Source organism: Pseudomonas azotoformans (assembly GCF_900103345.1).
Lineage (GTDB): Bacteria > Pseudomonadota > Gammaproteobacteria > Pseudomonadales > Pseudomonadaceae > Aquipseudomonas > Aquipseudomonas azotoformans.
This window is the reverse complement of record NZ_LT629702.1, coordinates 1,206,116-1,263,786: the sequence shown is the minus strand read 5'-3', so window position 1 is coordinate 1,263,786 and position 57,671 is coordinate 1,206,116. Positions and strand designations below refer to the sequence as shown.

Annotated in this window: 35 protein-coding genes (2 of these 35 running past the window's edge); 27 read left to right on the top strand and 8 right to left on the bottom strand. The window is 64.3% G+C overall.

Features of this window, described 5'->3' with window-relative positions; all coding sequences use genetic code 11:
- Together BLR69_RS05330 and BLR69_RS05325 are read right to left on the bottom strand one after the other, a co-directional pair.
- Positions 1–623 carry the beginning of a ShlB/FhaC/HecB family hemolysin secretion/activation protein gene (locus BLR69_RS05330; RefSeq protein ID WP_071495739.1) on the bottom strand. The gene continues 1,099 nt to the left of window position 1, outside the view, so 623 of the gene's 1,722 nt are visible here — the first part of the coding sequence; it begins with the start codon at positions 621–623; its stop codon lies off the left edge, out of view.
- A gap of 186 nt (positions 624–809) precedes the next feature.
- Positions 810–1,751, bottom strand: a complete 942-nt coding sequence (locus tag BLR69_RS05325) for a helix-turn-helix domain-containing protein (protein WP_083365770.1) — start codon at positions 1,749–1,751, stop codon at positions 810–812.
- 337 nt (positions 1,752–2,088) lie between these two features.
- Here BLR69_RS05325 and BLR69_RS05320 point away from each other — a divergent pair, with 337 nt between their 5' ends.
- Positions 2,089–4,071 (top strand): TonB-dependent receptor, encoded by a 1,983-nt coding sequence (locus BLR69_RS05320; protein WP_232000955.1) that lies wholly within the window; start codon positions 2,089–2,091, stop codon positions 4,069–4,071.
- A gap of 127 nt (positions 4,072–4,198) precedes the next feature.
- Here the strand turns inward: BLR69_RS05320 and BLR69_RS05315 are convergent, their stop codons facing one another.
- The 4 genes from BLR69_RS05315 to BLR69_RS05300 all read right to left on the bottom strand — a co-directional run bounded on the left by BLR69_RS05315 (position 4,199) and on the right by BLR69_RS05300 (position 10,996).
- On the bottom strand, positions 4,199–4,657 hold the full coding sequence (locus BLR69_RS05315) for an REP-associated tyrosine transposase (RefSeq protein WP_071495742.1): 459 nt from the start codon (positions 4,655–4,657) through the stop codon (positions 4,199–4,201).
- 214 nt (positions 4,658–4,871) lie between these two features.
- On the bottom strand, positions 4,872–7,019 hold the full coding sequence (locus BLR69_RS05310; protein ID WP_071495743.1) for a TonB-dependent receptor: 2,148 nt from the start codon (positions 7,017–7,019) through the stop codon (positions 4,872–4,874).
- A gap of 33 nt (positions 7,020–7,052) precedes the next feature.
- A complete protein-coding gene (locus tag BLR69_RS05305; protein ID WP_071495744.1) occupies positions 7,053–10,115 on the bottom strand; it encodes an ABC-2 transporter permease in 3,063 nt (1,020 codons plus the stop codon).
- Positions 10,112–10,996: an ABC transporter ATP-binding protein gene (locus tag BLR69_RS05300; RefSeq protein WP_071495745.1), complete on the bottom strand. Its 885-nt coding sequence runs from the start codon at positions 10,994–10,996 to the stop codon at positions 10,112–10,114. Before BLR69_RS05300 ends, BLR69_RS05305 begins: the two co-directional genes overlap by 4 nt.
- Before the next feature lie 298 nt (positions 10,997–11,294).
- Here BLR69_RS05300 and BLR69_RS05295 point away from each other — a divergent pair, with 298 nt between their 5' ends.
- The 21 genes from BLR69_RS05295 (at position 11,295) to BLR69_RS05195 (ending at position 48,109) form a co-directional block, all read left to right on the top strand.
- Positions 11,295–17,714: a non-ribosomal peptide synthetase gene (locus BLR69_RS05295; RefSeq protein WP_071495746.1), complete on the top strand. Its 6,420-nt coding sequence runs from the start codon at positions 11,295–11,297 to the stop codon at positions 17,712–17,714.
- 38 nt (positions 17,715–17,752) lie between these two features.
- A complete protein-coding gene (locus BLR69_RS05290; RefSeq protein WP_071495747.1) occupies positions 17,753–23,209 on the top strand; it encodes a non-ribosomal peptide synthetase in 5,457 nt (1,818 codons plus the stop codon).
- Positions 23,206–24,945 (top strand): ABC transporter ATP-binding protein, encoded by a 1,740-nt coding sequence (locus tag BLR69_RS05285; RefSeq protein ID WP_071495748.1) that lies wholly within the window; start codon positions 23,206–23,208, stop codon positions 24,943–24,945. Before BLR69_RS05290 ends, BLR69_RS05285 begins: the two co-directional genes overlap by 4 nt.
- Entirely contained in the window at positions 24,942–26,687 is a 1,746-nt protein-coding gene (locus BLR69_RS05280; RefSeq protein WP_071495749.1) for an ABC transporter ATP-binding protein, read from the top strand. The genes BLR69_RS05285 and BLR69_RS05280 overlap by 4 nt, the downstream gene beginning before the upstream one ends.
- Positions 26,681–27,784 carry a saccharopine dehydrogenase family protein gene (locus tag BLR69_RS05275; RefSeq protein ID WP_071495750.1) on the top strand — a complete coding sequence of 368 codons (1,104 nt, stop codon included), beginning with the start codon at positions 26,681–26,683 and terminating at the stop codon, positions 27,782–27,784. The genes BLR69_RS05280 and BLR69_RS05275 overlap by 7 nt, the downstream gene beginning before the upstream one ends.
- The gene (locus BLR69_RS05270) at positions 27,781–28,812 is read left to right on the top strand and encodes a class I SAM-dependent methyltransferase (protein ID WP_071495751.1); all 1,032 of its coding nucleotides are present in this window, start codon (positions 27,781–27,783) and stop codon (positions 28,810–28,812) included. The genes BLR69_RS05275 and BLR69_RS05270 overlap by 4 nt, the downstream gene beginning before the upstream one ends.
- Positions 28,812–30,497, top strand: a complete 1,686-nt coding sequence (locus BLR69_RS05265; RefSeq protein ID WP_071495752.1) for a class I SAM-dependent methyltransferase — start codon at positions 28,812–28,814, stop codon at positions 30,495–30,497. Before BLR69_RS05270 ends, BLR69_RS05265 begins: the two co-directional genes overlap by 1 nt.
- Positions 30,494–31,672, top strand: a complete 1,179-nt coding sequence (locus BLR69_RS05260; RefSeq protein WP_071495753.1) for a cytochrome P450 — start codon at positions 30,494–30,496, stop codon at positions 31,670–31,672. Before BLR69_RS05265 ends, BLR69_RS05260 begins: the two co-directional genes overlap by 4 nt.
- On the top strand, positions 31,669–32,814 hold the full coding sequence (locus BLR69_RS05255; RefSeq protein WP_071495754.1) for a Gfo/Idh/MocA family oxidoreductase: 1,146 nt from the start codon (positions 31,669–31,671) through the stop codon (positions 32,812–32,814). Before BLR69_RS05260 ends, BLR69_RS05255 begins: the two co-directional genes overlap by 4 nt.
- Positions 32,811–33,524, top strand: coding sequence for a VOC family protein (locus BLR69_RS05250; protein ID WP_071495755.1), 714 nt, complete (start codon positions 32,811–32,813; stop codon positions 33,522–33,524). The genes BLR69_RS05255 and BLR69_RS05250 overlap by 4 nt, the downstream gene beginning before the upstream one ends.
- Positions 33,517–35,115: a (2,3-dihydroxybenzoyl)adenylate synthase gene (locus BLR69_RS05245; RefSeq protein ID WP_071495756.1), complete on the top strand. Its 1,599-nt coding sequence runs from the start codon at positions 33,517–33,519 to the stop codon at positions 35,113–35,115. Before BLR69_RS05250 ends, BLR69_RS05245 begins: the two co-directional genes overlap by 8 nt.
- The gene (locus BLR69_RS05240) at positions 35,112–35,858 is read left to right on the top strand and encodes a thioesterase II family protein (RefSeq protein ID WP_071495757.1); all 747 of its coding nucleotides are present in this window, start codon (positions 35,112–35,114) and stop codon (positions 35,856–35,858) included. The genes BLR69_RS05245 and BLR69_RS05240 overlap by 4 nt, the downstream gene beginning before the upstream one ends.
- Positions 35,855–36,163: an isochorismate lyase gene (locus tag BLR69_RS05235; RefSeq protein ID WP_071495758.1), complete on the top strand. Its 309-nt coding sequence runs from the start codon at positions 35,855–35,857 to the stop codon at positions 36,161–36,163. Before BLR69_RS05240 ends, BLR69_RS05235 begins: the two co-directional genes overlap by 4 nt.
- Positions 36,160–37,521, top strand: a complete 1,362-nt coding sequence (locus BLR69_RS05230; protein ID WP_071495759.1) for an isochorismate synthase — start codon at positions 36,160–36,162, stop codon at positions 37,519–37,521. The genes BLR69_RS05235 and BLR69_RS05230 overlap by 4 nt, the downstream gene beginning before the upstream one ends.
- A 347-nt stretch (positions 37,522–37,868) precedes the next feature.
- Complete coding sequence (locus tag BLR69_RS05225; protein ID WP_071495760.1) at positions 37,869–39,725, top strand: hypothetical protein; 1,857 nt, start codon at positions 37,869–37,871, stop codon at positions 39,723–39,725.
- A gap of 222 nt (positions 39,726–39,947) precedes the next feature.
- Positions 39,948–42,368 (top strand): TonB-dependent receptor plug domain-containing protein, encoded by a 2,421-nt coding sequence (locus BLR69_RS05220; RefSeq protein ID WP_071495761.1) that lies wholly within the window; start codon positions 39,948–39,950, stop codon positions 42,366–42,368.
- 44 nt (positions 42,369–42,412) lie between these two features.
- Entirely contained in the window at positions 42,413–44,023 is a 1,611-nt protein-coding gene (locus tag BLR69_RS05215; RefSeq protein WP_071495845.1) for an ABC transporter substrate-binding protein, read from the top strand.
- Positions 44,020–44,970, top strand: coding sequence for an ABC transporter permease (locus BLR69_RS05210; protein WP_071495762.1), 951 nt, complete (start codon positions 44,020–44,022; stop codon positions 44,968–44,970). Before BLR69_RS05215 ends, BLR69_RS05210 begins: the two co-directional genes overlap by 4 nt.
- Before the next feature lie 3 nt (positions 44,971–44,973).
- Positions 44,974–45,873 carry an ABC transporter permease gene (locus BLR69_RS05205; RefSeq protein WP_071495763.1) on the top strand — a complete coding sequence of 300 codons (900 nt, stop codon included), beginning with the start codon at positions 44,974–44,976 and terminating at the stop codon, positions 45,871–45,873.
- On the top strand, positions 45,870–47,483 hold the full coding sequence (locus BLR69_RS05200) for a dipeptide ABC transporter ATP-binding protein (RefSeq protein ID WP_071495764.1): 1,614 nt from the start codon (positions 45,870–45,872) through the stop codon (positions 47,481–47,483). Before BLR69_RS05205 ends, BLR69_RS05200 begins: the two co-directional genes overlap by 4 nt.
- Positions 47,484–47,581: 98 nt before the next feature.
- Entirely contained in the window at positions 47,582–48,109 is a 528-nt protein-coding gene (locus tag BLR69_RS05195; protein WP_071495765.1) for a sterol desaturase family protein, read from the top strand.
- Positions 48,110–48,147: 38 nt separating this feature from the next.
- On the opposite strand, the gene BLR69_RS05190 is transcribed toward BLR69_RS05195, so the two are convergent.
- Complete coding sequence (locus BLR69_RS05190) at positions 48,148–49,851, bottom strand: hypothetical protein (protein ID WP_071495766.1); 1,704 nt, start codon at positions 49,849–49,851, stop codon at positions 48,148–48,150.
- Positions 49,852–50,257: 406 nt separating this feature from the next.
- Here BLR69_RS05190 and mexE point away from each other — a divergent pair, with 406 nt between their 5' ends.
- The 4 genes from mexE to BLR69_RS05170 all read left to right on the top strand — a co-directional run bounded on the left by mexE (position 50,258) and on the right by BLR69_RS05170 (position 56,772).
- Positions 50,258–51,499 (top strand): multidrug efflux RND transporter periplasmic adaptor subunit MexE, encoded by a 1,242-nt coding sequence (gene mexE, locus BLR69_RS05185; protein WP_071495846.1) that lies wholly within the window; start codon positions 50,258–50,260, stop codon positions 51,497–51,499.
- A gap of 15 nt (positions 51,500–51,514) precedes the next feature.
- Complete coding sequence (locus BLR69_RS05180) at positions 51,515–54,694, top strand: efflux RND transporter permease subunit (protein WP_071495767.1); 3,180 nt, start codon at positions 51,515–51,517, stop codon at positions 54,692–54,694.
- On the top strand, positions 54,691–56,106 hold the full coding sequence (locus tag BLR69_RS05175; protein WP_071495768.1) for an efflux transporter outer membrane subunit: 1,416 nt from the start codon (positions 54,691–54,693) through the stop codon (positions 56,104–56,106). The genes BLR69_RS05180 and BLR69_RS05175 overlap by 4 nt, the downstream gene beginning before the upstream one ends.
- 138 nt (positions 56,107–56,244) lie before the next feature.
- Positions 56,245–56,772: a hypothetical protein gene (locus BLR69_RS05170; RefSeq protein ID WP_071495847.1), complete on the top strand. Its 528-nt coding sequence runs from the start codon at positions 56,245–56,247 to the stop codon at positions 56,770–56,772.
- 59 nt (positions 56,773–56,831) lie between these two features.
- On the opposite strand, the gene BLR69_RS30690 is transcribed toward BLR69_RS05170, so the two are convergent.
- Entirely contained in the window at positions 56,832–57,263 is a 432-nt protein-coding gene (locus BLR69_RS30690) for a hypothetical protein (protein ID WP_134434919.1), read from the bottom strand.
- 353 nt (positions 57,264–57,616) lie between these two features.
- Here BLR69_RS30690 and BLR69_RS05165 point away from each other — a divergent pair, with 353 nt between their 5' ends.
- A protein-coding gene (locus tag BLR69_RS05165; RefSeq protein ID WP_071495769.1) for a hypothetical protein crosses the window boundary here: on the top strand, positions 57,617–57,671 show its start. It continues 473 nt past the right edge of the window; only the first 55 of its 528 coding nucleotides appear in the window; its start codon is at positions 57,617–57,619; its stop codon lies beyond the right edge, outside the window.

The following is a 57,671-nucleotide window of genomic DNA, read 5'->3' as shown; positions in this document are numbered from 1 at the left end:
TCCATCTGCGCCTGGTTCGAAGGCAGGCGGTTCAACTGGTCAACCATCTGCTCGATCTCGCGCAGGTTGAGCAATTCGCCGGGCTTGCCTGGGAAGCTCATGCTCAGTTGACGGTCAGTGATGCCGCTACCCGCCTCGCCCTTCATGCCCTCCAGCCGACCTTCGATCACCTGCACTTTCAGGTTGCCGCTGGAGAGGTCCTGCTGGGGCAAGTAGGCGCGGCTGGTGACCAGGCCCTTGGCCAGGTAGTAGTCGGTGATGACCTTGAGCAACGCGTTGAGCTGTGGCACGCCAAGGCATTGGTCGATGTAGGGCTTGAGCAGACGGGCTCTCTCACCGTCGGACAGGCTGTCGGCGCCAGTGAGTTCGATGGTCTTGATGGCGAAGCAGCGCGTGTCAGCAGGCGCCGCCGGTTTGGCAGGAACGGCGGCTTTGCCGGGCAGGTCCTTGAGTTCTTCGAGGCGGCGTTGTTGCTCTTCGAGCAGGCGATCCTGGCGGTCGCGGATCAGGTCGGTGACGCCGGGCGTGTTCTGCAAAGGCGCGGCGTGAGCCATCCCGGCGGTGCCCAGGCAAAAAAAAGCGGACAGCAGGCTGAGCCTGGTCCGATGTACCAAACGCCACATTTCTAGATCCCTCTAAATGGCCTTATGCCATCAACGGTCAGCGATCTTAGGGTGGCAATTTGATGACGTCAATTAAATGTACGAGTATGTTTCGGCGTTGATACCAGCAGTTCCTTATCCTGCGCAAATATATTCTTTAGCATCAACCAGTTACCGTCCCGTGTAAGACATAGGCCGAGTACACCTTTAAAACGATCTACCGCGCCCACCATTTTTAAGTGTCGACGGGTTGATTCCAAACTGCTTGCGGAACGCCGTCGCAAAGTGGCTGGCGTTGGCGTATCCGAGGTCCGAGGCGATGCGCATCACAGACTCGTTGCCGCTCATCAAGCGTGCGCGTGCCTGGATCATGCGCGTCTGTTGAAACACGCCATACACGCTGTTGGCGAACAACTCACGAAAGCCACGGGTCAATTTGGGCTGGCTCAGCCCTGATTCGCGCGCCAGTTCGGACAGGCTTGGCGCCTTGCCCAGGTCTTCGAGCAAACGATCGCGGGCACGCACCAGCCGTTGCCGATCAGTGTGGCTGACCCGGCAGGTGCATTTGGCATCCTGGCGTGCTTCCAGGAACAAACTGACCAGCGTGACGCTTTGCCCGTACATCCACAGGCTGCTGCGCGGCTGGGTTGGCGGCAGGTTTGCGCCCTGGTCCATGGCTGTGCCGATCATGTGCGCGGTCGCGCTCATTTCACCGCTGCGATGACCGTCGAGAAAACAGTGGTCACAGGCGAGCGCCTTGTTCAGCAGCGGATCGAGCGTGAGTTCCCACTGCGCGAGCAATTCGGGGCGGATCATCACGGTGATGTTGTCGATCTCGCCATGCTGGTGGTAAAGGCCGTGGCGGCAACGGCCAAAACTGATGCTGCCCGAGCCTTCGTCAATGGCGTAGCGCCGCTGCCGGCGCCCGTCGCTGAAGCTGCACGCGGCCTTGCCCTTGAGCAGATTGGTGAAGCTGAAATGGATGCACTCGCTGTCGTCCTGCAAGGGCAATTCGATGGGCTGCTCGAAGGTGCTTTGCCAGCGCACGATATCGAGCCCGTCCTGCAATGATACGCGGGTGACGCGGCAATGCGCTCCGGGTCCGAGGTCGTTCCCATAGCCTCCCGTAATGATTCGCGAGACTGGCATCGTCTCCCCTGCGCCTCCTTGAACGGCTGACATCGTTAATCTCCTGGCTGACCGGATACGGCTCGAATCAGACCACATCGGGGTAGAACTGCGCAATTGATAATTATTAGCATCTGGCGCGCCACACTTACTCCGCCAAGTTGCCGCTGTATTTGAGCAACGCGCGCCGATCAGAACCCTCAGTCAAGGTCCCATCATGTCTGCACGATGCAACACGACGGCTACCCGCCAATCTTGCTATAAACGTAATACTATAACAATAGCAATCACGCTGACACTGGCCAATTCGGCCTTCGCCGACACAGACACCGCCCCGCTGCAACTGCCCGCCTCCACCGTGACCGCACGTATGGAGCAGGAAGATCCCAAGGACGTGCCGATCAGCCTCAGCGTGATCAGTGGCGAACAGTTGCGCACCCAGCGCCTCGACACACTGGAGAGCGCCCTGCGCAACACCTCCGGCGTCAGCGTCAACTCCTCCGGTGGCCCGAACGACTTCAATGTGCTGATCCGCGGCGTCGGTTCGCTGTACCAGATGTCCATGGATGACAGCTCGGTGGCGTTCAATATCGACGGCGTACCGGTGTCGTCGCGCAGCCTCGGTTTCGGCACGCTGGACGTCGACCGCATCGAAGTGCTCAAGGGGCCGCAAGGCACAATGTCCGGTGCACTCGGCCAGGCCGGCGCGGTGAACATCACCACGCGCCAACCCACCCGCGAACTTGAAGGGTATGTGCGCGGCGAAGTCGGCCAGGAAGGCCAGTTCCTCACCGAAGGCGCCGTCGGCGGGCCGATCAGCGATAGCCTCAGCGGTCGCCTGGCGGTGCGGCGCGCCGGCTACGACAGCTGGATCGACAACGACCAGACCCACCACCCGATCACCAAGCCGCGCAATGAAGCCTACCGCGGCAGCCTGCTCTGGGACCTCAACGACGACACCCACGTGCTGGTCAGCGCCGAACGCCAGAAAACCGAGCGCGCCACCAACTCCCTGGTACTGCGGCCCTACGGCAGCAACCCCAGCCTCGACCTGACGCCCGGCCTGTTCGATGACAACTACAAGACCACCGAGCGCTACACGCTCAAGGTCGATCACGACTTCGCCAACAGTCGCCTGACCTCTACCACCGCCACCGGTACCGCCGACTTCGAAGGCCTGATCGCCTACGACAGCAAACTGATGGGCGCCTTGTACGGCACGCCCAGCGAATTCTGGGTGGTGGACAAATCCTTCGAACGCAACTGGAGCCAGGACCTGCACCTGAGTTCCCTGCCCGACTCCGAGGTGTTCTGGGTCGCCGGTGTCGCCGCCAGCCGCAACGAGCGCAGCTACGATACGCCACGCAACACCTACGGCACTGCCAGCGCCAAGTTCCGTGACTTCACCACCACCACGTATGCCGGCTACGGCGAAGTCACCTTCCCCCTTACCGAGCGCCTGAAACTCACCACCGGCTACCGCCACTCCTGGGACCGCAAGACCTACGATGGCCAGTATTTCTCCGGCAGCAGCGCCGTGGATGACTCACGCAAGCTGACCGATCACTACGGCACCGGCCGCGCCGCGCTGAGCTATGCCATCACGCCGCAGACCAACGTCTACGTGCAGTTGGCACGGGGCTATAAATCCGGTGGGTTCAATGACTATGCGTCGCAGGTCAGCGACAGCCAGCCGTACAAGGCGGCCGTCAGCAAGGCGGCTGAGCTGGGTTTCAAGAGTGAAACCGAAGACCGCCGTGGCAGCCTCAACGGTGCGCTGTTCTTCACCCGCGTGCACGACGACCACTTGCTCGGCTACGACGCGGCGACCTTCGCTACCAACGCCTTCAACGCCGACACCCGCACCCGTGGCGCCGAACTGGAAGGCAGCTGGCGCTTCGATTACGGCCTGACCCTGGCCGCCAGCGCCACCTACCTCGACGCCAAAATCACCAGCGGCGTGCAAGGCATCCAGGCCGGCGACGTTGCCGCCGGCAACCGCACCCCGGATGTGCCACGCTGGAGCGGCAACTTCAACGCCAGCTGGAAACACCCGCTGGGCACCTTCGCCAGCCTCGGCGAAACCACCCTCAACACCAGCCTCAACTACCACCTGGTGGGCGAGCGTGCAGCCGACCCGCAGAACCACTTCAACCTGGACAACTACGAGAAACTCGACCTGCGCGCCGGCCTGGAAAGCAAGTTCGGCGAAGTCTATGCCTTCGCCGACAACCTGCTGAACCAGACCTACGACACCTACGGTTTCTACAGCGACCCGGTGGCCTACGGCGCACCGGCGCGCCGCCGTACGCTGGGAGTGGGCTACACCTACCAATTCTGACCACCCCACTCCCACTGTAGGAGCGAGCTTGCTCGCGAAGAGCCCGAGAGCGCCGCGTTCATCCAGGATGCCCACGCTATCGTTGAGGTTCCTTCGCGAACAAGCTCGCTCCTACAGGGAAGGTGGGTTATAGCCAGATGGCGTCCCACAAGGGGTACTCGCCAATGTGCTCGACCAGGCCAGCACGCAATGGGTTGGCGACGATATAGCGCGCCATGGCCCTCAAGTCGTCTTCGCGACGCAGTGCCCGATCAAAGTAACCCTTCTGCCACAGCGCTCCCTGGAGCCCTCTCGCTGTATTGATCATTCGTGCGCTTCGCGATTTGGTGATGCGCATCAATCTCGGTAAATCGCCGTTATGCAACTCGACCAGCCAATGGAAATGATCCGGCATGACCACCCAGGCCAGCGATGTTGCCTCGCCGTCTGCCTGAGCACGCCTGAACTCGCTGACCAACAGCCGGCCGATGCGCCAGTCCTCAAAGATGCGTTGTCGTTGGTAGGTAATCGCCGTGAGCAGGTAAATACGGCCGGTTTCCGAGTAGCGGCCCAAACGTAGACGATGGGCGTTTTGCTGGGTGGACATTCCGTCGTCCTCTTCTATGGATAGAAGAGAAACGGTAGGTCTCCTTAGCGTCTATTGGCGTTTAACAGTAGTACCAGATATGTCCCGGCTGCCCGAACTCTGTAGGAGCGAGCTTGCTCGCGAAGAGCCCGAGAGCGCCGCGTTCATCCAGGATGCCCGCGTTATCATTGAGGTTCCTTCGCGAGCAAGCTCGCTCCTACAGTGACGAGTGATCTCAGAAGGTGTAGCTGTAGCCCACCCCCGCCGAACGCCCACGGCCGGGCATGCCGGTCAGTACCGTATCGGTGGAATATGAACCGTACAGGTCATACCGCGCATCCAGCAGGTTGTCGCCCCACAGGTAGACTTCCGAACCACCGCTCTCCAGGCCCAGGTGCAAGTCCAGCTTGGCGTAGCCCTTGAGGTCGTAGTGGTTTTGCGCATCGGCCGGGCGGTTTTTCTGTACGCGATAATTGAGCAAGGTGTTCAGGCGTGGCGTCGGCAACCCGAGGAACGCGCCCAGGTTCCTCTGCCAGGCAACACTGAAATTTCCGCTCCACAGCGGCACATCCGGCACACGACTGCCTGCCGCCACATCACCGCCGGACACACCGGGCGCGTCCGAGGTCACCACCGCATTGGTGTAGCTCACGGCGCTGCCCAAGGTCAGTTCATCGGTGACGTGCCAGGTGCTCGACAGCTCGGCCCCCTTGCTGCGGGTGTCGGCATTCACGGCGCTGACCGCCAGGGTGTTGAAGTCGTAGCCCAGCAGGTGGTCGTCCTGCACGCGGGTGATGAACAACGCCCCTTCCAGGCTCAGTTCGCCCCCGGCACTTTCATGCTTGAAGCCCAGTTCGGCGGCGTTGACCTTGGCAGCCTTGTAGGGCTCGCTGTCCTTGACCGACGTGGCGTAGTCGTTGAACCCGGCCGACTTGTAGCCCCGCGACAGCAGCGCATAGACATTGGTCTGCGGCGTCAGCGCGTAGCTCAACGCCACGCGCCCGGTGGTGTAGTCGTCCTGCAGGCGCCGATTGTCGCTGACCACAGCACCGCCACTGGCATAGTCCCCGCCATAGGTCTTGCGGTCCCAAGTGTGGCGCAAGCCGGTGGTGAGCTTCCAATCCTCGGCAATCGGGTACGTCACTTCACCGTAGGCGGCATAGCTGTTGGTGCTGAAGTCGCGGGTCTGCCGGGCTCCACTCGTGAAGTTGTCGGAATCGAAACTGCGCTCGGAGCGCGACAGGTTGACCCCGGTCACCCAGAACACATCGGCATCCGCCAGGGAGCCCAGGCGCAGGTCCTGGCTCCACACCTGCTCATGGGCGGAGTCTTCGATCAGGTATTCGAACGGCGCACCGTACAGTGCGCGAGTGATCGTGCGGTCATAGCCCTTGACGGCATTGAAGTCGGTGCTGGTGTAGGCGCTGACCGACGTGATCCGTGCCTGCGCCAGGTCATGGTTGAGCTCAAAGGAGTAACGCTCGTTGGTCTTGCGGTTGCCATCGAACGTGCCCGGGGTGTAGTCCAGGCTGGGACGGTTGCCGAACGGGCGCAATATTTCCAGGCCTGCATAGTGATCGGCGCGCTGGCGCTCGGCGGTCAACAGGCCGGTGGTGCCCTGGTCGTTGTCCCACAGCAGGCTGCCGCGCAGGGCGAGGTCCCGGGGTTTGGTCAGCGGGTCGCCGTCCTGCCGGTCATCCACCCAGTTGTCGAAGCCGCTGCGGCGCACGGCGATGCGCCCCGCCAGGGAATCGGTCAACGGCCCACCGACGGCGCCTTCGGTCATGAACTGGCCTTGCTGGCCTGCCTCACCGCGCACATAACCTTCCAGCTCACGGGTGGGTTTGCGGGTGGTCACGTTGATCGCACCGGCCTCGCTGTTACGGCCGAACAACGTGCCCTGCGGCCCCTTGAGCACTTCCACCTGCTGCACGTCGAGGGTGGCCATTGCGGCGTTGCGCACCGACATCGGCACCCCGTCCACATTCAACACCACCGAGCCGTCATCCATGCTCATCTGGTTCAGCGAGCCAATCCCGCGAATACGCACGTTGGCATCGTTGGCGCCGCCCCATGAGTTGACATCCACGCCAGGTGTGGTGCGCAGCGCGTCTTCCAGGGTGCGCAAACGCCGGGTTTCGAGGGTTTGCCCATCGATGACCGACAGGCCGAAGGGAATGTCCTTGGCGCTTTCCTGGCTCAGCCGCGCGCTGACGGTCAGCGGAGCCAGCTCGATGGCCTGGGTATCCGCAGCGGGTTGCGCGTCTGCGGCATAGGCCGAGCACATCTGGCTGGACAGGGTCAGCGCCAGGGCTTGGGTCAGCACATTGGCACGCCAGCCGCGCGGACGGCGCAGCGGCTGGATGGAGAGTTCAGGTGACATGGCAAAGCTCCAAAAGGCAGGGATGATTCAAACTCATTGCGCGTGGCCCCAGCGCTTGAGCGCAGCAGCGATCGCAGGTTCAGAGGGCGCGCCCAGCAGTGGCTGGATCGCGGTTGGCCATCCCTGGCCCTGTCGAATGTCGGCGGTCATCGCCATCAGTTGCGCGGGCGTCTGTGCGGCCACCCAGTCCAGGCTGACCAGCGGCGCATAGGCCGCCGCCCAGCCGTGTTCACGTGCGTCGGCCAGCGTACCGATGGGTTCGCCGTCATTGCCCAGCGCGCGGGTCAGGTCATCGGCCATCAGTTTCACCAGGGCGGCGCGGGCATCCGGGCCGTCCACGTCGCCTACGCACAGCAAACCAACTGCGCCGGCCACACCCTGGCTCAACCACACATGGCCGGGCGCCCGGCGCAGGTCACTGGCGTCGATCAATACCTGCCGTGCAAGCAGCTCAGCGAGGTGTGCACGGCGGGTCCAGCGCCCAACCCCCACAGGTGCCACGTCCCAGTCCGGGGAATGACTGAGCAGTAAATGGCCGTTGCTCAGGCGGCTCGCACCCATGCCGGTTGGCCATTGGCTGACCTGTTCTACATCCGGCCGAGTGCCCAGGCGGTGCGCCACACAGGCAACCATGGCGTCGAGGTCTGCTTGCACTTCACCAGCGGTTTGTTCGCGGCTGGCATCCACGTGACCCGATGGCCCATAGGCAAAGTCCAGTGGCCCCGCGCTGCTGCCGGTAACGCTGCGGTTGCCGAAATTGACCTGCCATTGCCAATCGCCCGCAGGCGCAACCGCATCCGCCGCCACCGCCGATTGCACCGGCAGGTCCGGCACGTCAGGGGCCAGCCCGGCTTCGCGACGTTGCAGCGGTGCACGCAATAGCCGTTCTGGGTCCAGGCCCAGGCGTGGCACTGCGCGGCGGGCTTCCAGCCACGTGCCCTGCGGCCCCAGCCAGAACGCTTCGCCCTCGGCCGGCCAGCCACGGGCCGTCACCCGCCATTGCAGCTCCACGCTGCAAGCCTGCGTCGCGCAGCCCGCCACGGGCACGCGCAGGTGGTCGCTTGCCTGTTGAAAGTCGACGGGGCGCCCCATCACGCTCACTGCTGTCACCTGCAAACCAGGCGGCAGCTCTGCGTCCAGGTTCGCCGCAACGACCCCGTCCAGTCGCCACTGGCCCATGACCTCACGTGCCTTAGCATCGACCTGCAACTGCAGGCGCCCACCCACGACCTGCCAGGCCCCCGCTCCCGCGAGCCATTGGCGCTCCCAGTCGGCGCGTGCGGCGCGTTGCTCGGCGATCGACTGATAATCGCCCTGCTCCACCAGGTGCTTGTGCAACAGCACGCCACAGCCCAATAAGCCGAGAATGCCCACCGCCAGCAACGCACCGGGCAAGCCCAGCAGACTGCGGCGCAGGTCGCTGAACCGACGACGCTCCGGCCCACGGGGCAACACCAGCGCCGCCAAGGCCAGCAACACCAGGCAGCCGGCGAGTTTCCAGCCCGTCAACGTCGCAAGATAGGGCAACCACGGCGCCCAGCCGGTCAGCAGCGACAGGCTCACATGCGCGGGGATTGCCATGGCATAGGCCGGATAGGTGACCAGGCCCAACTCATGGTTGAGCGCCAGGAAAAACGTCAGCAGCATCGATGTCGCATACGCCAGCCCGGAGCGACGGATCAACGCGTGCACGCACACGCTGAGCATCGCCAACTCCAGCAACGGCGGCGCAAACACCAGCGCCTGGTAGATCAACACAAAGCCCGGGGCCAGGTTCTCGGGAGCGGCAATGGCGCTGATCACCAGGCTGGCGATGCCCGGTATCAGTGCCAGGACCAGCGTGGCCGCCAGCACACAGGCCACCCGCCCCAACAAACGCAGCCAGGCAGGTGCCGGGGTCGCCTGCAACATCGCGCCGAGGCCTTCGACGTCATCGCGTCGGCACACCAACCCGACCAGCGCCGCGACAATAAATGCAAGCACCAGAAACAGCGCGCTCGACAGCAATGGCAAGGTCAAATCCGCGCGGGGCACCATCGGCCCGCGCACATGCCACACCCCATGCACAAAACCACTGAGCACGCCCATCACCAGCAGCAGGCCAAGGGCGACCCACCAGATACGCCGAGCGAACAATTGGCGTACCTGCCAACGCGCTTCGCACCACAACGCCCGCGGCCAGTGGCTGGCCGATAGCGGCCCTGGCAACGTGGCAGTGGTGGCCGCCAGCATCGGTGGTTCGGCGAGCACCGCACCGCTGCGACGCCCCATCAAGCTTTGGCGGCTGACACGCGCCAACACCACCGCCAGCAGCAGCAAAGGCAGCACGCACCACACCACGCGGTTGAGCCAGAATCCCGGGGTCAGTGCCAATAGCGACTGGGACTTTTGCGCCGCGCTCCAGGTCTCGACCTGAGCCTGGGCAAAGGTGAACAGCGAAGGATCCAGGCTGGCCGCCAACAACGGGTTGATATGCCCGCCCTTGAGCACCACCACCGCAAACATCCACAGCAGCATCAACAGCGTGGCCAAGCCAAACGGTGCGGCCAGCCCACGGCTGCGCAGCGCCAGCAGGTAATACAACGCACCCATCCCGCTGCTCACTGGCAACAACAGGGCGACCCAAGCAAAGCCGAGTGCCGACCACACCGGCGCGCCGATACTGGCCGCTGGCACCCAGCCGAGCCAGCCCAACACCGGGCTGATCAGGAAGCCGACAATCAGCGAACTGGCCAGCAAGCCACCCACCAAAGCCGCGCCGATAAAGCGTCCCCACAACAACGCCGGCAGCGACAGTGGCAAGGCCAGCAACACCTCTTCCAACTGAGCCTTGCGGTCCCTCAGGGCGGGTTGGGCAAACACCCAGGCCCAGGCAAAAAACAGGAAGAACATGCAGCCGCACGACATCAGGTAAATCAGGCTCGGCGCATTGCGGGCGATGTCACTGGCGCCCATCTTCTGCACGTAGTCGGCATTGGTCAGGGACATCAGCAGGTAGCCGGTGAGGCCGAGAAACACCAGCAGCGGAATGCCGCTGCGCAGCCCGGCACGCACTTCCACCCAGGCCTCGCGCATCACTAAAGCGAAGGTATTCATACGTCCACGGCCTCGCCGGCCTGGGCCAGTGCCAGGTAATAGATGTCTTCCAGGCGTGGGGCGTGAGGCACGAAGCGTGGGTCGGCGGGACGCTCGCCATGCACGATCACGCGGCTGCCTTCGGGGCTCGCCGCTACATGCAGCGCGGCGGGCAGCGGCTCGCCACGGCCAAACGGCGCCTCCCACAAGCGGCCTTGCTCGGCACCGAGCAGGTCGGCCGGGCGCCCCTCGACAATGATCTGCCCACGCGCCAGGACCGCCAGGCGGCTGCACAGGTTCTCGACGTCTTCCACGATATGCGTCGAGAGCAGCACGATGGACTCGGCGGCCACGTCGGCCAGCACCCGATGGAATCGATTGCGTTCGGCCGGATCCAGGCCCGCCGTGGGCTCATCGACGATCAGCAAGCGCGGTGAACCCACCAGCGCCATGGCGATGCCAAAGCGGCGCAGCATGCCGCCCGAATAGGTGGCGAGCGCACGGTGGGCGGCCTGCTGCAAATTGACCTTGTCCAGCAGGCCCTCGATTTCTTCACGGCGCTGGCGCTGATCGGTGCGGCCCTTGAGCCAGGCAAAGCGGTCAAGCAGGTCCCGCGCACTCACCCCTGGGTAGGCGCCCAACTGCTGTGGCAGGTAACCCAGTCGGCGGCGCAAATGATCGGCATCGGCCAGCACGTCCACGCCATCCAGGTGAATGCTGCCCGCATCCGCTTGCTGCAAGGTCGCAAGGGTGCGCATCAGGCTGCTTTTGCCTGCGCCGTTGGGGCCGAGCAAACCGTACATGCCTGGGCCGACGCTCAGGTCCACGCCGCGCAGCGCCTCGACCCCATTGGTGTAGCGCTTGCGCAGGCCGCGCACCTGTAAACCTGAATCAACTGACATCCGCAACTCCCTCGAGGACAAGCCCTGCAAGAGGGCGGCGAGCGACGGTAGTCAAGGCCGTGGGGCGGGCTCTACCCGATTCAAGTCATTTTCCAACCGTATCGCACGAGCATTCGGCGCGGCGTCCCACGGCGCCAGTGCTCAAACCCGCACCGCCCAAACGGATACGGGGCAAAAACGATTCGATGCGGGTAGTCGCCAAAATGAGAATGACTAGCATCTTCCCCCATGTAACTGCCTGCCCCCAGCGCCTGGGCCAACCCCGGCCCGGGCCCTAGCGATGAGAAGACGTTGAGCCATGGCCACTCCCAGCACCTCAACCGCAACACTGCTGCGCCAGTCCCTGTCCGAAGCCCTCGGCCAGCCCGCCGACCAGATTCCCCTGGAGGCCAACCTGATTGAATGGGGGCTGGACTCCGTCACCCTGATTCGCCTCGCCGGCCAATGGCGCCGCCACGGCCTCGCCGCGCGCTTTGCCGAGCTGGTGGCAGACCCGCGCCTGTGTGCCTGGCTGAGCCTGCTCGACAGCGCCGCCCTCGCCCCCCGCGCCGTCAGCACCGCCCAGGACGACGGGCAACCCTTCGAACTGGCGCCCATGCAACACGCTTACTGGATCGGGCGCACACCCGGCCAACAGCTGGGCGGCGTGGCGGCCCACTTCTATAACGAATTCGACGGACACGACGTTGACCCGATCCGGCTGGACGCGGCCGTGCGTGCACTGCTGGCGCGCCACCCGATGTTGCGGGCGCAATTTCTGGAGGACGGCCGCCAGCAGATTCTCGCGCACAGCCCGTGGTCGGGCCTGAAAGTGCATGACCTGCGCCAGGCCAGCGCCGAGCAGGTGCAGCAGCGCCTCGCCGCGTTGCGCAGCGAGTTGTCCCATCGCCAACTGGCCGTGGACCAGGGCCAGGTGCTGGACATCCAATTGTCCTTGCTGCCCCACGGCACGCGCCTTCACCTGAACCTGGACATGCTCGCCGCCGACGCGCTGAGCCTGCGCACCCTGCTTGGCGACCTGGTGCAGCTGTACCGTGGCCAGCCCCTGCCTGCGCTGGGCTACACCTTTGCCCGCTACCTGGCCGACCTGCGCCAGGAACAGGCCGGCCCAGAGCCGCGCGAACGCCATGCGCAAGCGCGCGAGTACTGGTTGCAGCGCCTGGATCAACTGCCTGCCGCGCCGAGTCTGCCGATCAACCCACAAGGCGATGATCACCAGGTACGACGCCGTCACCACTGGCTGTCGCCATCCCACCGCAAAGCCTTTGAACGGCATGCCCGCGAGCACGCGCTGACCCCGGCCATGGCCCTGGCGGCAGTGTTCTGTGAAGCCCTCGGCACCTGGAGTGATAGCCCCGAACTGTTGCTCAACCTGCCACTGTTCAATCGCACAGCGTTGCATGCGGACATCGACCGGGTGGTCGGCGACTTCACCTCCTCCCTTCTATTGGCCTGGGATGGCCGCGTGGCCGGCAGCTTTGTCACCCGCGCCAAGGCCTTGCAGAAGCGCTTCCACGCGGATGCCGGGCACAGCGCCTTTTCCGGCCTGGAGGTGCTGCGCGAGCTGTCCCGACAACGCGGTGAGCAAGTGCTGGCGCCTGTGGTGTACACCAGCGCGCTGGGCCTGGGCGAGCTGTTCGCCGACGGTGTGCAGCAGAGCTTTGGCGAGCCGGCGTGGATCATTTCCCAGGGGCCGCAGGTGTGGCTTGACGCACAGGTCACCGAACTGGACGGCGGCATCCTGGTCAACCTGGATGCTCGCGAAGGCTTGTTCGCCGAGGGTGTGCTGGACGGGTTGTTCAACGCCTATACCGACGTGCTGCAACGCCTGTGCCGCGAGTCTTCAGCCTGGCACAGCGCGCCGCCCGCGCTGCTCCCCGCCACTCAACGGGCGGTGCGCAACGCAGCTCAAGGCCAGGCGGCTGCGCTGCCGACCCAACGCCTGCACGAGGCGTTTTTTGCCCAGGCCCGCCTGACCCCCGATGCGCCCGCGCTGCTGCAGGCTGATCTGGCAGCCATCACTTATGCCGAACTCGCCGAGCGCGCCTTGCAGGTGGCGGCGTCCCTGCAAGCCCAGGGCATCGGGCGCGGCGATGTGGTGGCCCTGCAACTGCCCAAGGGGCCTGAGCAAGTGATCGCGGTGCTGGGCATCCTGGCCTGCAGTGCCACCTACCTGCCGATCGGTCATGACCAGCCTGTCGCCCGTTGCCAGAAGATCTGCGCCTCGTCAGGCGCACGCCTGTTGCTCACGCAATTGCCCACCTGCGCCGCAGCGCTGGACGCACCAAGGCCCGGCAGCGTCAACGACCTGGCCTACATCCTCTATACCTCGGGCTCCACCGGCGAGCCCAAAGGCGTGGAAATCAGCCATCTGGCGGCTGCCAATACCCTGGAAGACCTGCAACGACGCCTGCAACTGGGCAGCGACGACCGCGTCCTGGCGCTTTCCGCGCTGGAGTTCGACTTGTCGGTGTTCGACCTGTTTGCCGCGCTGGGCACCGGCGCGGCGGTGATCATCATCGAACCCGAGGCGCAACGTGACGCCGAACGCTGGCGTGCGCTGGCCGTGCAGCACCGCGCCAGCGTGCTCAACTGTGTGCCGGCGCTGCTCGACATGCTGCTCGGTTGTGCCGCCGAAGACGCTGCCCTGCCGCTGCGTGCGGTGTTGCTGGGCGGTGATAAAGTCGCCCCGGACCTGCCACAGCGGCTGTGGGCCCAGGCGCCCGGCTGCCGTTTCATGGCGCTGGGTGGCGCCACGGAAACCGCGATTCACTCGACCCTGTTCGAAGTGCACCCCGGCCAGGTGCTGCACTGGCATTGCCTGCCCTATGGCAAGCCACTGGACAACGTCAGCCTGCGCATCGTCGACCACCTGGGTCGCGACTGCCCGGACTGGGTCGCCGGTGAGCTGTGGATCGGCGGGACCGGTGTTGCCGAAGGCTATCGCCATGATCCGGTACGCAGCGCCGAACGGTTTGTCGAGTACCAGGGCCTGCGCTGGTACCGCACCGGTGACAGCGCACGCTACCACCCCGACGGCAACGTCGAATTCCTCGGGCGTACCGACTTCCAGCTCAAACTGCACGGTTACCGCATCGAAGCCGGGGAAGTGGAAAGCGCGCTGCTCGCCAGCCCCGGCGTCGAGCAGGCAGTGGCGCTGCTCAGCGGCCAGCACCTGGCCGCTGTGGTACGCCTGGCGGACGGCCCGGTGCAGCCCACAAAGGTCGAACTACCCGACCTGGCCGAACGCCTGCCGGCGTATATGATCCCCACGCTGATCCTTGGCTGCGCGCAATGGCCGCTGACCGCCAATGGCAAGGTCGACCGCAAGGTGCTCAACGGCTGGCTGGCCGCCAACCACAGCGGCGCGCAGCTTGATCTGTCGCCGCCCCAAGGCCGTGTGGAACAGCAGGTAGCCCTGGCCTGGCAACACTTGCTGGGCTGCGGCACGGTGTGTCGCGAGCACAATTTTTTTGCCCTCGGCGGCGACTCTTTGAGTGCCACGCGCCTGGTGCGCCTGCTGGCTGAGCAGGGGTTGGGCGGTGCGCGTATCGCCCAGGTGTTTGCCAAACCGGTGCTCGCGCAGTTCTGTGCCGACTTGCACCAGGAGGTCGAGGCCAAACCCTTACGCTCAGTGGTGCCCGACCTAGCGCAACGCCATGCGCCCTTCCCCATGACCGAGGTGCAGCAAGCTTACTGGCTGGGCCGTGACCCAAGCCTGGTGCTCGGTGGCGTGAGCTGCCACTTCTACCGTGAATACGACGTCGAAGACCTCGACCTGCCGCGCCTGCAACACGCGCTGCAGCGCCTGATCGAGCGTCACGACATGCTCCGTGCGGTGTTCGATCAAGCAGGCCAGGCGCGCATTCTGCGCGAGGTGCCCGCGTTCGTTATCGGCCAGGGCCATGCCAGCCTTGACGACCTGCGCGAGCACTGCGCCCATCGCGTGTTCGATCCAGGCCAGTGGCCGCTGTTCGATGTGCAGGCCGTGACGTTCGGGCGACATTCCCGGCTGGCCATCAGCCTGGACAACCTGATCCTGGACGCCCTGAGCATCCTGCGCTTCTACACCGAGCTTGACGCCTTGTACCGTCAGCCCGAGCAAGCATTGCCGGCGCTGGAACTGTCGTTCCGCGACTACCAGTTGCAGTCCGCCGTCGAGCCCGCCGAACGGCAGGCCGCACAGCGCTTCTGGGAGGAACGCTTGCCCGCGCTGCCACCCGCTCCGCAACTGCCGCTCGCCGCCGACCCCGCCAGCCTGGGACGCCCGCGCTTCGAACGCCTGCAAGGGCAAATCGGCGCCGAGGCCTGGCAGGCGATCCTGGCCAAGGCCCAGCAGCATGGCCTGACCGCCTCGGCCGTATTGCTCTGTGCCTTCGCCGAAACCCTTGGACGCTGGAGTACACGCCCGGACCTGAGCCTCAACCTCACCCTGTTCGACCGCCGCCCCTTGCACCCACAGATCGACCAGGTACTCGGCGACTTCACCTCGCTGACCCTGCTCGGTTATGTGCCTGTGCCCGGCGAACGCTGGATCGACCGCGCCCGGCGCACCCAGCAAACCCTGGGCGAAGCGCTGGAGCACCGCTGCATGGGTTCGGTCAGCCTGTTGCGGCAACTGGCCCGCACCAACGGTGAGCAACAGGTGAGCATGCCCGTGGTCTTCACCAGTGCGCTGGGCGTGCCGGACGGCACCGCCGCCCCCCAGGACGGGCCGTTCGCCAAGCAGGTGTTCGGCCTCACGCAAACGCCGCAGGTGTGGCTTGACCATCAAGTGGTGGAAGCCGACGGCGGCATCGCCTTGAACTGGGACCGCGTGGTTGGGCTGTTTCCCGAAGGCCTGGTCGAAGCGTTGTTCGCCGCCTACCTGCAGAGCCTCGACTGGCTGGCCGAACAGCCCTGGGACAGCGCACCGCCGGACCTGCTGCCGGTGGCCCAGGCAGCGCTGCGTGCACAGCTCAATGCCCCAGGGCCAGGCGTGCCGGGTGACCCGACGCTGCACCAGGGGTTCTTTGAACAGGCGCGCCAGGCGCCGCAACGCCCGGCCCTGCTGTGGGGCGCGCACGGCGCCCTGAGTTATGGCGAGCTCGCCGACCGCGCGCTGCGTATCGCCCACAGCCTGGTCGACGCCGGCGTCGCACCGGGTGACCTGGTAGCCGTGTCCCTGGCCAAAGGCCCGCAACAGATCGCCAGCGTGCTGGGCATATTGGCCGCGGGGGCCGCGTATCTGCCGGTAGGTGTGGACCAACCGCTGCAACGCTGCCAACGCATCCTGCAACAGGCCGGCGTGACCCTGATGCTCGCCGAGCATGACCCGCAGCTGCCGAGCGTCCAGCACCTGAAGCCATCCCTCGCGCAGAAAGCCACACCCCTGGCCGCGCCGCGCACGCTGGCGGCACACGAGCTGGCTTACGTGATCTACACCTCCGGCTCGACCGGCCAACCCAAGGGCGTGGAGATGACCCACCGGGCCGCGATGAACACCGTGGCCGAGATCAACCGCTGCTATGGCATCGACGCCACCGACCGTGGGCTGGCCCTGTCGGCGCTGGACTTCGACCTGTCGGTGTACGACCTGTTCGGCCTGCTGTCGGTAGGCGGCGCCCTGGTGTTGATCGAAGAAGACCAGCGCCGCGATGCACGGGCCTGGCTCAAGGCCCTGCAACAGCACCACGTGACACTGTGGAACAGCGTGCCGGCGCTGCTCGATATGCTGCTGGAAGCCAATGATCATGAGCGCCAGCCGCTGGCCCTGAAGGTGGCCTTGCTGTCCGGCGACTGGATCGGCCTCGACCTGCCCCAGCGCCTGCAGCAACAGGCCGCGCCGTGCCGCTTCATTGCCCTGGGCGGTGCCACCGAAGCGGCGATCTGGTCCAACCACTTCGAGGTGCGCCACACGCTGCCCGGCTGGCGCTCGATTCCCTACGGCGTGCCGCTGGCCAACCAGGCGTATCGGGTGGTCGATAGCGTGGGTCGCGATTGCCCGGACTGGGTCACCGGCGAGCTGTGGATCGGCGGTGCCGGTGTCGCCCGTGGCTACCGCCATGCACCGCAGTTGAATGCCGAACGCTTTGTCGACGGCTGGTACCGCACCGGCGACCTGGGTCGCTATCGCCCCGAGGGGCTGCTGGAGTTTCTCGGTCGCGCCGATACCCAGGTGAAAATCCGTGGCCATCGCATCGAACTGGGTGAAATCGAAGCCGCCCTGGCCCGGCATGCCTGCGTGAGCAGCGCCGTGGCGCTGGTGGCGGACAACCGGCTGATGGCTGCCGTCACCGCCAGTACCTGCGCCGAAGCATTGGCGCAACATCTGGAACAGTGCCTGCCGGCGTATATGCGCCCGGAACAGATCCTGGTACTGGAGCACCTGCCGCTGAGCAGCAACGGCAAAGTCGACCGCCGGGCGCTGCTGGCACCGTTGGCCGCCGCTGCACGCTCGCGCCCGCCCGTGGACGAACAACCCCGAGGCCCCACCGAGCAGGTGATCGCCGAACTCTGGCAGCACTTGCTCAACGTGCCGGGCGTGTCGCGCCATGACAACTTTTTCCGCCTGGGCGGCGACAGCCTGCTGGCCACGCGTTTCCTCGAAATGCTGCGCAGCCGCCTGGGCCTGGAACTGCCCATGGGCCAGCTGTTCGGCGCCGCCACCCTGGTGGACGTGGCGCAAATCCTTGAGCGCCGGCCCACCTCGCACCCCGTTGAAGAAGGCGCCATTTGATGCCCGCGCACCCTTCCCTTTTTCCAGGAGCTGTAGCCATGCCCGCCGCCACACTGTTAAACGAACTCAAGTCCCTGGGCGTCGAACTCTGGCCACAGGATGGCCAACTGAAATTCCGCGCGCCCCAAGGCCTGCTCAACGCCGAACGCCTGGCCCAGTTGCGTGAACACAAGCAGCAAATCCTGCAACTGCTGGAACGCCAGGAGCACCCGCTGGTCGAGGCCGACCCGGCGCAGTACCACGCGCCCTTTCCCCTGACCGATGTGCAGAACGCCTACCTGCTGGGGCGCCAATCATCATTTGGCTACGGCAACGTGGCCTGCCATGGCTACCTCGAACTGAGTTGGCCGAGCCTCGACCCGCAACGGGTGGAACAGGCCTGGAACCAACTGATCGCCCGTCACCCGATGCTTCGCGCCGTGATCGCCAGCGAAGGTTCGCAACGGGTTCTCGCCGACGTCGGCCACTACCCGGTAGCCGTCACGGACCTGCGGGGCGCCACCCGCGAGCAGCACCAACAGGCCGTGCAACAGATCCGCCAGGCCATGGAGCAAAAGCTTTACCCCACCGACGTCTGGCCCCTCTTCGAATTGCGCCTGAGCCACAGTGACAACGGCGACACGCTGCACTTTTCCATGGACTCATTGCTTGCCGACTGGGCCAGCGCGCAGTTGCTGTTCAATGAGCTGGAGCAATTGCTGCACGACCCTCAGGCGGTGTTGCCGGCCCTGGACATCAGCTTCCGTGACTACCTGCTGGCCGAGCGTGGACTGCTCGAAGGCAGCCGTCATCAACGCGACCGCGACTACTGGCTGGCGCGTATCGATGAGTTGCCCGCCGCGCCCCGGCTGCCCACGCCGCTGAGTGGCGAAGACATCAGCGTGCCGCGCTTCCAGCGCCAGTCGGCGCACCTGGACCCTACGCACTGGGCAGCCCTCAAGAGCGCCGCCAGCGAGCGCGGCCTCACGCCGACCCTGGTGGTGCTCGCCGCTTATGTCGGCACCTTGCAACGCTGGAGCCAACAACCCGCCTTCAGCCTCAACCTGACGTTGCTCAACCGCTTGCCACTGCACCCGCAGGTGGATCGGCTGGTGGGGGATTTCACCTCGGTCAGCCTGCTGCACGTCAAGGATCCCCAGGGCCAGGACTTCACCCACCAGGCCCGGCAATTGGGCGGTCAGTTGTTTGCCGACCTGGAGCACCGGCTGTTTTCCGGTATCCAAGTGATGCGGGAAATCGGCCGTCGACGCGGACGTGAGGCCGCCGCCATGCCGGTGGTGTTCACCAGCGCCATCGGCCTGGGCGTCGAACCGCCAGCGGGCAGTCAACGCCAGGTCGGCCACGGGATCACCCAGACCCCGCAAGTGACGCTGGACTGCCAGGTGATGGATGACCGTCACGGCTTGCACATCCACTGGGACGTACGCCAGGGCGTGTTCCCTGAAGGCTTGATCGAGGACATGCAGCAGGCCTTACTCGCCCAATTGCAGCTGCTGGCGAATGACCCGGCGGCCTGGGACCATCCCATCGATGTGCCCTTGCCGGCCTGGCAGCAACGCGAGCGCCTGGCCGCGAATGCCACCGCCGCCCCCTTGCCCACCGGCCGCCTGCATGACGGCTTGCTGGCCATGGCCTGGGAACACCCCAATGCCGTGGCGGTGATCGACGCCCATGGCAGCCTGACTTACGCAGAACTCGTCGCCCGCGCCCTGGCGGTGGCCTCGACCCTGCGTGACGCCGGCTGCGCCGCCCAGGAACCGGTGGCGATCCTGATTCCCAAGGGCCTCGACCAGGTGGTGGCCGCCTACGGTGCGCTGCTGGCGGGCGCCGCCTACCTGCCCCTCGACAGCAGCGCGCCGGCCGCCCGGCGCGACCGCATCCTGCAGGGCGCAGGGGTACGCCATGTGCTGGGGCAATCCCGCGCCCTGCCCGATACGCCACTGCCGCATGCCGTGCAGTTTCATGCCGTGGACCAACTGCCGCCGGCTGCACCGGGTTTCGAAACCGTCGATGCCAGCGCCGATGACCTGGCCTATGTGATCTACACCTCCGGCTCCACCGGCGAGCCCAAGGGCGTGATGATCAGTCATCGTGCCGCGCTCAATACCGTGCAAGACATCAACCGGCGCTTCCAGGTCAACGCCGGCGACCGCGTGCTCGGGCTGGCGCAGCTGAGTTTCGATCTGTCGGTGTACGACCTGTTCGGCCCGCTTGCCGTAGGCGGCACGCTGGTACTGCCCGACCCGGCGCGGGGCGCAGACCCTTCGCACTGGGCCGAACAGGTGCAGCGCCATCAGGTCACGCTGTGGAATTCGGTGCCGGCGCAGTTGCACATGCTCGCCCACTACCTGCAGGCCGAGCCACGGCCACTGGACAGCCTGCGCCTGGCGCTGTTGTCCGGTGACTGGATCCCGTTGAACCTGCCGCCACAACTGCACGCGTTGCTGCCCGGCCTGAAGCTGGTCGGCCTGGGCGGTGCGACCGAGGCGTCGATCTGGTCCAACCTGCACCCCATCGGCACCATTGACCCGGCGTGGCGCAGCATCCCCTACGGCCTGCCCCTGGCCAACCAGGGCTTTCGTGTGCTCGACGGCCAATGGCGCGATGCGCCGACCTGGGTGCCCGGCGAGCTGTACATCACCGGTGTCGGGCTGGCCCAGGGTTACCTGGGGGATCAGGCACTCAGTGAGGCACGCTTCTTTGCCCACCCTCTCGACGGCCAGCGCCTGTACCGCACCGGCGACCGTGGGCGCTACCTGCCGGGTGGCGAACTGGAATTCCTCGGCCGTGAGGATGGCCAGGTCAAGGTGCGTGGGCACCGCGTGGAATTGGGCGAAATCGACGCCGCATTGCTCGCCACACCAGGCGTGGACGGCGCGGCCAGCCTGCTCAACGGCGAGCTGCTGGCGTTTGTCACCCCGGCGCGTGCCGAACCTGCGCCGCTGCCTGGAGCGCCGTTGCTCAATGCCGTCAACCGCTATGCCGAGAACCAGGTCGGCTCCTTCGAAGCACAACAGGTGCACGCCTATCAGGCCGACCTCAATGCCGCCGCCTTGAGCTCAATGCTGGACGTGATGCTCAAGGCCGGGCTGTTCCGCGCTGAGCAGGTCGAGCCGGATGTCGAGCACATCCTGCGGGCTTTGCAGGCAGAACCCCGCCATCACTGGCTGGTGCGCCGTTGGCTGGAGGCCTTGTGTGCAGCGGGCCTGTTGCGCCTTGAGCACACGCGCTATCGCCTGCCACACACTGCACCGGAACCGGCGCTGGCCTGGGGCCGGGTGGAGCAAGCCGTCACCTCGGGCCTGTGCAGCCAGGCGCTGCTCGACTATCAGCTCGACCACGTGCGCCAGTTGCCGCAATTGTTGCGCGGCGAAGTCAACCCGTTCGACCTGTTGTTCCCCCAGGGCCGTCAGGAGCGTGCCTTGCAGCTGTACGGCGGGGATGCGGTGTCGCGCTACAACAACCACAGCATCGCGGCGTTGATCAATCGACTCGCCACCCACCATGAGGGTGACGGACCGCTGCGCATCCTCGAAATCGGTGCCGGCACTGGCGCCACCAGCGCGTCGGTGATCAGCCTGCTCGATGGCCTGGACGTCGATTACCTGTTCACTGACATGACCGCGTTTTTCCTGCCGGCGGCCAAGCAGCGTTTTGCCGACCAGCCATGGGTGCGCTACGGCGTGCTCGACATCGACCAGGACTACCGCCCGCAGGGCCTGGCCAGCAACAGCGTGGATATCGTGCTGTGCGCAGGCATGCTCAACAGCGTCAAGGACATCGACACCAGCCTCAGCCACATCACTGAGCTGCTGCGCCCCGGCGGCTGGCTGGTGTTCAGCGAACCCACCGGCGAATGGCCGCCGATCCTGCTGACCCAGGGCTTCATGATGACCCCGGTCAACGGCGACCACGAGCATGGCCGCAGCGGCTTGCGCAACGCCGAGATCTGGCAGGCACGTATCCAGGCATTCGGCGGCGAATGCCTGCCCGCCCTGCCCCACGCCGATCATCCGCTGGTCGCCCTAGGCATGCAGGTGTTCGCCGCCCGCTTCAAGGCTGGCGTGCACCGCCTGAGTGTCGACAGCCTGCGCCGTGCCCTGGCCCAACGCCTGCCTGACTATATGCTGCCGGCGCACCTGCAAGTGCTGGACCGCATGCCGTTGACGGCCAACGGCAAGGTCGACCGCCGCACGCTAGCCGCCTGGCGACCCGCCGTCGATGCCCAGGCGCCTGCCGGCCAGGACGCACCGAGCAATCCACTCACCGCCCAATTGTGCCGCCTGTGGGCCGAAGCCCTGGGGCTGGCACAGATCGGTGTGGATGACAGCTTCTACGAGAAAGGCGCCGACTCGCTGATCCTGGCCCGCGTCGCCGGCCAGTTGCGTGAGCAACTGCCCCAGGCCCAGGGCCTGAGCTACGACACCCTGCTGCGGCAGATGCTCAACGAGCCGAACATCGCCGCCCTCGCGCGCCTGCTCAAGCATGGCGAAAGCACGCCGAGCGCCGCAGCCATCAGCGCTGAAGCGCAGCGCTCATCCAGCAGCAACGCGCTGGTGGTGCCGTTTGGCGGTGGCGAGGTCGGCCCGGTGCGGGTGATGTTCCATGCGGCCCTCGGCACCCTGGATTATTTCCAACACCTGGGCCGTGCCCTGGCCGAGCAGCAGGCCGGGCCGGTGCTCGGCTTTGCAGTGGCCGACACCGAGCAATACCTGGCCCTGGAACCCAAGCGCCTGATCGAAAGCGTGGCCCAGGACTACGCCGAACGCCTGATTGCCGACGGCCACCAGCGTTTCCAGTTGATCGGCTATTGCCTGGGCGGGCTGCTGGCCACCGAAGTCGCCCGGCGCTTGCTCGAACGCGGCATGGAGGTGGTCGACCTGAGCCTGATCGACAGCATCCCGATGTTTATCGACACCGATGAAGAGCTGGCCTATGAGGCGATCTTCGTGCCCAACCTGAACCTGGACCCGGTGAAGACCGTGTTCGGCGCGCACATCGAGGACTACGACGTGTACCGCGCCATCGACCTGCTGATGGCCCGCGACAACCGCCGCGTACCCGCCGGGGCCATGGCCGCCCTGAGCGGCGATCCCGGCCTGGACGCCCTGGCGCTGGCCGTGCAGAAACAGTCGGCACGCAGCCAGGCGGAACGCCTGGCGGAGTATGCACGCCTGGCGTCGGGCCAGGCCGGTGTGCCCATCGGGCCGGAGCTGGTGCCAACCCTGTTCCGCGTGTGCCGCCACAGCATGCGCGCGGCACGGTTCGACCCGCCGCCGTTCCTCGGCAACATGACGTACCTGCGCTGCCTGGAGCAGCAATCGTTCGGCATCACCGGCGGCGTCGGCCACCTGGCGGCGCCGTTCTGGGAGGACGCGTGCCTGGGCCGGTTCGACTTGATCGACGTGCCCGGCAATCACTTCAGCGTGATCGAACCGCCCCACGTGCACCTCGTCACTGCCCACCTGCTTGAGGCCCTGCGGAAAAACTCATGACCACTGCCCTCCATATGTTGAAACGCCCGGTCAACCGCCTGATCCGCCTCGGTGTGGTGTTCGCCGCCCTGGGCGCGCTGGTCAACCTGGTGCCCTTTATCGGCCTGACCGAACTGGGTCGCCTGCTCCTGGCCGGCGATGCCCACGACCATACCCTGTGGGGGTGGGCAGCCTTGGTGGTGATCGCCTTGAGCCTGGGCTGGATGGCCAGCGGGGTGGCGCTGTGGCTGACCCATGTGGCCGACCACCGCCTGCAGTCGAGTCTGCGCGACGCCATGGTGCGCAAGCTCGGGCGCGTGCCGTTGGGCTGGTACACCGACACCACCTCCGGTGCCGTGCGCAAGGTGGTGCAGGACGACCTTGAAGACCTGCACCACCTGGTCGCCCACCATGCGGTGGAACTCACGGCAGCCGTTGTCACGCCGCTGGCCGGCTTGCTGTGGCTGGCCACACTGAACTGGCGCCTGGCGCTGTTGGCGGTGGCGACGTTGCCGATCTATGCGGTGGCCTACACCCTGATGATGCGCGGCTTCGGCACCAAGATGCAGTTGCTGGACAAGAGCATGACCCGGGTCAGCGCGGCGATTGTCGAGTTCGTGCACGGCATTGCCGTGGTCAAGGCGTTCGGCCGGGTCGGCCAGGCGCACCGCAGCTATCAGCAGGCGGTCAACCAGTTCAGCGCGCAGTACGCCGGCTGGGTCAAGCCGTTGCTGCGCCTGGAGGCGTTCTCATCGATGGCCTTGAGTGTGCCGGTGATCCTACTGGTGAGCCTGGGGCTGGGCAGCCTGTTGCTGGCGCACGGCTGGATCACGCCGCTGGAATTATTCGCCGAAACCCTGGTGGCGGTAGTGATTCCACAATCGCTGCTGGTGATCAACCAGAGCCTCACCGCCCAGCGCACCGCCCTGGCCGCCGCCGAACGCATCGAAGCGCTGCTGGCCGTCGAGGAGTTGCCCACGCCCAAGGCCTGCGTGCAGCCCCACGGCTGCGATATCCGCTTCGAACAAGTGCAGTTCGGCTATGACCCCGAGCACTTGATCCTCAAGGGTGTCGACCTGCATTGCCCGGCTGGCAGCGTGACCGCCCTGGTCGGTGCGTCCGGGGCGGGCAAGTCGACCCTGGCCAAGCTGGTGCCACGCTTTCACGACGTCAACGCCGGGCGTATCTGCATAGGTGGCGCCGATGTGCGCGAGATCGACCCGCGCCAGTTGTACCAGCATGTCGGCTTCGTGTTGCAGGACGCGCAACTGGTGCACGGCACGGTCGCCGACAACCTGCGCCTGGGCCGCCCTGGTGCCAGCGATGCCGAGGTCGAGGCGGCGGCGCGCTCGGCGCAGATCCATGGGCGTATCCAGGCGCTGCCCCGGGGCTATCAATCGGTGATCGGCGAAGACGCGATCTTCTCCGGTGGCGAGGCGCAACGCGTGTCCATCGCCCGCACCCTGCTGGCCGACACGCCGGTGCTGATCCTCGATGAAGCCACCTCCCACGCGGACCCGGAATCCGAAGCGCTGATCCAGGACGCGCTGTCGGCGCTGGCCCGTGGCCGCACGGTGCTGGTGATCGCCCATCGCCTGGCGAGTATCAGCGGTGTCGACCAGATCGTCGTCCTCGACCAGGGCCGCGTGCTGGAAAGCGGCCGCCATGAACAGTTGCTGGCGGCCAATGGCGCCTACGCCCGCCTGTGGCGCGCCAGTAGCGAGACCACCACCCCTCACCTGGAGATGTCCTTGTGATCCGCAGCCTTGTGACTTTATTGGGCCCCGCGCACGCCGCCCGGCTGTATCGCTACCTCGCCTGGCTGGTGACCAGCGCGGTGCTGCAAGGCCTGGCCGTGGCCTTGCTGGTGCCGATCCTGCACGCGCTGTTCGCCGCAGACCTGCACACGGCACTGAAGTGGCTGGCCGGGCTCGCGGCGATGGTGGTGCTGACCTGTATCGCCCATTACCAGCAGGCGATGAAGGGCTTCGCCCTGGCGCTGGTGGTGTTGACCACGCTGCATGATCGTCTCGGCCAACACCTGGTCAGCCTGCCCCTGGGCTGGTTCAACTCGGAAAAGGTCGGGCGCCTGTCGCGCAGTGCTACCAGCGGCACGCTCATGGTCACCGGGCTGTTTGCGCATTACCTGGGGCCGGTTGTTTCCGGGGTGGTGGTGCCGGCCACAGTGGCGTTGACCCTGTTTGTGTTCGACTGGCGCCTGGGCCTGACCGCCGTGCTGTGCGCGCCGCTGATCTACTTCACCCATCACTGGTCGGCCACCGCCATCGGCAGCAACGACGCACGGGTCGAAGCCGCCGCCACACTGGCCGGTAACCGGGTGGTGGAGTTCGCCCGCTACCAGCAAGTGCTGCGTGCGTTTGGCCGCACCCAGGACGGTTACGCGCCGTTGCAGGCAGCCAACCAGGCGCAAAAACAGGCCGGTGGCTCGATGCTGTCGCAGACCTTTCCCAAGTTGCTCGCCGGCGGCCTGACCGTGCAACTGGCGTTCGCGCTGTTCGTGGGCGTGGGCATTGCCTTGGCCGCCCACGCTGAAATCGACGCTATCCAGTTGGTCGCGCTGCTGGCCCTGGCGGCGCGGTTTGTCGGGCCATTGGCCGAAGCCGCCGCACGCAGCGGCCTGTTGCGCATGGCGGCCAACGACCTTGATCAACTGGTGGGCATCCTGCGCGAACCACCGCTGCCGGAACCTGTGACCAGCCAACCGCTCACAGCGCCGGGCAGCCTGGCCTTCGAGCATGTGAGCTTCGCCTACCCGACCGGCCCGACGGTGTTGCGTGACCTGACATTCACGGCGCCGGCCCATTCGATGACCGCGATTGTCGGTGCGTCCGGCTCGGGCAAGACCACCGTCACGCGCCTGCTGATGCGCTTTTTCGACGCCACGGTGGGCAGTGTCAAGGTCGGCGGTGTGGACGTGCGCGAGCTATCCAGCGAAGCGTTGATGGCGCAATTGTCCCTGGTGATGCAGGACGTGTACCTGTTCGACGACAGCCTCGAAGCGAATATCCGCGTGGGCAGCCCGGACGCCACTGCACGTCAGGTCGCCGAGGCCGCCCGCCTGGCGGGTGTCGATGAAATCGTCGCGCGCCTGCCCCAGGGTTGGAGCACGCCGGTGGGCGAAGGTGGCGCGTCGTTGTCCGGGGGCGAGCGCCAGCGCGTGTCCCTGGCCAGGGCGCTGCTCAAGCGCGCACCGATTGTGCTGCTGGACGAAGCCACCGCCGCGCTCGACCCGCACAACGAAGCTTTCGTGCAAGCGGCCATCCGCAGCCTGATGCAAAGCGCCACCGTGCTGGTGATCGCCCATCGCTTGCCGACCATCATGGCCGCTGACCAGATCCTGGTACTGGATGAAGGTCGCCTGGTGGAATCGGGCAACCACGCACAGTTACTGACGCTCGGGGGGCGTTACGCCGGGTTCTGGCATGACCGCCAGCGCGCCAGCGGCTGGCGCCTGGATGCGCAGGCACAGCCATGCTGATCGGTGTATTGGGCGCCAGTGGCGACGTCGGCCTGGCCAGTGCCCGGGCACTGCTGAGCCTGGGGGTGAACACGCTGCGCCTGGGCGGGCGCGATGACGTCAAGGGCGCGCAGTGCCTGGCGCTGCTGCGCGAGCAATGGCCCGAGGCACGCCTGCAATGGACGCCGGTGGACTTCACGCAGGCGCATACCCTGGCCGCGTTCGCCCGAGGTTGCGATGTGTTGCTCAACTGCGCGGGGCCGTCCTGGCAGTTGCGGGACCTGGCCGCACAGGCCGCGCTGAAGACCGATGCGCATTATGTCGACGCCGCCGGTGACATGAGCCTTGAACCCAGCCAGTGGCGCGGCCGTTGCGCAGTGCTCGGCGCCGGCCTGCAACCCGGGCTGACAGGCCTGATGCCGCGCTGGCTGGCCGCGCAGGCGTTTACCCAGGTTCACCGCCTCACCAGCTATTTCGGCCTGCGCGACCGCTTCACCGCCGTGGCCGCAGATGATTTTCTGCAAGGCGCAGCAGATGGCAGCAGCGAACCCTTGGCCGCCTGGCACCAGGGCCGTCGCAGCCGTGCGCTGCGGCGCCGGCGGGACGTACCGCTGCCCTGCTTCCCTGGCCAGGTGCATGTGCTGCCTTACCTGAATCACGAAGGCGAATGCCTTGCCAAGGGCCTGATGCTGGAGGTTGGTGAGTGGTTCAACGTGATCACCGACGGTTATGTGCTCAAGGTCCTCGACCAGGCCCATGGCCTGTCGCGCGCCGATGCCGTGCAGCGCCTGTGCGACGCCAGCCTGCTTGACCTGAGCGGCCAGCCACCCTTTGTCACCCTGCTGCTGCAACTTGACGGTGTGTACCAGGGCGAGGTGCGCACCCGCAGCCTGGTGCTCAGCGGCACGGGCAATGCGGCGCTCACCGGGGCGGTGGCGGCGGCCACGGTGGTCAGCGCGATGGAGGGCGAGATCCGCCCCGGCTGCCATGTTGCCGCCCAGGTATTGCCGCCTGCCGCGACGGTCGAGCGCCTGTTGCGCACCGCGGCGATTCGCGCGCTGAATCTGCTGCACGGCCCCCTGGATGAACTGCAACAGGCGCAGGAGGGTAGCCTGTGAGCAGCGCGCTCCGTGAACTTGAGCACCTGAGCCTGAACGTCATGGCCCAGGTTTTGATGGACACCCAGGCGCTGCCCCTGCATGTCTGGCGCAGTGCACCGCAGATCAACCAGGCCCTGGGTACGGCACCTCGGCATGCCTGGGTGGTAAGGCGCTGGCTCGCGGCACTGAGCGCTGCCAACCACCTGCGCGACGATGGCGAGCGCGTTGCCTGGCACGCTGCGCCGCCACACGCCTGCATCAGTGAATTGCCACGGCTGTACGCCGAGTTGGGCTTCCCGCCCCACATGGCGGCGCTGCATACACAGGTCATCGCTTGCCTGCCGGACCTGCTGCGCGACCGGCTCTGCCTGGCGCACCTGCTGCTGCAAGGCGGTGATCCGGTGGCGGTGCTGGGTGCCTACCAGCGCAACCACTTCACTGCAGCGATCAACACGGCGCTGGCGGCGCGGGCGCGCAGTGTCAGTGCCGCCAGTGAAGTGCTGCGCGTACTCGAACTCGGTGGCGGCGCCGGCTGTACCACTCAGGCCGTCCTGAGCGCACTGGAAGACCGTGAGAAGGACTATCGGTTTACCGACATCAGTTCGCTGTTTACCGGCGCAGCGCACCGCCAGTTCCGCCTGGAGCCGGGGCTGCACTGTGCCCTGCTCGACCTGGACCAGCCCTTCGGCGCGCAAGGTATCCAGGACGCCAGCCAGGACCTGGTGATCGCCGGCAATGTGCTGCACAACGCCCGCGACCTGGCCTTCAGCCTGGGGCAAATCCGCGTCTGCCTGCGTGAGGGTGGGACGTTGCTGTTCAGTGAGTCCATCGCCGACAACCCGGCCATGCTGACCTTCATGCACCTGCTGCTGTCGCCAGCGGCCGATGCACCGCCGCGCGTAGGGGACGAAGCCTTCATGTCGCCCGATGCCTGGCGCCAGGCGTTGCACGCCGGGGGTTTGCAGTTGCTTGACGTATGGCCCGAGGCAACCGACCCACTGGCCGCTGCCGGACAACGCTTGTTCTATGCCACAGGAGTTTCATGATGAACGTCGACACCCTACTGATCGACCTGCCGGCGGTGGCGCACCCATGGCGCTTGCCGGCCCCGACCGATCTCGGTGCCCACCCACTCGCACCGGCCCGCCTGCTCGCCGTCCTCGAACGCCAGCGCCCGTCGGTGGTAATGATGAGCGCCGAACAACTGGAGCGCCTGCTGGCGTTTCCTGCCCTGCCCTTGAGTGATCTCGGCCACCTGGAAGATGTGCTGTTCATCAGCACCCAACCGGGCGAATGGCGCCTGGCGCAACGCGCATCGGCGCAGCTCGATTGCCGGGTCCAGGGTTTCATGGAGGCTCAGGGCGAATGGCGCGACCTGGCCAGCGTGAAGCTCGAACATCAGCGCTGGTGCGCACTGGCCCTTGAGCATCCGGCGGTGACGGCGGCGGCACTGCAAGGCCAGACGCTGTTTGCCGTGCCACAGACGTGCGCAGCGGCAGCGGTCGACGATCACCTGGCCGCCACCGAAGCCGCTCTCGACCAGCAGTTTGCCGGCAGCCGGCTGACCGAAGCGGTCCGGCTCAACCAGCAACTCGGGCACACCGCCTTGCTGTCGATGCTCAACGGCTTGCAGCACTGCGGCCTGCTGCCGGCCCCCCTCGACAACGTGGCTCAGGCCTTGGCCAACGCGGGCATCGCGCCCGGCCACCGCCCATTGATCGCACGTTGGCTGGATGCCCTGCAAGCCCAAGGCCTGCTGCGCCGCGAAGCCGACCGTTTGTACCCCACCCTTGACGCCGCTGCCTGGAGCGACGCAGCGCTGGAAGCCGCATGGGTGCAGTTGCGCGTGGACTGGATCCGCAACACCGGCGGCAGCGGCACCCTCGACTATGCACGGGATAACGCCCGCCAGTTGCCGGCGCTGATGCGCGGTGACTGCGCGGCGGTGCACCTGCTGTTTCCCGAAGGACGTACCGAGCGCGCGGCCGCGCTCTATCGCGAGAACCTCGCGGCACAGTATCAGCACAGCGCCGTGGCCCAATGGCTTGGCGCGTGGGCCGCACGTCAATCGGTCGAGCCTCCATTGCGCGTGCTTGAAATCGGCGCCGGCACCGGTGCCACCACCCAGGCCGTACTGCCGGCCCTGGCAACTGCCGCCGTGGACTACCTGTGCACCGACGTGTCGCGCTATTTCAGCGAGCAAGCGGCCGAGCGCCTGCAGGCCTGGCCGTGGGTACGCCACGGCGTGTTCGACATCGACCGTCCCGCCCTGGCCCAGGGTTATCCCAGCCAGTCCTGGGACCTGATCATCGCCGGCGGCGTGCTGAACGCGGCCCGCGATACCGGGCAGACCCTCGCCAGCCTGTTTGCCCTGCTCAAGCCGGGCGGCTGGCTGGTGTTCAGCGAACCGACCCAGGAGGAGTTCTGGGTCATGGCCTCCCAGGCATTCATGCTCAACCAGGCCAGCGATGAACGCCAACTCAGCAGCGCCACCTTCCTGAACCTCAGCCAATGGCAAACCGCGCTGGCAGACGCCGGGTTCCACGGCAACCGCAGCCTGCCTGCCGCCGGGCATCCCCTGGCAAGTCTGGGCCACCGTGTGTTCGTCGCCCAGGTTCCGGCGCAACGCCTCAGCCGCGCAGCGCTGGCCGAACACCTTGGCCAGCCTGCCCTGCACCTTGAACTGCCGGCCCGCTTGCCCGACTTCAACACTGCCAAGGACTTGCCATGACCCCGTTGGCCTACCCCTTCAACGCCTTTACCGACCTTGCACTGGCTGAACCTTATCGCCATGCCCAGCAAGCACCGGGACTGTTGCGCATCCAGATGCCCATCGGCGCTCCCGCCTGGCTTGCCACGCGCTATGACGATGTACGCCTGGTGCTCGGCGACCGACGCTTCAGCCGCAGCGAAGCCTTCCACCGCGACGACGCCCCGCGTGCCTTCCCGCGTATCGCCGGTGGGATTGTGATGATGGACCCACCGCAACTCACGCGCATCCGCTCGCTGGCGGCCCAGGCCTTCACACGGCGCCGGGTCGAAGCTTTGCGCCCTCATGCACGAGCCTGCGCCCATCAGTTGATCGACCGCATGCTGGCCGCCGGCCCGCCCGCCGACCTGGTCAACGACTACGCCCTGCCGCTGCCCCTGGCGCTGATCTGCGAACTGCTCGGCGTACCGCTGCAGGACCGCGACCGCTTCAAGGTGTGGAACGATTCGTTGCTGTCCACCCGCGCCGAAGACGCCGCACAGACCCAGCAGCATCTGGGCGAACTCGCGGCCTACATCAATAGCTTGGTTGCCGAGCGGCGCCGCGAACCGCGTGATGACTTCATGACCGCCCTGACCCAGGCCAACGAACAGGGCGAGCATCTGAGCGAGGAGCAATTGCTGCTGTTGTGCATCGCGATCCTGGTCGCCGGGTATGAGGGCAGTGCCTCGCAGATTCCCAATTTCATCCAGGTGCTGCTGGACAACCCCGCGCAATGGCAACAGCTCAAGGCGGATCCCGCACAGATACCCCAGGCCGTGGAAGAACTGCTGCGCTACATCCCCTTGGCGTCAGCGGCAATGTTCGTGCACTACGCCCTGGAGGATATCCAGGTGGGTGAGACCTTGGTGCGCCAGGGCGAAGCGGTGTTCGCCTCGATCGGTGCGGCCAACCACGACCCGGCGCGCTTTGCCGAACCGCAGGTGCTGGACCTGCAACGTGATGCCGGCGGCCACCTGGGCTTCGGCCATGGCCTGCACCATTGCATCGGCTCGGCCCTGGCGCGGGTGGAATTGCAAGAGGCCCTGCACGCGCTGGTCCAGCGCATGCCGGGGCTGCAACGGTGTGGCGAGGTGCAGTGGAAGACGGCAACGTTCTTTCGCGGCGCCCACTGCCTGCCGGTGAGCTGGTCATGAGCCGCGCGTTGGTCCGTAAACGCGTGATCGTTGCCGGCACCGCGTTTGGGCGCATCTACCTGCAAGCCCTGGCCCGTGCCCACGAACGCTATGCGCTGGTGGGCATCCTGTCGCGCGGCAATGCTTACTCCCAGGCCTGCGCCGATCACTACGGCGTGCCGCTGTACGCCTCGGTGGAACAGGTGCCGGAGGATGTGGATATCGCCTGCATCGTGGTGCGTTCCGGCGCGACCGGTGGCGCCGGCAGCGAACTGGCCCAGCAGTTGCTGCGCCGGGGCATCCATGTGTTGCAGGAGCACCCGGTGCACCACCGTGAAATCGCCGCGTGCATGCAGGCCGCACGCCAGGGCCAGGCAGCCTATGCGGTGAATACGCTGTACCCGAACATCCTCGCGATCCGGCGCTTCCTGGCCGTGGCGAGTTACCTGCGCGAACACCAGGGCCTGGCCTATATCGAGGCGGCGTGCAACAGCCAGGTGGCCTACCCGCTGCTGGATATTCTCGGGCGCCTGGCCGGTGGCCTGCGCCCGTGGCTGTTTGCCGAGCCTGCGGTAGGCGTCGGCGCACAACCCTTCACACGGCTCAGCGCGAGTTTCAACGGCGTGCCGATCAGCCTGCGCATCCAGAACCAGGTGCATCCCCAGGACCCGGACAACCATTCCTTCCTGCTGCACCGCCTGGAAGTCGGTTGCGAAGCCGGCGTGCTCAGCCTGTGCGACACCCACGGCCCGCTGCTGTGGAACCCACGCCTGCACGCAGCGCGGGACGGCACCGACCGCCTGATCATGGCCGGCGTCGGCAGTGAACGGCTGGCCGGGCCGACCATGGTCGTGCTCGACCCGCAGGTGCCGGCGAGCTACCACCAGGTGTTCAACCAGGTCTGGCCCGACGCGGTCAGCGTTGCCCTGGATCAATTGTGCGACGACATCGAGACGCCCGCGCGCCGCTTGCGCAGCGGTGTGTGGGCCACCGAAGTGTCGATGGCCTGGCGCGAAATGAACAGCCTGATCGGCATGCCCGCGTTGATCGAGCCACCGGTGCCGCGCCCGTTGCCCCTGGCTGAACTCCACGCCTGCGCCCACGGCGTACACCCCCCCTGCGGTGATGACACCGCCCAACTGCTGGGAGCCCTGCCGTTTTGAACACTGCCCCTTCCTCTTCCCACTGCAGCCATGTGCTGTTGTGGGTGCGCGATCTGCACCAGGCCGTGGCGACCTTTCGCGCGGCCGGTTTCGAGGTAACCTACGCCACCGCCGAAGCGCGTGCGCAACACGCGCACATCTGGTTCGCCCAGGGACCGATCATCGAATTGCTCACCACCCCACGCCACGCCTGGCTATTCAAGTGGCCCATCGATTGCCTGGCCGGGCGTGGCGCGGGGCGCCGCATGCTGCGCTGGGCGGCCCAGGGCGAAGGTTTCTGCGACCTGGCATTGCTGTGTGAAGACCTGGCCCCACGCCTTGACGGCCTGGCAGCCGGCGGCGTGCGCATGGGCCGCACGGTGAACTGGCGGCGCACCTGCGCCGACGGCAGCCACACCCGTTTTCGCTTCGTGTACCCGCGCCATGACCGCCTGCCCTTCCTGGTCACGCCCTACATCCCTTCCCAACACCCGGCGCGGATGGTCCACCCGAATGGCGCCACCGGGCTGGCGGCGATCCACCTCGGTGTACACCCCGCCGACCGGGCCGCCCTGGACCTGCTCGCCGCTGACGATCCGCTGCTGCGTATCCAGCCGGCCGCACACACCGGCGTACAGGCGGTGCAAATCACCGGCCTTGCGCACCCGCTGAATCTGCACGGCGCCCAGTTGCTGGGCGGCCCGACTGACCAAGGAGATTGCCATGCTTGATGGATGCACTGACTGGCCCGCCGACTTTATCCAACGCTACCGCGAACAAGGCTATTGGCGTGGCGTGGCCCTGGGCGATCTGCTGCGCGAGCAGGCCCGGCGCACGCCGCACAAGGAGGCCTTGGTTGACGGCACCCGGCGCTGGAGCTACGCCGAACTCGACCGGCAGGCTGACCGCCTGGCCACCGGCCTCGCCGAGCGTGGGCTGGAGGCCGGCCAGCGGGTGCTGGTGCAGTTGCCGAACATCGCCGAGTTTTTCAGCCTGACCTTTGCCCTGCTGCGCCTGGGCGCCATTCCGGTGTTTGCGCTGCCGGCCCATCGCGAACATGAACTTACGCACCTGGCGCACCTCAGCCAGGCGGTGGCCTATGTGATCGTCGACCAGCATCTGGGCTTCGACTACCGCCCATTGGCGCGCGCATTGCGCGAGCAAGTGCCAAGCCTGCAACAGGTGTGGGTGGTCGGCGCAGCGGAGGAGTTCGTGGCGCTGGCGCAGTGCGTCGCCAGCCCGCGCGAATGGCCCGCGCCGGACTCGCGCGAAGTGGCGGTGCTGCTGTTGTCCGGCGGCACCACCGGCCTGCCCAAGCTGATCCCGCGCACCCATGACGACTACGCCTGCAATGCGCGGCTGGCGGCCCAGGCGTGTGGGTTCGATGCCGACACCCGTTACCTGGCCGCGTTGCCGGTGGCGCACAACTTCCCCCTCGCCTCCCCCGGCGCGCTGGGCGTGTTCAGTGTCGGCGCCACCCTCGTGCTGGCGCCGGAACCGAGCCCGGACACCGCCTTCGAGTTGATCGAGCGCGAACGCATTACCCACACCGCCCTGATCCCGCCGCTTGTGATGCTCTGGCTGGAAGTGGCGCAATGGTCCGATAACGACCTGAGCAGCCTGCAATGGCTGCAGGTCGGTGGTGCACGGCTCAAGGCCGAGATCGCGGCCCGTATCCGCCCGACCTTGGGGTGCGGCCTGCAACAGGTGTACGGCATGGCGGAGGGGTTGCTGTGCTTCACGCCGCTGGACGACCCGCAACAGCGCGTCTACGACACCCAGGGTTTGCCGCTGACGGCCGACGATGAAATCCGCATTGTCGATGCCGACGACGTGCCCGTGGCGCCGGGTGCGGTGGGCGAGTTGCTGGTGCGCGGGCCTTACACCATTCGCGGCTACTACAACGCCGGCGAGCAGAACCTGCGCGCTTTTACCGCCGACGGTTTTTATCGCAGCGGCGACCTGGTGCGACGCCTGCCCGAGGGGCACTTGATTGTCGAAGGGCGCAGCAAGGATGTGATCAATCGCGGCGGTGAGAAAATCCCCGTGGAAGAGATCGAGAACCTGCTGCTCGGTCATCCGCTGATCCGCGACGTGGCGCTGGTGGCCCTGGCGGACGAACTCCTGGGCGAGCGCAGTTGTGCCTGTGTGCTGGCCCACGGCGAGCGTATCGACCTGGCCTCGATCAACGCCTGGCTGCGCGAACGTGGGTTGGCCGCTTACAAATTGCCGGACCGCTTGCAGGTGCTACACGAGTTTCCACTGACACGCCTGGGCAAGGTCAACCGCAAAGCCTTGGCCGAACAGGTGCTGGCCCTATGAGTGCCTGGCTGCGCGCCCTGCGTGAGGGCAACCAACCGCGCGCACGCCTGGTGTGCCTGCCCCATGCGGGTGGCAGCGCAAGTTTCTTCCGCCCATGGTTGGCGCACCTGCCGGGCGACATCGACCTGCTGGCGGTGCAATACCCCGGGCGTGAAGAGCGATTCAACGAGGCACACGTACCGTGCCTGCCGACGCTGGCCACACACATCGCCCAGGCGCTGCTGAACCTGCCCGCCCACCCCTTGCTGCTGTTTGGTCACAGCATGGGCGCGGCACTTGCGTACGCCGTGGGCGTGCAGCTGGAGGCAGCGGGGGCCGGGGCTGCGCATGTGTTCGTTTCCGCCCACCCGCCGCCCCACCGGCAACCACGGAGTGACCTGCACCGCCAGGACGACGCGACGCTGATCGCCGACATCCTGCGCCAGGATGCCGAAGCCGCCGGCCTGTGGGCCAACCCGCAACTGCGCGGGCTGTTCCTGCCCACCCTGCGCAGCGACTACCAGGCCATCGAAACCTGGCGCCCGCAACACCTGCATCGCCTGGCCGCGCCGGTTGATGTGCTGCTGGGCACCGACGACGGTGAAGTCAGCCTTGACCAGGCCTGTGCCTGGACCGACTTGACCCACCACACCCCGGATATCCGCCTGTTCGCGGGCGATCACTTTTACCTCAAGCAACAGCCGCGCCCAGTCATTGACCACCTGCTGCAACGCACTGCCTGCCTCAAGGAAGCCCTGGTATGAAAACCCCGCAAGATTGCACCGGCCTGACCGACATCCGTCACGCCATCGATACCCTCGACCACCAGATCATCGACGCCCTCGGCCTGCGCATGCAGTACGTCAAGGCGGCCTCGCAGTTCAAGCCGGACCAGGCCAGCATCGCCGCCCCCGACCGCGTGGCCGCGATGCTGCCGCAGCGGCGGGAATGGGCGCAGGCCGTGGGGCTGGACGGTGAGTTTGTCGAAAGTCTGTTCAACCAGATCATCCACTGGTACATCGCCGAACAGACCGCCTTCTGGCTGCAGAAAAAGAGCACGGCGGTATGAACGCAGATGACTTGTTGAAGGTGTTCCAGACCGCGCACGAGCGGGCCGTAGCGTATCAACGGCCGGTCCTCGCCGTTGCCGCGCACGCCACCCCAACGCTTGAGGCCCTGGCCCTTTATGAAGCCCACCGACAGGGTTTCTTCTGGTGCACGCACTCGCCGGACCTGGCCCTGTTCGGCCTGGGCTGCGCCTGGCAGGTTGAGGCCAGCGGCCCCCAGCGCATGCGTGAGGTGGACCGCCACTGGTTCGCCCTGTGCGCCGACGCGGTAGTCGACGGGCCCAAGCTACCGTTGCTGCTGGGCGGCATGCGTTTCGACGAACAGCGGCCCTGCGCAGCGCAGTGGGCGGCCTTCGCCGACACCAGTTTTCACCTGGCCCATTGGCTGCTCAGCGAAGAAGCCGACGGCCGCTGGCTGCGCTGCCAGCGGGTGATCGAACCCGACAGCGACCCGGCGGCCTTGACCCGCGAGAGTCTGGCGGCCTACTTGCAATTGCTCAACCCGCCCAGCGCGACGGCCACTGCGCCGCACATCATCGAACGCAACGCACTGCCTTCAGACCAATGGGAGGGCAAGGTCGATACGGCGCTGCAAGCCATTGCAGGTGGCGACTTGAACAAAGTGGTGTTGGCGCGGCATATCGAGTACCAGCTGGACGCGCCCCTCGACACGGGTGCAGTGATGCAGCGACTGCATGCACGGCGCAACGCTTCCCACCTGTTTGCGCTGCACCGTGGCGAGCATTGCTTCATGGGGGCCACCCCCGAAAGACTGCTCAGTTGCCAGGCGGGTCGCCTGACCACCCATGCCCTGGCAGGCAGCGCGCGACGGGGCCTCACCGCCGACGAAGATCAGGCTATCGGTGTGCGGTTACTGGCCGACCCTAAGGAACACCATGAACACCAACTGGTGGTGCAGACGATCACCCAGGCGTTGAGCGGCAAGGTCAGTGATCTCCAGGCCGCGCCCTGCCCCGGCCTGCTGAAACTGGCCACCGTGCAGCACCTGAGTACGTCGATAACGGCGCAGCTCAACCCCGACAAGCGTTTGCTGGACGGTATCCAGGCGCTGCACCCGACGCCGGCGGTGGGTGGCTTACCCAGCACGACAGCCCTGGATTTCATCCGGCGCCACGAAGGCTTCGACCGGGGCTGGTATGCGGCACCTGTGGGTTGGCTGGACTCACAGGGCAACGGGGATTTCCTGGTGGCGCTGCGTTCGGCGCTGATCAGCCCACGGCACTGTCATTTGTTCGCAGGCTGCGGGATTGTCGAGGGCTCCCAGCCGGCCAAGGAGTATGAGGAAACCCAAATCAAGCTGGCCAGCATGGAGCAGGCGCTATTGCTCCACCCCCATTAATCCACTCCAAGAGCGTGCCCTTTCAAGGTCTTTAGATAGAATAAGTACCCTGTGGCGAACGGGGTTGCTGTAGTGAGCGGGCTTGCCCCGCATTGGAGTGCGTAGCGCTCCCAGCGTTTTTGGGGCTGCTACGCAACCCAACGCGGGGCAAGCCCGCTCGCCACAGTTGCAGTGTTATTCATTTTTTTTCGCGCTAGAATCCTCGCGCCAGAGCCCAAGCAAACCGCCATCGGCGTATCCGGCACCTCTAAGCAATCTGCTGGCAACCATTCCAGTTCGGGCACTGCGTGACTAAGTGCTCGCTATTAACTTTCCACACTCACCCGCGCTCAATCAGGACTTTGTCAATGGACGACTATTTTTTGGGTATTGGCATCCCATCTCAACCAAAACCACAGCCTCCCGATCATTACGACGACGTTGATCAAGCGATCCAGGCGGTTATCTTGCACGCGGGCAGTAATTTTTATAGTCAGGACGAACTGAATGCTCCAGCAGCCGCCAGCGCAATCGTTGAGGCAGCAGAATCCTTGGTGCTGAGCGGTGAGCGTTTTGTGAGCCTTGAGTGGGCCAGCCAACGAATCAACGGTTATGAGCCCAGAAAAGCGATCCTGGACGTGCTGCTGAAATGGGGCAGCGACCACTGGGACCTCGTCGGGTCGTTGCTCAAGGAACACGCGATTTCGTTGTTTACCAAAGAAAAACACTACAGCGTCAATGACGATTTTTGTACGTTCATCAAGCGCTGGCAGCGACTGCAGGACGACCCTGAACTGCTCGAGGTCCTGCTGGGCAAAGTCCGCAACGAAACGCCCAATTTCAACGTGTGGGTCCCTCGTCTTTGCAAGCTCAACGGACACCGCTCCGGGGCAATGCAGATTCTGTCGGCAGTCATGACGCAGCTGGGTTCGTTCAAGAGTCGAGAAGAACTGTCTTCGCTTTTCGCCAGATGGTCGGGTGATACCCGATGGGGTCAGTTGCAACACCTGCTGTGGGGTGGCGGCATTGGTAATGACAGCGAATCCGGGCTGTCCCTCGCGCTTGACGGGCCCGTCACCCTGGTTGCCGAATTGCTTCGAGAGTTCGGTCTCTCTACGTACCCGACTTCGAGTTATGCCGTTACCCAGCTCGGCTGCGAGACCAAGGCGTCGTGGCGACGCCAGCTGGACGCAGTGATTGAAGGTGACACAGCCCTGCGAGAGGCCACTCTCGAAGCCCTGTTGTGGTACGGCCCGCTCAATCAAGACAGGGCCATCGTGTTCACTGCGCTGGAACTGCATGGCGACCGCTGCGAGGCAGCACTTTCCAGTCTACTCAACCACACAGACCGACTGGTACGCCGCCGTGCCTGCGCCGTCAGGGATATGGCCCATCAGGCACCTGACCTGATGGCCCTGAATATGTCCCAACGTAACGAGGCCATTTCAGCGCGCCCCGCTGCGACAACAGCCCGAACATGGATTGACAATGCTGAGTTCGAGCAACTGATTGAGCGGACGTTGAATGAGTCAGCAAACAGGTCAGCCGCCTGGATTTATAAAACACTGTCCAGCGGAGAAGAAGTCCATTTGACGTTGATGTTTGAACGCCTCGCGACGGCTTTTTCAAACATCACAGAGCAACTTGCAATCATTGCCGATGAAACCGACGCCAATGAACGCCTGGAGCTGAAACTGGTGCACCGGATTGTCGGCAAGCAGGAAGAAGGTGGCCCAGGCCTGGGCTCGGACAGTTTTTCCGCCGATGTATGCCTGATCTTTGAAGGCCGCGAGTCGGGGAAAACCTTTGCACGACGCGCCTCGTTGCTACAGGCCAAACGGCTCTATCTAACCTCTGGCGGTCGCGAGTACTACCCCATCAAGAACAGCCAGCTGCACGACCTGACAAGCCAGACGATGGCCAGCTTCCTGCTGTTGCTTGGCCCCGAATGCCAGGGGGTTTCCATCCCTGTGATCCCCGCACGCCTGATTGAGGATCTGATAGAACGCGGCGAATCAGCGACCCAGATTGCACCCGACAAAGCAGCCCTGCTCGGAAAAGGCATAGGCACCTGGTTGATCGAAGATGTTATCGGCCTGTGGACCGGTGACTGGAACGAAGCACTGCTCAAGCGTGCTCAGGGTGGAAAGCACAGCGAGCCATACTTGTTGTTTGAGCTGATTGTTGACCGTGTGCGCAAGGTTAATGACCACGGGGACCGATAACCACGCTCAGAGGGCCCCGTGGCTGATGGCAATCTCCCCGCCATGAGTTCAGGGGCAACATAATAAAAACATCTGATTTTATAGAATATAAAAATAACAATATCTGATGATTAGCTTATTCCAAAAAAGACTTTCACTCAGCTTTTTTATAGAGATATCTTCACTTCACAGACCGACCCCATACCTGGCGGAGGACGCACCCCCACCCTCCAGGTTATCTCCATGCCAGACATCGCTTTCCCCACGCCCCTCAAGAAGTTGCCTCTTTCGCTCCTGACCGGTTCCCTGCTCCTGGCCGCTGTGCCCGCCTTCGCCGATGACGCCAAGCTCGACACTGTCACCGTGATTTCCACCGGCCTGCGTGGCCAGCAACGCACAGTGGCCGACAGCCCGGCGCCGATCGATGTGATCAACAGCGACCAGTTGCTCAAGACCGGCCGCGCCGAGTTGTCCGAGGCGATTGCCAAGCTGCTGCCTTCTTTCAACTTCGGCACCAACATTGCCGGCTACAACTCGGTGACCCGCCCGCTGAGCAACCGCAGCCTGGGACCGGCCTACACCCTGGTGCTGGTCAACGGTAAACGCCGGCATAACGGCGCCACCGGCCAGCGCGGTTCCATCGACAACAGCGGTGCGAATGCGGTGGACATCGACCTGATCCCGGTCAGCGCGGTGGACCATATCGAGGTGCTCAAAGACAGCGCGGCTGCACAGTATGGTTCCGATGCAGTCGCAGGCGTGATCAACATCATCCTCAAGTCCAGTAAAAGCGGCGGCCACCTGGAGACCAGCTACGGTCAGTTGTATTCCGGCCAGGGCGAGACCATCAAGGTCGCGGGTGACCAGGGCTTCGAACTGGGCCAGGGCGGCTTCTTTCACTTCTCGGCCGATGCGCGCAAACGTGGCACCGCGTCGTGGAACGACAAGGCCGACAGCAGCGTGCGGGCGTTTGCCGACCCGACCAAGGAAGCCGCCTGGGACCGCGTGGCGATCAAGAACGGCGATCCCGACCTCAAGGCCTTCAACCTGGCCTACAACGCCGAACTGCCGCTGGAAGACCTGACGCTGTACTCGTTCTCCACCTATGGCGAACGGGATGCCGAGGCAGCCAACTACTTCCGCCTGCCCACGGGCACGGCGGCAGTGCCCGAGGTGTTTCCCGATGGTTACTTCCCGCTCAACAACATCAAGGATCGCGACTACCAGTTGCTGTTCGGCGGCAAGGGCCTGGTCGCCGACTGGAACTGGGACCTGAGCACCACCTATGGGCGCAACAACGTGCACCACTCCAGCGACCTGAATATCAACCCGTCGCTGGGCACCGCGTCGCCGACCAGGTTCGATAACCTGGCGACCTTCCGCTTCGAGCAGTGGGTCAACAACCTGGACTTCACCCGCCGCTACGACAGCCTGTTCAACCTGACGCCGCCGGTGCAGGTATCCGCAGGCCTGGAACATCGCTGGGAGCATTTCAGTACGTTCGCCGGCGAGCGCGAGGCCTACATCACTGGCACTTACCCCGCCGCGTCTGGCGCACAGGCGGCGGTGACGATCCGTCCGGAAGATGAAGTCAGCCTGATCCGCAATAACTACGCCGGCTACCTGGACCTGGGTTTCGACCTGACGGACCGCTGGTTTCTCGACGTCGCCGGGCGGGTCGAGCACTACGACGATGATTCGGGCAACACCTTCGGCCTGAAAGTGAACTCACGCTACGAACTCACCGACACCGTAGCGGTGCGTGGCACCGTGGGCACCGGTTTCCGCGCGCCGTCCCTGACCCAGATCGGCTACACCGTGGCCGACAACCGCGTGGCCGTGGATGTGAACGGCAATGTGGTGCCGGCCGTGACGCGCCTGACGCCGTCCGGCAGCAACCTGGCCAAGGCACTGGGCGGCGATGACCTCAAACCGGAAAAATCGCGCAACCTGGGGCTGGGCCTGACCTGGCAGCCGGCGCCGCGCACCAGCGTCACCGCCGACGCCTACCTGATCGATATTGACGACCGCATCGCCCTCACCAGCAATATCTACGACCGTGGCAACGGCGCGATCAACGCCATTCTCGCCGCCCAGGGTGTACCGACCGGCACCTGGGTCAACTACTACACCAACGCGTTCGATACGCGCACCAAGGGCCTGGACGTGGTCGCCGACCACACCACACCGCTGGAGGCCTGGGGCGATGTGCGCTGGAGCCTGGGCTTCAACTGGAACAAGACCACGATTGAAGGCACCCGCGACACACCGGCGGCTCTGGCCGGTTCCGGCGTGACCCTGGTCGGCCGCGACCGCGAAGGCGACCTGACCGACGCGTCACCCAAGACCAAGTGGATCCTGGGCGCCAACTGGAAGGTCGAGGACCTGGCCGTCAACCTGCAAACCGCGCGCTACGGCGCGGTCAAGACCCTGGCGGTCAACCCGACTGGCGACCGCAGCTTCGGCGCCAAATGGATCACTGACCTGGACGTCAGCTACACCTTCGTCGACAGCCTCACCGTGAGCATCGGCGGCACCAACATCTTCGACGTGCGCCCCGACAAACACGCGGTGTACAGCAACCTCGGCCTGGCCGCCTACGGCAACCCGCCGTTCTACCCCGGCGGTGGCTACTGGTACACCAAGCTCGCCTACGACTTCTGATCCATACGCCACATGAGGGCACCCCATTGAATACCGCCAACTTGATGAGCCGCCTGCTGGCCCCCTGCGCCCTGGCGCTGAGCCTCGCCGCCTGCTCGCCCGGGCATGACACCCAGGCGGGCAAGACCCTGAACATCGCGTTTTTCGGCGATAACACCACCCTGGTCAGCGTCGACCCGTTCCAGGTCTATTGGCTGGAGCACCGCGTGCTGCTGCGCAACGTCGCCGAGTCCCTGACCGACCAGGACCCGGACACCGGCAAGATCATTCCCTGGCTGGCCAAACGCTGGGAAGTCAGTGACGACGCGCTGACCTATACCTTTCACCTGCGGGAGGACGTGACCTTCAGCAACGGCGAACGCTTCGACGCCAAGGCGGTGAAAACCGCGTTTGACAGCGACAAGGCACTCGCCACCGAACTGCCGGCCACGTTCGGCGCCACCTACCTGGCGGGTTATGACCACGCCGAAGTGGTCGACGACTTCACCGTCAAGCTGGTGCTGGCCAAGCCCAACGCGGGCTTCCTGCAAGCCACCTCCACCACCAACCTGGCGATCCTCGCCCCCGCCTCCTACGCACTGAGCGTGAAGGAGCGCTCCCTGGGCAAGATCATCGGCACCGGGCCGTTCGTACTGGCCAGCTACACGCCGGAAGTCGGTGCGCACCTGACCAAGCGCAAAGGCTACGCCTGGGCCTCGGCCAACATGCAAAACCAGGGTGAGGCGCACCTGGATGCGGTGGACATCAGCTACATCCCCGAAGAAAGCGTGCGCAACGGCCTGTTCCTGCAAGGCAAGGCCGACATCCTCTGGCCGCGCAATCCGTTTTCGGACGTCGACCTGAAGCTGTTCCAATCCAAGGGCGCGACCATCCAGAGCCGCTCGCTGCCGGGGCCGGCGCTGAACCTGTACCCCAATACCCGTGGCGAGCGGATCCTGGCCGACCGGCAAGTGCGCCTGGCACTGCAAAAGGCCCTGGATCGCAAGAGCTACGCCAGCACCGTGTACAACGCCGAGTTCCCGGTGGTGGACGGCATCTTCGATGTCACCACGCCGTACTTCAAAAGCCAGGGCGCCAAGCTGGCCTATGACCCGGCGGGGGCCGAGCAACTGCTGGAGCACGCCGGCTGGGCCAAGGGCGCGGACGGTTACCGGCAGAAAAACGGCAAGCGCCTGAGCCTGAGCTACAACATCACCCCGGCCGAGACCGCCGGCGATGTGCTGATCCAGGACCAACTGCGCAAGGTCGGCATCGAGTTGAAACTCAGCGTGGTCACCCGCGCCGAATGGGTCGCCAACAACTCGGCGGGCAACTATGACCTGACCATCAACTACATGACCCGCGCCGACCCGATCATCCTGCAGACCATCCTCGATCCGCGCAGCGCCAACAGCTCCACGCTGGCCACCAACACCTATGAACCGGCGGTGCTGGAAAAGGCCAAGGGCTTGTTCGATGCCGGCATCACGGCCACTCAGGGCCAACAGCGTGCTGCTGCCTATGGAAGCCTGCAGGACCTGTTGATTGACGAAAGCTCGGCATTCCCGGTGTATGAGCGCGTGTGGCAGGCGGCGACATCGCCCAAGGTGAAGCACTTTCGCTGGACCGCCGAGGGCTTTGCACTGCTGGGCGATATCGAGATCGGCACGCCATGAGCCGCTATCTGATCGGCCGTATCGGCCAGGCGCTGCTGGTGCTGTGGGGGGCCTACAGCATCACGTATTTCATTCTGTATCTGCTGCCGGGCGACACCTTGTCGATCATGCTCAGCGCGTCGGGCATGGAGGCCGACGCGCTGTCGGTGGAAGACCTGGCCAAGGCGCGGGCCTACTACGGCCTGGATAAAGGCCTGTTCGAACAGTATTTCGACCTGCTGTTGGGGGCGTTGCGGGGGGATTTCGGACAGTCGCTTTCACTGAATCGCCCGGTGGCCGAACTGCTTGCCGAACGCCTGCCGCAGACCCTGTCCCTGGCGGGGCTGGCCATCGTGTTGTCACTGCTTGGCGGAATCGGCCTGGCCTACCTGACCGCCTACATCCGTTGGCAACCGCTGAAAAAAGCCTTGGCGCGCCTGCCGTCGCTGGGCTTTTCGGTGCCGGTATTCTGGATGGGGCTGTTGCTGATCCAGGTGTTTGCCTTCGGCCTCGGCTGGTTCCCGGCTACCGGCAGCCGGGGCCTGGAAAGCCTGGTGTTGCCTGCCGTTACCTTGGCGATTCCGAGTGCAGCGGTGTACGCCCAGGTGCTGCAACGCAGTTTCCAAGGGGTGTGGAAAGAGTCCTACATCACCACTGCGTATGCCAAGGGCCTGAGCCGTGGCCAGGTGCAGGCACGCCATGGCTTCAAGAATGCGGCGTTGCCGATCCTCACCCTGATCGGCTTGCAGGTGGGCAATACGGTGTCGGGCGCAGTGTTGGTGGAAACCATCTTCGCCCGCTCCGGTATTGGCCGCCTGGCCCAGGAAGCGGTGCTGCGCCAGGACATTCCGGTGGTGCTCGCCATCGTTTCGGTGTCGGCGGCGGCATTTGTATTGGTGAACCTGCTGGTCGACCTGTTGTACCCGTGGTTCGACCCGCGCATCTCCCACACGCCAAAGGTGTTCTAGACCATGACCGTCCTTGAGCAGAACCTGGGCCGCAATCCCCTCCCGGCCAGCCCTGCGCTGTGGCGCCGCCGCAGCCGCCTGCAACGCGTCACGGCGACGATGTTGCCACTGTTGCGGCGGCCAGGGTTCAGCCTGGCGCTGCTGGTGGTGGTATTTGCCTTGGTGGCGGCTGTGGCGCCGTACTTGTTGAGCAGCTTTGATCCTTACGCCACCTCGCCCGTCGACAAGCTGCGCGCGCCCAACCTGATCCACTGGTTTGGCACCGATGAGCTGGGACGCGACCTCTATACGCGGGTGGTCCATGGCGCCAGCCTATCGGTCCTGGCGGCGTTTCTTGCGGTGGGCATTGCCCTCCTGGGCGGGCTGGGCCTGGGCATTCTGTCGGGCTTTGCCGGTGGCCGCATCGACGCGGTGATCATGCGCTTCGTCGATGTGCTGCTGGCCCTGCCCGGCCTGCTGCTGGCCCTGGCGATTGTCACGGCCATCGGCTTCGGCACCGTACCCGTGGCGATTGCCGTGGGCATCGGCATTATTCCGGGGTTTGCCCGCACCACCCGCGCCGAGGTGCTGCGGGTCAAGACCCTGCCCTATGTCGAGGCCGCACGCCTGGGCGGCGCCAGCTGGGGGCGCACCTTGCTGCGGCACATCCTGCCTAACGCATGGGGGCCGGTGGCCGTGCTGGCGACCCTGGACTTTGGCGCCGCGATCCTGGCCACCGCAGGCTTGAGCTTCCTCGGTTTCGGTGCTGCGCCACCGGCTGCGGAATGGGGCACCTTGATCGCCAATGGTCGACACTTTTTGATCACCGCTCCTTGGGTTTCCCTGCTGCCCGGACTGTTCTTGGTGGCCGTGGTGTTCAGCCTCAACCATATCGCCCGCACCTTCGAGGAGATCCAGCGATGAGCGCTTTAGTGGATGTACGCCAACTCAGCGTCAGCTATCGGCACGGCAACACGGCGGTCAATCGCCTGTCACTGAGCATCGCCCAGGGCGAGACCGTGGCGATTGTCGGTGAGTCCGGCTCCGGTAAATCGACCCTGGCCAACGCTATCCTCGGTCTGTTACCGGACAGTGCGCAGGTCATCGCCGGCCAGCTGTGGGTAGACGGCCACGACCTGACCCGCGCCAATGAACGCCAAAAGCGTGCATTGCGCGGCCGCACCATTGGACTGGTGCCGCAGGACCCGATGGTCAGCCTCAACCCGACCCTGCGCGTGGGCCAGCAGATCGCCGAAGCGCTGATCCTGGCCAAGGGCAAACGCTACCCCGCCGTCGATGCGGACATTGTCGAACTGCTGCAACAGGTGGGCATCGACAAGCCTGTACTGCGCGCCCGTCAGTACCCCCATGAACTCTCCGGCGGCATGCGCCAGCGTGTGCTGATCGCCATTGCCCTGGCGGGCAACCCGCGCTTGATCATCGCCGACGAACCCACCAGCGCCCTGGATGTGACGGTGCAGCGCAAGATCCTCGACCACTTGCAGCGCTTGGTCAGCGAGCGCGGGATTTCGCTGCTGATCATCACCCATGACCTGGGCGTCGCCGCCGACCGCGCCGACCGGATCCTGGTGATGCAACACGGTGAAGTGGTCGAACAGGGCGCGCCAGGCCAGATCCTCGGCACGCCACAACACGACTACACCCGCGCGCTGATTGCCGCTGCTCCGGCGTTTGCCAGACGGCGTGAGCCCTTGCCGCGCATGGATTCGACACAACAACCGATCCTGAGCCTGAAAAACGTCGGCAAGACGTTTGTACTGCCCAGGGTCAAGGGTGAAGAATCAACGTTCGTGGCCCTCGAGGACCTCAACCTGCAGGTGTATCCCGGCCAGACCCTGGCCATCGTCGGCGAGTCCGGCTCGGGCAAGAGCACCGCGCTGCGCATCGCACTCGGCCTGGAAAAACCGAGCCAGGGCCAGGTCTGGTTCGAACAACAGGACGTCACCCACCTGAGCTGGCGCGACTTCCGCCCACTGCGCCAACGCCTGCAATTGGTGCAGCAGAACCCGTTTGCCGCCCTGGACCCACGCTTCACCGTGTTCGATAGCATCGTCGAACCGCTGGTGTCATTCGGACGGCTCAAGGGCGCCGCGCTGGAACAGGCGGCGCGGCAGTTGATCAGCCGCGTGCATTTGCCGGTCAGTTACCTGGATCGCCTGCCGCGAGAGTTGTCGGGCGGCCAGTGCCAACGCGTCGCCATCGCCAGGGCCCTGGCGTTGAAACCTGACCTGTTGTTGCTCGACGAGCCGGTCAGCGCGCTCGATGTGTCGGTGCAGGCGCGCATCCTTGAGCTGCTGGAAGAGCTGCAACGCGAGATGGGCATTGCCTATGTGCTGGTGTCCCACGACTTGTCAGTGGTGGCCAACTTCGCCCATGAGGTGCTGGTGTTGCGCAACGGCCGGGTGATTGAACAGGGCTCGGTGGAGCAGATCTTCCATCGGCCGGCCAGCGAGTACACGCGGGAATTGATTGCGGCCATCCCTGGCCGGCAGGTTATCGCAAGCGCAGCGTGAGACCTGTGTCGCAGTGCCACGCGAAACAGTTGTCGGCAACGGCGCGATCCCCGAGAATCGCACCCCCGACTCTCGGGCACTTCAGGGATATTCCGCGCATGGCTGCTTCCAACAAATGGCTGATGTCGTCAGTCGCTTATTACCTCGATTTCTTCACCGTCCCCCTCTTCATCCTCCTTGCCCTGTACCTCGCACCTTTTGATCCGGGACTGGCACTCGCCGGCCTGTTGGCCTGGTCACTGGTGGAGTATTCGGCGCACCGCTTCCTGTTTCACTCGCTGTATCGCCGTGAGCACTGGACCCACCACGTCGACGTGCTGGCCTATATCGGTGTGTCGAGCTGGAAAACCAGCTCGACCTTTGCCGCGCTGTTGCTGCTGGCCTGGTGCACCGGCCTGACCTCGGCGTTTGTCGGTGCGGTGGCGGGCTACTTCTATTACATCTCGGTGCATTACGTGATGCATCGGCCGGAGCATTGGGCCTTTTGCTTTATTCCGGGGCTGGTAGCCAATCATGACTTGCACCACCGCCAGGGCGTCGAGAAGAACTTCGGGGTGTCTTCGCCGCTGTGGGATCACGTGTTTGGCACCTACGTTAGGGCTCAAACACTCAACCGCTACGATTAAAGACCTGGCAGCCCCTTCGCCATGGCCTGCTCGAACCATCACAGCTCGAAGTCAGCGCCCTCCCTGCCGTAGTCCTTTTTTGAGGTTTTGCTCATTGATCTATCCTGTTGGGGCTCCGCCCGCTGGTATTGATTACGCAAGCGCTTCGTCAGTTCAAGCGTGAAGGGCTCGTCTTCAATCGCCAGCAGTAACAGGTGCCGAGGAAGCTCTCCGGTCTCGCCACTGCCTAGAATCCGCATGGCGTCATCAACGGTGTCAAAGGGCTCTCCAATACCGGAGGCTGCATCACACAGACCAAAGCTGATGAAGCTGGCCCAGTCCCAACCCGTGCTGCGAACATCCAGCTTAAGCTTGGTCGCATTCGGGTTTCTGTTTGCATCGAGTATCAACTGCTGCAGCGCCTGTGCTGAACTCACTGTTGGAACCGGCGAGTCCAGCCGCAGTTGGGGCGATTCGTGATAGAACAGGTAATACCCGCCGCGTGGCAATTTGGAAAGTTTGGGCAATTGGCCCTTCTTACTGCCTACGTCAGCCTCCCAGTCTTTTGCGCGCTTGGCTTGCAACAACACCGCTTTGCGACAGACCAGCCCACCAATGTTCAGGGCGATAATCACGCCGATATCGGCGCCCACACGGGTTTCTTCTTCAGTATTGGCCAACTGCAACATACCCAGATAAGACTGGGACACAGGATAGCCGAATAGCGGAATATGCCTGGACGCCCACTCCGAAAGCCCATCCTCAACACACTGACTGAACCGGCCATTCAGGGGGTCTTCGGTTGACACCGCACGGTTGAGCACATCCGCCATTTTCTGTTGGCAGCGGAACATCCCCCAATAGATGGACCACAGCACATCAATGCGCAGGTTTTGAGGCGACGCGACCAACGTGGTCAACAATTGCCATTGATCCGAGCTGTGCAGGTCGCCTAGCAATTGACTTGCACAATCTGCCGTCATATTGGCGGCTGCCAACTGGACGGAGGCGTCAACGATATCGGCGAAACTGCCCGTGACAGGCACCCCGTAATGGGCGGAATAAGCGTGCTTGCGCAGCTCCAGGGCCTGGTTGTGCAAACGGGTGTAGAGGGCGTTATCCGGGCGTTTCTGAAAGACTAATTGCGTCAGATGCCCGCGAGCCAGCGACACGTTGCCTTGACGTATCGCCCTGTCCATCCCGGCGAGGTGGATGGCGAAATCGGCTGCCAACCAACCTTGACCGCACGCGGCAGCCAAGGCTTCGTTCGCCTCGTGGAGAAAACCACTCAGCTCTTGATGAACGTGAGTGAGTTTCTGCAGCTTGACCTTCAGCTCAGCTTGTTCTTTGCGCTTATCGGTGACGAACTGATTGTGTGAAGCTATATCGCTGTCACGCTGCGCCTTGGCGTTGGGCTCATCATAGTCACGGGTGACCGCGGCATGCCTGGCCTCAGCTTTTTTGAATTGGCTATTGGCCTCTCTGGTATCGAAGGGGCTCAGCACCCAGCCCAGTCCGTAGCCCTCTTTTTTGTGCGCATTGTAACGACGCTGGCTGTCCTCCATGCGCAACCGGGTCTTCAACAACGCCGCATCTCGTTCTGCGTCACCATCACGCAGTTCCAGAGCATCGATCTCACTGATCTGTGCGCGAGTCCGGGTCATCCGTTCGCAAACGTCACCGAGGGTCTTGGAAAGAAAGGCTGCCAACTCGCCGCCGAGCGTTGCAACGGTATGACAGTCATGGTTCTGGAGCGTGGTCATCAACGACTTCCTGGTCAGATTGCAACAACAATGAATGCGCCGTCTTGCGATGGCGCAGCCGCTGAATTCTGCCGTGGTCGCACACTGCATCACAAGCACCCTGCCCTCCAGCGTCCAATACCACCCTGAGACCGCCTGCACATCAGGTGCTCGACAATCGAGCCGCAATCCGCTTGATCAACACAGTTGGACGCACTCAAAACGCTACGCCGTTGAATTGCACGGCCTGTAAAAGACTATTGTCATCACGCCTATTGATAGCCCCCTAACGAACCCCCCATGCTAGAGGGCTAATCTCGCGCTTATATCATTCCGAATGATAGTTACCTTTGCTTCATTCGATTCGTGACATAGCACATCGCCGCGCATGATCCGCCCATCTCAAATACATTGGCGGATGCACCTCATGGAACAGTCACTCAAACATTTGCGCTTCCCCCTGGCGATTTTGGCCGTGGTGGTGATGAGCGCGTGCGGCAAGAGCCCGGAACAAGCGGCCGCCATGCCAGCTGCCAAAGTCAGCGTGGCCAAGGTGCTGGAACAACCGGTCAACGAGTGGGATGAATTCACCGGTCGCCTGGAAGCCCCGGAAACCGTGCAGATCCGTCCGCGCGTGTCCGGCCAGATCGACCAGGTGGCCTTCACCGAAGGCGCCCTGGTGAAGAAAGGCGACCTGCTGTTCCAGATCGACCCGCGTCCGTTCCAGGCCGAAGTGCGTCGCCTTGAAGCCCAGTTGCAACAAACCCGTGCCGCCGCGACCCGCAGCGATAACGAAGCGCAACGTGGCGAACGCCTGCGCCAGAGCAATGCGATCTCCGCCGAACTGGCCGACTCGCGCACCACCGCCGCCCAGGAAGCCCGCGCCGCCGTCGCCGGGATCCAGGCGCAGTTGGACCTGGCCAAGCTGAACCTGAGCTTCACCCGCGTGACATCGCCGATCAGCGGCCGCGTCAGCCGTGCCGAAATCACCGCCGGCAACCTGGTCACCGCCGATGTCACCGCGCTGACCAGCGTGGTGTCCACCGACAAGGTCTACGCCTACTTCGACGCCGATGAGCGTGTGTTCCTCAAGTACACCGAACTGGCCCGCCAAGGCCGTCGTGGTGCGACCACCCCGGTTTACCTGGGCTTGTCCAACGAGACCGGCAACCCGCACCTGGGCCAGATGAACTTTGTCGACAACCAGGTCAACCCGGCCACCGGCACCATCCGTGGCCGTGCCGTGTTCGATAACAGCAAGGGCGAATACACCCCTGGCCTGTACGCCCGGCTGAAGCTGGTCGGCAGCGGCACCTACTCTGCCGTGCTGATCAACGACGAAGCCGTCGGCACCGACCTGGGCAAGAAGTTCGTGCTGGTGATGGAAGGCGACAAGCCGGCCTACCGCTCGGTGGAACTGGGGCCGAAGATCGAAGGTTTGCGCATCGTGCGCAGCGGCCTGAACAAGGACGACACCATTATCGTCAAGGGCCTGCAGCGCGTGCGCCCGGGGTCGCCGGTCGCCCCGGAAACCATTCCGATGGCCAGCAAGGAAACCCTCGCCGCCTTGGCCCAACAACGACAAGCGCTTGAAGCCAGCAACCTGGAGCAAGTGGCGCCGGAAAAAACCGCGCCCAAGCTCGCAGCTGTCGCGGCTCCACGCGGTTAAGGGAAACGACTCAAGATGAATTTTTCCAAGTTCTTCATTTCGCGGCCGATCTTCGCAGCGGTGCTCTCGCTGCTGATCCTGATCGCCGGTGCGATCTCGCTGTTCCAATTGCCGATCAGTGAATACCCGGAAGTGGTGCCGCCGACCGTGGTGGTGCGCGCCAACTTCCCGGGCGCCAACCCCAAGGTCATCGGTGAAACTGTGGCCGCTCCTCTGGAGCAGGCGATCACCGGCGTCGAGAACATGCTGTACATGTCCTCGCAGTCGACCGCCGACGGCAAGCTGACCCTGACCATCACCTTCGCCCTGGGCACCGACCTGGACAACGCGCAGGTGCAAGTGCAAAACCGTGTGACCCGGACTCAGCCGAAACTGCCTGAAGAAGTGACGCGCATCGGTATTACCGTGGACAAGGCCTCCCCCGACCTGACCATGGTGGTGCACTTGACCTCCCCGGATCAGCGCTACGACATGCTCTACCTGTCCAACTACGCCTTGCTCAACGTGAAGGATGAGTTGGCGCGCCTGGGCGGTGTGGGTGACGTGCAGCTGTTCGGCATGGGCGACTACTCCCTGCGCGTATGGCTCGATCCGAACAAGACCGCTTCGCGTAACCTGACCGCGACCGATGTGGTGACCGCGATCCGCGAGCAGAACCGTCAAGTGGCCGCCGGTGCCTTGGGTGCACAACCTGCCCCGACCGCCACCGCGTTCCAGTTGTCGGTCAACACCCAGGGTCGTCTGGTGACCGAGGAAGAGTTCGAGAACATCATCATTCGCTCCGGCGCCAACGGTGAAATTACGCGCTTGAAAGACATCGCTCGGGTGGAGCTGGGTTCCAGCCAATACGCCCTGCGCTCGTTGCTCAACAACCAGCCGGCCGTGGCCATCCCGATCTTCCAGCGCCCTGGCTCCAACGCCATCGAGATCTCCAACGAAGTGCGCGGCAAGATGGAAGAGCTGAAAAAGAGCTTCCCGCAAGGCATGGACTACAGCATTGTCTATGACCCGACCATCTTCGTGCGTGGCTCCATCGAAGCGGTCGTACACACCCTGTTTGAAGCGCTGATCCTGGTTGTGCTGGTGGTGATCCTGTTCCTGCAGACCTGGCGCGCCTCGATCATTCCGTTGGTGGCGGTGCCGGTATCGTTGATCGGTACGTTTGCGGTAATGCACCTGTTCGGTTTCTCGCTCAACGCGTTGTCGCTGTTCGGCCTGGTACTGGCCATCGGTATCGTGGTGGACGACGCCATCGTGGTGGTGGAGAACGTCGAGCGAAACATCGAACTGGGCCTGGAACCGTTCCCGGCCACTGAAAAAGCCATGAGCGAAGTGACCGGCCCGATCATCGCCACCGCGTTGGTGCTGTGTGCGGTGTTCGTGCCAGCGGCATTCATCAGCGGCTTGACCGGGCAGTTCTACAAGCAGTTCGCCTTGACCATTGCGATCTCGACGGTGATCTCGGCGTTCAACTCGCTGACCTTGTCCCCTGCCCTGGCGGCGGTGTTGCTCAAGAGCCACAACGCACCGAAGGATGGGTTCTCCAAGTTCCTCGACAAGTTGCTGGGTGGCTGGTTGTTCAAACCGTTCAACCGCTTCTTCGACAAGGCCAGCCATGGTTACGTCGGCACCGTGCGCCGGGTGATCCGTGGCAGTGGTATCGCGCTGTTCCTGTACGCCGGCCTGATGGTCCTGACCTGGCTGGGCTTTGCCCACACGCCGACCGGTTTCGTACCGGCCCAGGACAAGCAATACCTGGTGGCCTTCGCGCAGTTGCCGGACGCCGCGAGCCTGGACCGTACCGAAGACGTGATCAAGCGCATGTCCGACATCGCCCTGAAACAGCCAGGCGTAGAAAGCGCCGTAGCGTTCCCGGGGCTGTCGATCAACGGTTTCACCAACAGCCCGAACAGCGGCATCGTGTTCGTGACCCTGAAACCGTTCGACGAGCGTAAAGACCCGAGCATGTCCGCCGGTGCGATTGCCGGCGCCCTGAACGGCAAGTACAGCAGCATCCAGGAAGCCTACATGGCGATCTTCCCCCCGCCGCCGGTACAGGGCCTGGGTACGATCGGCGGTTTCCGCCTGCAGATCGAAGACCGGGGCAACCTGGGGTACGACGAGCTGTACAAAGAAGTGCAGAACATCATCACCAAGAGCCGCACCACGCCGGAGCTGTTCGGCCTGTTCACCAGCTACACGGTCAACGTGCCCCAGGTCGATGCCGCCATCGACCGTGAAAAAGCCAAGACCCACGGTGTGGCGATCAGCGACATCTTCGACACCCTGCAGATCTACCTGGGTTCGCTGTATGCCAACGACTTCAACCGCTTCGGCCGGACCTACCAGGTCAACGTGCAGGCTGAACAACAGTTCCGCCTCGATGAAGACCAGATCGGCCAGCTGAAAGTGCGCAACAACAAAGGCGAAATGATCCCGCTGGCGACCTTCATCAAGGTCAGCGACACCTCGGGCCCGGACCGCGTGATGCACTACAACGGCTTTATCACCGCTGAAATCAACGGCAACGCTGCACCGGGCTACAGCTCGGGCCAGGCTGAAGCGGCCATCGAGAAACTGCTGAAAGACGAACTGCCCAACGGCATGACCTATGAGTGGACCGACCTGACCTATCAGCAAATCCTCTCGGGCAACACCGCGCTGTTCGTGTTCCCGCTCTGCGTACTGCTGGCGTTCCTGGTACTGGCGGCCCAATACGAAAGCTGGAGCCTGCCATTGGCGGTGATCCTGATCGTACCGATGACCCTGCTGTCGGCGATTACCGGGGTGATTATCTCGGGCGGTGACAACAACATCTTCACCCAGATCGGCTTGATCGTACTGGTGGGCCTGGCGTGCAAGAACGCGATCCTCATCGTCGAGTTCGCCAAGGATAAACAGGCAGAAGGCCTCGACCCGCTCGCTGCAGTACTGGAAGCCTGCCGCCTGCGTCTGCGGCCGATCCTGATGACTTCGTTCGCCTTCATCATGGGTGTGGTACCCCTGGTGTTGTCCAGCGGTGCCGGTGCCGAGATGCGGCATGCCATGGGTGTGGCGGTGTTCTCCGGGATGATCGGTGTGACCTTCTTCGGTCTGTTGCTGACGCCAGTGTTCTACGTACTGATCCGTCGCTCTGTGGAGCGCAGCGAGGCGCGCAAAGCGGCCAAGGCCTTGAAGCTGGAGACACAGCAATGAGTGTGAAAGTATTCCTGCCGAGCCTGCTGGTACTGGCGCTGAGCGCCTGTGCCGTAGGCCCGGACTACAAGACCCAGACCCCGGAGGCGGCCAGCATCACGGCCGCTGCCGATGCCAAAAACTATGACCATGCCAAGTTCGAAGGCATCTGGTGGCAGCAGTTCGACGACCCGACCCTCAACCAGTTGGTGACGCAATCGCTGCAAGGCAACCGTGACCTGCGCGTCGCTTTTGCCCGCCTGCGGGCGGCCCGTGCGATCCGCGATGACGCCAGCAATGACGCCATGCCGACCATCACCAGCCGGGTCAGCAGTGACCAGGGTAAAGGCCAGATCCCAGGCCAGACCACCAGCCGGGTCAAGACCGAGCGTTACGACCTAGGCCTGGACATGGCCTGGGAACTGGACCTGTTCGGGCGCATCCAGCGCAATCTGGAAGCCACCGACGCCGACCAGCAGGCTGCCGAAGCTGATCTTTACCAGTTGCAAGTGACGATGATCGCCGAACTGGTGGACGCCTACGGCCAATTGCGTGGCGCGCAACTGCGTGAACGCATTGCCCTGGACAACCTGAAGAACCAGCAGGAGTCGCGCACCATCACCGTCAGCCTGCGCGATGCCGGTGTGGGCGATCAACTCGACGTGGAGCGTGCCGACGCACGCCTGGCGGCAGTTGAAGCCAGCGTGCCGCAACTGCAAGCCGAACAAGTGCGCGAGCGTAACCGCATCGCTACCCTCCTCGGCCAGCGCCCCGACAAGCTCAGCGTCGACCTGAGCCCCAAAGACTTGCCGGCGATTGCCAAGGCCTTGCCGATTGGCGACCCCGGGCAACTGCTGCAACGTCGCCCGGACATCCTCAGCGCCGAACGCAAACTGGCCGCCGCCACCGCGCGTATCGGCGTGGCCAAGGCCGACCTGTTCCCACGGGTCAGCCTCAGCGGCTTCCTCGGCTTTACCGCCGGGCGGGGTTCGCAGATCGGTTCGTCTGCCGCCAATGCCTGGGCCCTCGGCCCGAGCATCACCTGGGCCGCGTTCGACCTGGGCAGCGTGCGTGCGCGTTTGCGCGGCGCAGACGCCGAAGCCGATGGCGCCCTGGCGACCTACGAGCAGCAAGTGCTGCTGGCGTTGGAAGAGTCCGAGAACGCCTTCAGCGACTACGGCAAGCGCCAACAGCGCCTGGTATCGCTGATCCGCCAAAGCGAATCCAGCCGCGCCGCCGCCGACCTCGCGGCGATCCGCTACCGCGAAGGCACCGTGGACTTCCTGGTGCTGCTCGACGCGCAACGTGAGCGCCTGGCCGCCGAAGACTCCCAGGCCCAGGCCGAAGTGGACCTGTATCGCGGCATCGTCGCGATCTACAAAGCGTTGGGCGGTGGCTGGCAGCCGGACACGGTGGTCGCCAGCGCCAAGTGAGGTAAAGAGCTCCTTTGGTTGGTCGCATCCAGCCAATTTTTTGCCCCGTGGTCCATTCGGTCACGGGGCTTTTTTTTAAAGTGGATTCAAGGAAGGTCGATACAAAGGTGTAGCTTTCGGCTGATGGAGGATTTCCCTATGGCCGTTTTGTTGACTGCGGAGCAAATGAGGCACACGAAGGCGTCTAACCCGTTTCAGATAAAGCACCCGGAACAGGTGGTGAATAAATTCACGATAACAGACGCGTCAAAAGCGTCGGACACGTTGAAACTGGGTAATCAACAGTCGATTGATGATCTGAAAGCGTTTTTGAAAGATTACGATATGACGTCTATTACCACCAATGAGCTAAAAGTCGTTGGAAGGCGGCTTTATGAAAGCGGCGTCATTGATGGCCAGGGCTTTCGTATGTTCATAACAGGCCTCGGCGCCTTTGATGAAAACGGCCAGCCCGCTGAAACCGATGTAAAGTACAACGCAATCGCTTTGTTCGATGAAGTCCTTGAGGATTACCTGTCATTTGTTGAGGGGCGTCCTGACGTGCAGCGCTCGCAAGGCATCCCTGAATACATTCAAGGAATGTTTGCCGCCAATCACGCTATCAATGCACTGGCGTTTTTTGTTAATTCCTCCCGAAGTGATCTTTCTATAGAGGAACGTGCCTGAGGCCGGTTCTTTCGACACCGGGTGCCAGCAGAACCCGTGGCACCCGGCTCTATTGGGCATTACCGGCCAAATCTGACCGTTCCCCAATAAGACTTGGAGACCGCTTCGGGGTTATCCAATACCACCCGATAGGTCCCCAATGACCCGAGCCATGAGGCGTAGGCTGACAAAGGGTTACCGGCCACGGTTTTCCAAGCCCCTCCCACCTGCTGCTCGATGTATATCTGAGGCGGTCTACCTCCGCCTGCTGCAGATACCATTGCGTCGATATTTGCGTTCGAGCAGCCGTTAGCTCCCGAGATGGTGAACGGACCCAGTGCTACCGCCCTGGAGTCAGGCTGAATTATTCCGCTGTAGCTATCTGTAAGAGTCAAACACAAAGCCGACGCCTGAGCAGACATCAACATCAGCACTAAACAAGGTAATGCAAAAAGACTTTTCATGATTTTCACCTCAAGTGTTAATCCTATTAAGTTTTTGCGAACACTCATCAGCTATCTTTTTGTTTTTCATATATCGCCCTCGATTTAGCAGAACGCACCGTTCGTCACGGTGACCTGCTGCACATGGATCGAACCCTTCAGTAGGCTGCGTGCTATTAACTATGCCTGAATGATCGCAAGAGGAAAGCCGGCCACTTCCCAAAAACATGAAAGACCGCTCTGTCAGATCTCGAAGTAGTCCAATGCGCGAACATTCCTAATATTACGCTCTGCCGTTAGAAGCCCACGCCACCGCCCAAATCTCGCGATAACACCAACCTCAACCGAAACAATTTAAGCGCTTAAGAAACTCACCAACTTGTCGACAACCAGATGTAGGCCCAATTAACAGAGGACTGTTTATGGTCACTTTATCCACGACAAGCCAAGTACCGAACTCAATGGCCACCCCAGCCC

Excerpts from the sequence above, each read along its gene's own strand:
- BLR69_RS05190 (WP_071495766.1), bottom strand. The coding sequence starts at position 49,851 with ATGACCACGCTCCAGAACCATGACTGTCATACCGTTGCAACGCTCGGC.
- BLR69_RS05225 (WP_071495760.1), top strand. The coding sequence starts at position 37,869 with ATGGACGACTATTTTTTGGGTATTGGCATCCCATCTCAACCAAAACCA.
- BLR69_RS05210 (WP_071495762.1), top strand. The coding sequence starts at position 44,020 with ATGAGCCGCTATCTGATCGGCCGTATCGGCCAGGCGCTGCTGGTGCTG.
- BLR69_RS05310 (WP_071495743.1), bottom strand. The coding sequence starts at position 7,019 with ATGTCACCTGAACTCTCCATCCAGCCGCTGCGCCGTCCGCGCGGCTGG.
- BLR69_RS05230 (WP_071495759.1), top strand. The coding sequence starts at position 36,160 with ATGAACGCAGATGACTTGTTGAAGGTGTTCCAGACCGCGCACGAGCGG.
- BLR69_RS05220 (WP_071495761.1), top strand. The coding sequence starts at position 39,948 with ATGCCAGACATCGCTTTCCCCACGCCCCTCAAGAAGTTGCCTCTTTCG.
- mexE (WP_071495846.1), top strand. The coding sequence starts at position 50,258 with ATGGAACAGTCACTCAAACATTTGCGCTTCCCCCTGGCGATTTTGGCC.
- BLR69_RS05265 (WP_071495752.1), top strand. The coding sequence starts at position 28,812 with ATGAACGTCGACACCCTACTGATCGACCTGCCGGCGGTGGCGCACCCA.
- BLR69_RS05315 (WP_071495742.1), bottom strand. The coding sequence starts at position 4,657 with ATGTCCACCCAGCAAAACGCCCATCGTCTACGTTTGGGCCGCTACTCG.
- BLR69_RS05175 (WP_071495768.1), top strand. The coding sequence starts at position 54,691 with ATGAGTGTGAAAGTATTCCTGCCGAGCCTGCTGGTACTGGCGCTGAGC.
- BLR69_RS05255 (WP_071495754.1), top strand. The coding sequence starts at position 31,669 with ATGAGCCGCGCGTTGGTCCGTAAACGCGTGATCGTTGCCGGCACCGCG.
- BLR69_RS05260 (WP_071495753.1), top strand. The coding sequence starts at position 30,494 with ATGACCCCGTTGGCCTACCCCTTCAACGCCTTTACCGACCTTGCACTG.
- BLR69_RS05200 (WP_071495764.1), top strand. The coding sequence starts at position 45,870 with ATGAGCGCTTTAGTGGATGTACGCCAACTCAGCGTCAGCTATCGGCAC.
- BLR69_RS05195 (WP_071495765.1), top strand. The coding sequence starts at position 47,582 with ATGGCTGCTTCCAACAAATGGCTGATGTCGTCAGTCGCTTATTACCTC.
- BLR69_RS05290 (WP_071495747.1), top strand. The coding sequence starts at position 17,753 with ATGCCCGCCGCCACACTGTTAAACGAACTCAAGTCCCTGGGCGTCGAA.
- BLR69_RS05300 (WP_071495745.1), bottom strand. The coding sequence starts at position 10,996 with ATGTCAGTTGATTCAGGTTTACAGGTGCGCGGCCTGCGCAAGCGCTAC.
- BLR69_RS05245 (WP_071495756.1), top strand. The coding sequence starts at position 33,517 with ATGCTTGATGGATGCACTGACTGGCCCGCCGACTTTATCCAACGCTAC.
- BLR69_RS05235 (WP_071495758.1), top strand. The coding sequence starts at position 35,855 with ATGAAAACCCCGCAAGATTGCACCGGCCTGACCGACATCCGTCACGCC.
- BLR69_RS05205 (WP_071495763.1), top strand. The coding sequence starts at position 44,974 with ATGACCGTCCTTGAGCAGAACCTGGGCCGCAATCCCCTCCCGGCCAGC.
- BLR69_RS05295 (WP_071495746.1), top strand. The coding sequence starts at position 11,295 with ATGGCCACTCCCAGCACCTCAACCGCAACACTGCTGCGCCAGTCCCTG.
- BLR69_RS05240 (WP_071495757.1), top strand. The coding sequence starts at position 35,112 with ATGAGTGCCTGGCTGCGCGCCCTGCGTGAGGGCAACCAACCGCGCGCA.
- BLR69_RS05305 (WP_071495744.1), bottom strand. The coding sequence starts at position 10,115 with ATGAATACCTTCGCTTTAGTGATGCGCGAGGCCTGGGTGGAAGTGCGT.
- BLR69_RS05215 (WP_071495845.1), top strand. The coding sequence starts at position 42,413 with ATGAGCCGCCTGCTGGCCCCCTGCGCCCTGGCGCTGAGCCTCGCCGCC.
- BLR69_RS05170 (WP_071495847.1), top strand. The coding sequence starts at position 56,245 with ATGGCCGTTTTGTTGACTGCGGAGCAAATGAGGCACACGAAGGCGTCT.
- BLR69_RS30690 (WP_134434919.1), bottom strand. The coding sequence starts at position 57,263 with ATGAGTGTTCGCAAAAACTTAATAGGATTAACACTTGAGGTGAAAATC.
- BLR69_RS05325 (WP_083365770.1), bottom strand. The coding sequence starts at position 1,751 with ATGCCAGTCTCGCGAATCATTACGGGAGGCTATGGGAACGACCTCGGA.
- BLR69_RS05180 (WP_071495767.1), top strand. The coding sequence starts at position 51,515 with ATGAATTTTTCCAAGTTCTTCATTTCGCGGCCGATCTTCGCAGCGGTG.
- BLR69_RS05285 (WP_071495748.1), top strand. The coding sequence starts at position 23,206 with ATGACCACTGCCCTCCATATGTTGAAACGCCCGGTCAACCGCCTGATC.
- BLR69_RS05275 (WP_071495750.1), top strand. The coding sequence starts at position 26,681 with ATGCTGATCGGTGTATTGGGCGCCAGTGGCGACGTCGGCCTGGCCAGT.